This is a genomic window from Empedobacter sp. GD03797 (genome assembly GCF_029842105.1).
Classification (GTDB): Bacteria; Bacteroidota; Bacteroidia; order Flavobacteriales; family Weeksellaceae; genus Empedobacter; species Empedobacter falsenii_C.
The window spans coordinates 1-57,671 of sequence record NZ_JAOCFS010000006.1; the positions used below are offsets into that span (position 1 = coordinate 1).

Annotated in this window: 49 protein-coding genes (1 of these 49 running past the window's edge); 28 read left to right on the plus strand and 21 right to left on the minus strand. The window is 31.8% G+C overall.

All coding sequences use genetic code 11. The features are described from left to right. Window positions 1-2,627: M36 family metallopeptidase (locus N5D90_RS06280; RefSeq protein WP_280061938.1), on the plus strand; the 2,627-nt coding region annotated here is incomplete at its 5' end. Between the two features lie 67 nt (window positions 2,628-2,694). Here N5D90_RS06280 and N5D90_RS06285 read toward each other — a convergent pair. After that, window positions 2,695-3,786: a M42 family metallopeptidase gene (locus tag N5D90_RS06285; RefSeq protein WP_038336353.1), complete on the minus strand. Its 1,092-nt coding sequence runs from the start codon at window positions 3,784-3,786 to the stop codon at window positions 2,695-2,697. 61 nt (window positions 3,787-3,847) lie between these two features. On the opposite strand from N5D90_RS06285, the gene N5D90_RS06290 reads away from it, so the two are divergent. The 4 genes from N5D90_RS06290 to N5D90_RS06305 all read left to right on the plus strand — a co-directional run bounded on the left by N5D90_RS06290 (window position 3,848) and on the right by N5D90_RS06305 (window position 7,660). Next, window positions 3,848-4,501 carry a DUF4294 domain-containing protein gene (locus N5D90_RS06290; protein WP_115000016.1) on the plus strand — a complete coding sequence of 218 codons (654 nt, stop codon included), beginning with the start codon at window positions 3,848-3,850 and terminating at the stop codon, window positions 4,499-4,501. 72 nt (window positions 4,502-4,573) lie between these two features. After that, window positions 4,574-5,557, plus strand: a complete 984-nt coding sequence (gene pfkA / locus N5D90_RS06295) for a 6-phosphofructokinase (protein ID WP_260392431.1) — start codon at window positions 4,574-4,576, stop codon at window positions 5,555-5,557. A 31-nt stretch (window positions 5,558-5,588) separates the two neighbouring features. Then, window positions 5,589-6,593, plus strand: a complete 1,005-nt coding sequence (gap, locus tag N5D90_RS06300; RefSeq protein ID WP_038336349.1) for a type I glyceraldehyde-3-phosphate dehydrogenase — start codon at window positions 5,589-5,591, stop codon at window positions 6,591-6,593. 473 nt (window positions 6,594-7,066) lie between these two features. Then, window positions 7,067-7,660: an RNA polymerase sigma factor gene (locus N5D90_RS06305; RefSeq protein WP_038336347.1), complete on the plus strand. Its 594-nt coding sequence runs from the start codon at window positions 7,067-7,069 to the stop codon at window positions 7,658-7,660. A gap of 306 nt (window positions 7,661-7,966) precedes the next feature. Here N5D90_RS06305 and aspS read toward each other — a convergent pair whose 3' ends face one another. From aspS to N5D90_RS06320, 3 genes are all read right to left on the minus strand, one after another. Continuing rightward, window positions 7,967-9,724: an aspartate--tRNA ligase gene (gene aspS / locus N5D90_RS06310; protein ID WP_280061939.1), complete on the minus strand. Its 1,758-nt coding sequence runs from the start codon at window positions 9,722-9,724 to the stop codon at window positions 7,967-7,969. 123 nt (window positions 9,725-9,847) lie between these two features. Further along, a complete protein-coding gene (locus tag N5D90_RS06315) occupies window positions 9,848-10,423 on the minus strand; it encodes a hypothetical protein (protein WP_280061940.1) in 576 nt (191 codons plus the stop codon). A gap of 279 nt (window positions 10,424-10,702) precedes the next feature. Further along, window positions 10,703-12,604, minus strand: a complete 1,902-nt coding sequence (locus N5D90_RS06320) for an amino acid permease (protein WP_280061941.1) — start codon at window positions 12,602-12,604, stop codon at window positions 10,703-10,705. A 141-nt stretch (window positions 12,605-12,745) separates the two neighbouring features. Here N5D90_RS06320 and N5D90_RS06325 point away from each other — a divergent pair, with 141 nt between their 5' ends. From N5D90_RS06325 to N5D90_RS06345, 5 genes are all read left to right on the plus strand, one after another. Beyond that, window positions 12,746-13,771, plus strand: coding sequence for a M28 family peptidase (locus N5D90_RS06325; protein ID WP_280051609.1), 1,026 nt, complete (start codon window positions 12,746-12,748; stop codon window positions 13,769-13,771). A gap of 134 nt (window positions 13,772-13,905) precedes the next feature. Beyond that, a complete protein-coding gene (locus tag N5D90_RS06330) occupies window positions 13,906-15,396 on the plus strand; it encodes an aminoacyl-histidine dipeptidase (RefSeq protein ID WP_038336337.1) in 1,491 nt (496 codons plus the stop codon). Between the two features lie 97 nt (window positions 15,397-15,493). Beyond that, the gene (locus tag N5D90_RS06335; protein WP_280061942.1) at window positions 15,494-16,291 is read left to right on the plus strand and encodes a cobalamin-binding protein; all 798 of its coding nucleotides are present in this window, start codon (window positions 15,494-15,496) and stop codon (window positions 16,289-16,291) included. Window positions 16,292-16,296: 5 nt separating this feature from the next. Beyond that, window positions 16,297-16,590 carry a hypothetical protein gene (locus N5D90_RS06340; protein ID WP_280061943.1) on the plus strand — a complete coding sequence of 98 codons (294 nt, stop codon included), beginning with the start codon at window positions 16,297-16,299 and terminating at the stop codon, window positions 16,588-16,590. Between the two features lie 42 nt (window positions 16,591-16,632). Next, a complete protein-coding gene (locus N5D90_RS06345) occupies window positions 16,633-17,397 on the plus strand; it encodes a DUF2310 family Zn-ribbon-containing protein (protein ID WP_280061944.1) in 765 nt (254 codons plus the stop codon). A gap of 28 nt (window positions 17,398-17,425) precedes the next feature. Here the strand turns inward: N5D90_RS06345 and N5D90_RS06350 are convergent, their stop codons facing one another. Genes N5D90_RS06350 through N5D90_RS06360 form a run of 3 tightly spaced genes read right to left on the minus strand, consistent with a single transcriptional unit; the run spans window position 17,426 to window position 20,502 of the window. Next, entirely contained in the window at window positions 17,426-18,217 is a 792-nt protein-coding gene (locus N5D90_RS06350; RefSeq protein WP_280061945.1) for a hypothetical protein, read from the minus strand. Between the two features lie 49 nt (window positions 18,218-18,266). Then, window positions 18,267-19,286: a UDP-N-acetylmuramate dehydrogenase gene (gene murB / locus N5D90_RS06355; RefSeq protein WP_280061946.1), complete on the minus strand. Its 1,020-nt coding sequence runs from the start codon at window positions 19,284-19,286 to the stop codon at window positions 18,267-18,269. A 13-nt stretch (window positions 19,287-19,299) separates the two neighbouring features. Continuing rightward, window positions 19,300-20,502 (minus strand): pyridoxal phosphate-dependent aminotransferase, encoded by a 1,203-nt coding sequence (locus N5D90_RS06360; RefSeq protein WP_280061947.1) that lies wholly within the window; start codon window positions 20,500-20,502, stop codon window positions 19,300-19,302. A gap of 100 nt (window positions 20,503-20,602) precedes the next feature. On the opposite strand from N5D90_RS06360, the gene N5D90_RS06365 reads away from it, so the two are divergent. The 3 genes from N5D90_RS06365 (at window position 20,603) to N5D90_RS06375 (ending at window position 21,695) form a co-directional block, all read left to right on the plus strand. Continuing rightward, window positions 20,603-20,962 (plus strand): YtxH domain-containing protein, encoded by a 360-nt coding sequence (locus N5D90_RS06365; protein WP_038336332.1) that lies wholly within the window; start codon window positions 20,603-20,605, stop codon window positions 20,960-20,962. A 63-nt stretch (window positions 20,963-21,025) separates the two neighbouring features. After that, window positions 21,026-21,379: a phage holin family protein gene (locus tag N5D90_RS06370; protein ID WP_038336331.1), complete on the plus strand. Its 354-nt coding sequence runs from the start codon at window positions 21,026-21,028 to the stop codon at window positions 21,377-21,379. Beyond that, window positions 21,369-21,695, plus strand: a complete 327-nt coding sequence (locus N5D90_RS06375) for a hypothetical protein (protein WP_038336330.1) — start codon at window positions 21,369-21,371, stop codon at window positions 21,693-21,695. Before N5D90_RS06370 ends, N5D90_RS06375 begins: the two co-directional genes overlap by 11 nt. A gap of 67 nt (window positions 21,696-21,762) precedes the next feature. On the opposite strand, the gene N5D90_RS06380 is transcribed toward N5D90_RS06375, so the two are convergent. The 7 genes from N5D90_RS06380 to N5D90_RS06410 form a co-directional block, all read right to left on the minus strand. After that, window positions 21,763-23,460: an AMP-binding protein gene (locus N5D90_RS06380; RefSeq protein WP_180906377.1), complete on the minus strand. Its 1,698-nt coding sequence runs from the start codon at window positions 23,458-23,460 to the stop codon at window positions 21,763-21,765. A 116-nt stretch (window positions 23,461-23,576) separates the two neighbouring features. Further along, entirely contained in the window at window positions 23,577-25,514 is a 1,938-nt protein-coding gene (locus tag N5D90_RS06385) for a DEAD/DEAH box helicase (protein ID WP_260392429.1), read from the minus strand. Window positions 25,515-25,730: 216 nt separating this feature from the next. After that, window positions 25,731-27,146: an L-serine ammonia-lyase gene (locus N5D90_RS06390; RefSeq protein ID WP_280061948.1), complete on the minus strand. Its 1,416-nt coding sequence runs from the start codon at window positions 27,144-27,146 to the stop codon at window positions 25,731-25,733. A gap of 207 nt (window positions 27,147-27,353) precedes the next feature. Continuing rightward, on the minus strand, window positions 27,354-27,836 hold the full coding sequence (locus N5D90_RS06395; RefSeq protein ID WP_038336323.1) for a hypothetical protein: 483 nt from the start codon (window positions 27,834-27,836) through the stop codon (window positions 27,354-27,356). Between the two features lie 9 nt (window positions 27,837-27,845). Continuing rightward, complete coding sequence (locus N5D90_RS06400; RefSeq protein WP_125350221.1) at window positions 27,846-28,547, minus strand: NrtR DNA-binding winged helix domain-containing protein; 702 nt, start codon at window positions 28,545-28,547, stop codon at window positions 27,846-27,848. Window positions 28,548-28,580: 33 nt separating this feature from the next. Continuing rightward, complete coding sequence (locus N5D90_RS06405; protein ID WP_038336320.1) at window positions 28,581-29,051, minus strand: Lrp/AsnC family transcriptional regulator; 471 nt, start codon at window positions 29,049-29,051, stop codon at window positions 28,581-28,583. A gap of 212 nt (window positions 29,052-29,263) precedes the next feature. Continuing rightward, on the minus strand, window positions 29,264-33,859 hold the full coding sequence (locus N5D90_RS06410) for a translocation/assembly module TamB domain-containing protein (RefSeq protein WP_280061949.1): 4,596 nt from the start codon (window positions 33,857-33,859) through the stop codon (window positions 29,264-29,266). A 63-nt stretch (window positions 33,860-33,922) separates the two neighbouring features. Here N5D90_RS06410 and tsaD point away from each other — a divergent pair, with 63 nt between their 5' ends. The 3 genes from tsaD (at window position 33,923) to N5D90_RS06425 (ending at window position 36,101) form a co-directional block, all read left to right on the plus strand. After that, window positions 33,923-34,942: a tRNA (adenosine(37)-N6)-threonylcarbamoyltransferase complex transferase subunit TsaD gene (tsaD, locus tag N5D90_RS06415; RefSeq protein ID WP_280045759.1), complete on the plus strand. Its 1,020-nt coding sequence runs from the start codon at window positions 33,923-33,925 to the stop codon at window positions 34,940-34,942. Next, window positions 34,942-35,649 carry an RsmE family RNA methyltransferase gene (locus N5D90_RS06420; protein WP_280061950.1) on the plus strand — a complete coding sequence of 236 codons (708 nt, stop codon included), beginning with the start codon at window positions 34,942-34,944 and terminating at the stop codon, window positions 35,647-35,649. Before tsaD ends, N5D90_RS06420 begins: the two co-directional genes overlap by 1 nt. Before the next feature lie 98 nt (window positions 35,650-35,747). Next, the gene (locus N5D90_RS06425) at window positions 35,748-36,101 is read left to right on the plus strand and encodes a hypothetical protein (protein ID WP_280061951.1); all 354 of its coding nucleotides are present in this window, start codon (window positions 35,748-35,750) and stop codon (window positions 36,099-36,101) included. Window positions 36,102-36,455: 354 nt separating this feature from the next. Here N5D90_RS06425 and N5D90_RS06430 read toward each other — a convergent pair whose 3' ends face one another. After that, complete coding sequence (locus N5D90_RS06430; RefSeq protein WP_280061952.1) at window positions 36,456-38,075, minus strand: glycoside hydrolase family 10 protein; 1,620 nt, start codon at window positions 38,073-38,075, stop codon at window positions 36,456-36,458. Between the two features lie 185 nt (window positions 38,076-38,260). Here N5D90_RS06430 and N5D90_RS06435 point away from each other — a divergent pair, with 185 nt between their 5' ends. Further along, window positions 38,261-38,695 (plus strand): potassium channel family protein, encoded by a 435-nt coding sequence (locus N5D90_RS06435; protein ID WP_280036098.1) that lies wholly within the window; start codon window positions 38,261-38,263, stop codon window positions 38,693-38,695. Between the two features lie 33 nt (window positions 38,696-38,728). Here N5D90_RS06435 and N5D90_RS06440 read toward each other — a convergent pair whose 3' ends face one another. Both N5D90_RS06440 and N5D90_RS06445 read right to left on the minus strand, forming a co-directional pair. Continuing rightward, complete coding sequence (locus tag N5D90_RS06440) at window positions 38,729-39,463, minus strand: DUF2911 domain-containing protein (protein WP_280061953.1); 735 nt, start codon at window positions 39,461-39,463, stop codon at window positions 38,729-38,731. Between the two features lie 4 nt (window positions 39,464-39,467). Next, entirely contained in the window at window positions 39,468-39,629 is a 162-nt protein-coding gene (locus N5D90_RS06445; protein ID WP_180906370.1) for a DUF5522 domain-containing protein, read from the minus strand. Between the two features lie 161 nt (window positions 39,630-39,790). On the opposite strand from N5D90_RS06445, the gene N5D90_RS06450 reads away from it, so the two are divergent. The 3 genes from N5D90_RS06450 to N5D90_RS06460 are packed head-to-tail and all read left to right on the plus strand — an operon-like array spanning window position 39,791 to window position 42,113. Continuing rightward, on the plus strand, window positions 39,791-40,117 hold the full coding sequence (locus tag N5D90_RS06450) for a hypothetical protein (RefSeq protein WP_280061954.1): 327 nt from the start codon (window positions 39,791-39,793) through the stop codon (window positions 40,115-40,117). After that, complete coding sequence (locus N5D90_RS06455) at window positions 40,117-41,034, plus strand: 1-aminocyclopropane-1-carboxylate deaminase/D-cysteine desulfhydrase (protein ID WP_114999986.1); 918 nt, start codon at window positions 40,117-40,119, stop codon at window positions 41,032-41,034. The genes N5D90_RS06450 and N5D90_RS06455 overlap by 1 nt, the downstream gene beginning before the upstream one ends. Then, entirely contained in the window at window positions 41,031-42,113 is a 1,083-nt protein-coding gene (locus N5D90_RS06460; protein ID WP_280061955.1) for a glucosaminidase domain-containing protein, read from the plus strand. Before N5D90_RS06455 ends, N5D90_RS06460 begins: the two co-directional genes overlap by 4 nt. A 402-nt stretch (window positions 42,114-42,515) precedes the next feature. On the opposite strand, the gene N5D90_RS06465 is transcribed toward N5D90_RS06460, so the two are convergent. Next, window positions 42,516-45,341, minus strand: a complete 2,826-nt coding sequence (locus N5D90_RS06465) for a GEVED domain-containing protein (protein WP_280061956.1) — start codon at window positions 45,339-45,341, stop codon at window positions 42,516-42,518. A 254-nt stretch (window positions 45,342-45,595) separates the two neighbouring features. Further along, a complete protein-coding gene (locus N5D90_RS06470) occupies window positions 45,596-46,180 on the minus strand; it encodes a TlpA disulfide reductase family protein (RefSeq protein ID WP_280061957.1) in 585 nt (194 codons plus the stop codon). A 158-nt stretch (window positions 46,181-46,338) separates the two neighbouring features. On the opposite strand from N5D90_RS06470, the gene queA reads away from it, so the two are divergent. Genes queA through N5D90_RS06495 form a run of 5 tightly spaced genes read left to right on the plus strand, consistent with a single transcriptional unit; the run spans window position 46,339 to window position 50,797 of the window. Beyond that, window positions 46,339-47,388: a tRNA preQ1(34) S-adenosylmethionine ribosyltransferase-isomerase QueA gene (gene queA, locus N5D90_RS06475; protein ID WP_038336356.1), complete on the plus strand. Its 1,050-nt coding sequence runs from the start codon at window positions 46,339-46,341 to the stop codon at window positions 47,386-47,388. 7 nt (window positions 47,389-47,395) lie between these two features. After that, the gene (rlmN, locus tag N5D90_RS06480) at window positions 47,396-48,445 is read left to right on the plus strand and encodes a 23S rRNA (adenine(2503)-C(2))-methyltransferase RlmN (RefSeq protein ID WP_280061958.1); all 1,050 of its coding nucleotides are present in this window, start codon (window positions 47,396-47,398) and stop codon (window positions 48,443-48,445) included. A gap of 12 nt (window positions 48,446-48,457) precedes the next feature. Then, window positions 48,458-49,411, plus strand: a complete 954-nt coding sequence (locus N5D90_RS06485) for a hypothetical protein (protein WP_114999979.1) — start codon at window positions 48,458-48,460, stop codon at window positions 49,409-49,411. A 56-nt stretch (window positions 49,412-49,467) separates the two neighbouring features. Next, window positions 49,468-50,400: a polyprenyl synthetase family protein gene (locus N5D90_RS06490; RefSeq protein ID WP_407932347.1), complete on the plus strand. Its 933-nt coding sequence runs from the start codon at window positions 49,468-49,470 to the stop codon at window positions 50,398-50,400. Window positions 50,401-50,458: 58 nt separating this feature from the next. Further along, window positions 50,459-50,797, plus strand: coding sequence for a hypothetical protein (locus tag N5D90_RS06495; protein WP_280061960.1), 339 nt, complete (start codon window positions 50,459-50,461; stop codon window positions 50,795-50,797). A 110-nt stretch (window positions 50,798-50,907) separates the two neighbouring features. Here N5D90_RS06495 and N5D90_RS06500 read toward each other — a convergent pair whose 3' ends face one another. After that, window positions 50,908-51,822, minus strand: coding sequence for a GNAT family N-acetyltransferase (locus tag N5D90_RS06500; RefSeq protein ID WP_280061961.1), 915 nt, complete (start codon window positions 51,820-51,822; stop codon window positions 50,908-50,910). 95 nt (window positions 51,823-51,917) lie between these two features. Between N5D90_RS06500 and kbl the strand changes: the two genes are divergently transcribed. Then, complete coding sequence (kbl, locus tag N5D90_RS06505) at window positions 51,918-53,117, plus strand: glycine C-acetyltransferase (protein ID WP_280061962.1); 1,200 nt, start codon at window positions 51,918-51,920, stop codon at window positions 53,115-53,117. A gap of 50 nt (window positions 53,118-53,167) precedes the next feature. Here kbl and N5D90_RS06510 read toward each other — a convergent pair whose 3' ends face one another. Then, window positions 53,168-53,836, minus strand: a complete 669-nt coding sequence (locus N5D90_RS06510; RefSeq protein ID WP_280061963.1) for a CheR family methyltransferase — start codon at window positions 53,834-53,836, stop codon at window positions 53,168-53,170. Window positions 53,837-53,959: 123 nt separating this feature from the next. On the opposite strand from N5D90_RS06510, the gene N5D90_RS06515 reads away from it, so the two are divergent. Both N5D90_RS06515 and N5D90_RS06520 read left to right on the plus strand, forming a co-directional pair. Next, on the plus strand, window positions 53,960-56,647 hold the full coding sequence (locus N5D90_RS06515) for a PD-(D/E)XK nuclease family protein (RefSeq protein ID WP_280061964.1): 2,688 nt from the start codon (window positions 53,960-53,962) through the stop codon (window positions 56,645-56,647). Window positions 56,648-56,785: 138 nt separating this feature from the next. Beyond that, on the plus strand, window positions 56,786-57,671 hold the 5' portion of the coding sequence (locus N5D90_RS06520; protein ID WP_280061965.1) for a dicarboxylate/amino acid:cation symporter. The gene runs 383 nt beyond the window's last position; only the first 886 of its 1,269 coding nucleotides appear in the window; it begins with the start codon at window positions 56,786-56,788; the stop codon falls past the right edge of the window.

Consider the following 57,671-nt stretch of genomic DNA (forward strand, 5'->3'; position numbering starts at 1 on the left):
AGAATCACGAGCTAGAGATTAAAAACTATTTTCAAACAAATACAAAAAGTTCAAAATCTTTTAATCAATCGAATGACTTTAAAATCATTAATGTTGATCCTTCAAAATCTCTCAAAGGAGATGTTGTAATTGTACAACAAAAAATAGATGGAATTCCAGTATTTAATCGTTCTGCAACTTTTTTGATTACAGGAAACAAAATTGACCATGTTACAGATGGTTTTGATTATAACATTTCTAAGATAAATGCAAAATCACAAAAAGAAATAATTAATGAAAAGAATGCTTTTTTATCTTTTGCTAATTCAATCCAATTAAAAAATGCTTCTTCATATTCTTTAGATAAAGAAAGTTCGAAAATAAATGAAAAAAGATCATTGATTCCTAATAAAGTGGATTATGTCTTATCAGAATTTATATATTTTATATCCAAAGATGAAGCAAAACTAGCTTATAAATTTGTCTTTAGAGATAAAAACTCTGGAAATGGTTGGTTGGCTATTGTGGATGCTATAACATCCGAAGTTTTATTAAAAACAATCACTACTATTAATGATCATTTCCATGAAAATGATTCTTTTCTTTCACAAAATTACAACACTCCTGATACTAAAAAAACTGTTGCTTATCCTTTAATTGATAAATCTATTAAAGTTGAAAATTTTGCTTCAGGTGCGAAGTATAATATCTTTAAGCTCCCAGTTGAAGCACCTACTTTTGGAAATAGAACAATTATTAATGATCCTATTAATGATACTTACGCACCATTAGGATGGAACAACACAAACAACCCTGATTTAGATTTTTTTAAAGAATATTCTTTTGGAAACAATACAATGGTATATTCTGATGAAAATAACTTAAATGTTCTTGCTGATTTAAATCAATTAGTATATGCTCCTGAACAAAATTTCGATTTTCAACTAGATATAACAAAAGATGTTGATACATATCGTGATGCATCACTTGCAAATCTCTTCTATATGAATAATGCAATTCATGATATTTCCTATCAATTTGGTTTTACTGAAACTGCAAGAAATTTTCAATATACCAATCTTGATAGAGGAGGTGTAGGAGATGATTATGTAATTGCTGAAGGCAGAGATGGTGGAGCATATGATAATGCTAACTTTTTACCTTTATCTGAGGGATATCCTCCTGTAATGCAAATGTATTTATGGTCACCAAAATTTTATAATGGAATAAAAGTAAATTCACCTGAATCTCTAGCTAACTTTTCCGCAAATACAAAATATCCTGTTGATGTTCCAAAATTTCCTTTAGAAGGAATTACGGGAGATTTAGTTGTAAGTATTCCAGAAAATGGCTGTACTCCTTTTAATAATAATGATGAAATAAAAAACAAAATTGTTCTAATAAAAAGAGGAGATTGTAGTTTTCAAGAAAAATATATCAATGCAGGTAATGCATCAGCAAAAGCAATTATATATTATAATGCAACAGATGAACAGCAAATTGGATCATATAATTCAGGAGTTTTAATGTCTCCAGAAGAACCTGCTTTTTACTCTGTATTAATAGATCACAAAGCTGGAGAGACATTAAAAAATGCATTAAAAACGAATGAAAATCTGAATCTAAGGATAGACAAAGATTTTACTTCTCAACCTGATGGGAGTCTTGATAATGGTATTATTGCTCATGAATATGCTCATGGGATTTCAAATCGATTAACTAGCATAGGCGAACATTGTTTATTATCTACCGAATCTAATGAACAAATGGGAGAAGGTTGGTCAGATTATATTGCTTTAATGTTAACTTTAAAGCCTACAGATAATGCTTCTATTGCAAGAGGAATGGGAACTTATGCTTTAAATGAAGATACGAATGGCCTAGGAATTCGTCCAGCTAAATATTCTCCAGATTTCAAAATTAATGATTATACTTATGGTAGAACAAATGGTATGGAAATTGCATCATTTTTATTCGGAATTTCAATTGGTACTTCTCCTGATGTACATTCTATAGGTTTTGTTTGGAATACAATGCTATGGGATTTAACTTGGAAATATGTTGAAAAATATGGATATAATTACGATGTTACAGCAGATAAAAATAGTGGAACTGCTAGAGCATTACAACTTATAATCGATGGGATGAAGTTACAAAAATGTAATCCTTCATTTGTTGATGGTAGAGACGCTATTTTAGCAGCTGACGAAAAACAAACAGGTGGAGAAAACAAATGTATGATTTGGAATGTATTTTCGAAAAGAGGGTTAGGTGTTAAAGCAGACCCAGGAGGATTAAATGGTTTATGGTATGAACAAGATAAACCTAATCCAGATCTTTATGATCAAGTTGAAGATTTTACTGTACCAAAAGAATGTGAACTTTCTACAACAGATATTAACACGACTAAAACTGTAAATATATCACCAAATCCTGCTAAAGACGAAGTGTATATTACTGCTAAGAATTTAAATGGTAATTATCAGGTAAAAATTTACAACATGACTGGTTCATTAGTAAAAGATGTTAGTTACAATCCTTCTTATCAGAAATCTATAAACGTTTCGAATTTAACAAATGGTGTTTATGTGATTAAAATTGAAGGTGAAAAAATTAATCATTCTCAAAAATTAATCATTAAAAAATAATTAATTTATATTATAAAATAAAAGGCTGTCTTACGACAGCCTTTTATTTTTTTAATCGCTTTATATTTTAAACAGTATGATATTTAAAACTTTGTTCATTTTTAATTGTTTTCACTGATGCGTAAATCAACTCGATGACATTTTTTACATCAGCTTGATGAACCATTTCAACAGTTGTGTGCATATAACGCAACGGCAACGAAATTAAAGCCGAAGGTACTCCACCATTACTATATGCAAAAGCATCTGTATCCGTTCCTGTTACACGAGAACTAGCCGCACGCTGAAAAGGAATATTATTTTTCTCAGCTGCATCAATAATTAATTCGCGTACATTATTTTGTACCGCTGGCGCATAATAAACAACTGGGCCATCACCACATTTTTGCTCCCCTTCTTTCGATTTCGTAATCATTGGAGTTGTAGTATCGTGTGTAACATCCGTAATAATTGCTACATTTGGTTTGATTGTTTGCGTAATCATTTCCGCACCACGCAATCCTACTTCTTCCTGAACCGCATTTACAACGTATAAACCAAAATCTAATTGATCTTTATTTTCTGCCAATTTACGCGCAACCTCAGCAATCATAAACCCTCCCATTCTATTGTCTATCGCACGACAAACAAAATAACGATCATTCAACGTAAAAAATTCATCTGGATAAGTAATCACACAACCAACATGAATTCCAAGTTCTAAAACTTCTTCTTTCGATGTACAACCTGTATCAATCCAAATTTTATCTGGAGTTGGCGCTTCGTCTTTTCCTGCTTGACGCAAATGAATAGCTGGCCAACCAAAAACTCCTTTTACAATTCCTTTTTTAGTATGAATATTTACGACTTTAGAAGGCGCAATCATATGATCTGATCCTCCGTTACGAATCACATAAATCAACCCATCTTCCGAAATATAATTCACAAACCACGAAATTTCATCAGCATGCGCTTCAATCACAACTTTATACTTCGCTTCAGGATTAATCACTCCATAAGCAGATCCGTAATTATCAGTTTTTACCTCATCTACATATGGTTTGATATAATCCATCCAAACTTTTTGTCCTTCACTTTCAAAACCTGTAGGTGAAGCTGTATTTAAATATTTTGTCAAAAAATCCAAAGATTGTTGATCAAACAAATTATTTGTACTCATTTTAGTTTATTTATCTAACAAATGTACTAATTTTAGGAACAATTTTTGAACTAATTCTGATATGAAATTTTATATCTATCATATAACTGTACTACTTACTTTTATTGGATTATCTAATGTTAATGCTCAAATTTTTGGGTTAGATTTAGGGGGAAAAAATCCTTCTCAAGAAATTAAAAATGATTCAATTAATTTAGATGAATTTGCGTTTAATCCTTTAGACACAATACATCTTAATGAAATGAATAGTTATTCGGTTCATTTAAAAACTGATTTAGAAAAAAAATATTATTTATGGCTAAGAAAGCGCGTTCGCGATGTTTGGCCTTATGTGAGAACTGCTGTTAGAGAATATAATTATGTATCGGATACGATTCAAACTATGGATAAAAGACGAGACAAAAAACGTTTTATTAAATCTCGTCAAAAGGATTTGGCTGATCAATTTGAAAATCAATTAAAAAATATGTCTAGTTCTCGTGGACAAATTCTTACTAAATTAATCTACAAAGAAACCGATAAAACAACATATGATATTATAAAAGAATTACGCGGCGGATTGAATGCTTTTCTTTATCAAGCAGCAAGTGGCGCATTTAATATTGATCTGAAACAAACTTATGATCCGAAGCGAACACGAGAAGATTTGTATATTGCGGTTATTCTTCAACGAGATTTTGCAGACGGAACGTTAAAACCTGTCGACGAAGATTAATTTATCTTTCATACTACCAATTATAATAATATTCTGATTTTTTATTATATTTGATTTAATAAAGGGAAAAACGTGGGAAACAATATAAAAAGAATTGGTGTATTAACCTCTGGAGGTGATGCGCCTGGAATGAATGCGGCCTTACGTGCCGTTGTAAGAGCATGTAAGTACTACGATATCAAATCAGTAGGAATCCGTCAAGGTTACGAAGGTTTGATTAACAATGATATGATTGAACTTGGACCTCGTTCGGTAAAAAACATTATCAATCAAGGTGGTACAATTCTTAAAACAGCTCGTTCATTAGAATTCAAAACTGCAGAAGGTCGTCAAAAAGCATACGATCATCTAAAACAAAATAATATCGATGCTTTAGTTGTAATTGGTGGAGATGGTTCTTTTACAGGAGCAAATATCTTTCATCAAGAGTTTGGTGTTCCATTTATTGGAATTCCAGGAACAATTGACAATGATATTTTTGGAACAGATTTTACAATTGGATATGATACAGCTTTGAATACTGTCATTGATGCAATTGATAAATTAAGAGATACAGCAACTTCACATGATCGTGTGTTTTTTGTAGAAGTTATGGGACGTGATGCAGGTTTTATTGCTTTAAATAGTGGAATTGCTTCAGGTGCGCAAGATATTTTGATTCCAGAACAGCGTGATAGCGTCGAAGAATTATGTTCTTCTTTGGAACGTTCAGAAAAATCTGGAAAAAAATCAAGCATCGTTGTAGTTGCTGAAGGTGAAAAATTAGGTGGAGTTTTTGAATTAGCAAAACAAGTTCAAAATCGTCATCCAGAATATGATATTCGTGTAACAGTTTTAGGACACATTCAGCGTGGTGGTTCTCCATCTTGTCACGATCGCGTTTTAGCAAGTCGTTTAGGAATTGCTGCTGTAGAAGGTTTGTTGGAAGGTAAAACTAATCTTATGGCTGGAATTCGTTCTAACAAAATTGTTTTTACAGCGATTGATGAAGCCATCAAAAAACACAATGAGATTGACGAAGAGTTAATCAAAGTAGCTAATATTTTAGCGATATAAACATTTAATATAAAGGGAAATTATATATACTATGTCAAAAATTAAAATTGGAATCAACGGATTCGGAAGAATTGGTAGCCTTGTTTTCGGGGTTGCTATTGAGAGAAACGATATTGAAATCGTAGGTATTAACGATTTAGTAGACGTTGATTATTTAGCTTATATGCTAAAGTATGATTCAGTTCATGGAAAATTTAACGGAGAAGTTAAAGTAGAAAACGGAAACTTAATTGTTAATGGACAAACCATTCGCGTTACAGCAGAAAGAGACCCAGCAAACTTGAAATGGGACGAAGTTGGAGCTGATATCGTAATCGAAGCAACAGGTTTATTCTTAACAAAAGAAACTGCAGGAAAACACATCGAAGCTGGAGCGAAAAAAGTTGTTTTAACAGGTCCTTCTAAAGATGATACTCCAATGTTTGTAATGGGTGTTAACCACGAATCTGTAACAGCAGAAGATACAATCGTTTCTAACGCTTCATGTACAACAAACTGTTTAGCGCCATTAGCGAAAGTAATTCACGAAAATTTCGGAATTGTAGAAGCTTTAATGACAACAGTTCACGCAACTACTGCAACTCAAAAAACAGTTGACGGACCATCAATGAAAGACTGGAGAGGTGGACGTAGCGCAATGGTAAACATCATTCCATCATCTACAGGTGCTGCAAAAGCAGTTGGAAAAGTAATTCCAGAATTGAACGGAAAATTAACAGGAATGTCTTTCCGTGTACCAACAGTTGACGTTTCTGTAGTTGATTTAACAGTTAAATTAGCAAAAGAAACAAACTACGACGAAATCAAAAAAGTAATGCGTGAAGCTGCTGAAGGAGATTTAAAAGGAATTGTAGGATACACAGAAGATGCTGTTGTATCTCAAGATTTCGTAGGTGATACAAGAACATCTATTTTCGATGCAGAAGCTGGTATCATGTTAAATCCTACTTTCGTTAAGTTAGTTGCTTGGTATGACAACGAAATTGGTTACTCAAACAAAGTAGTTGATTTAGTTCAACACATCGCAAAGATTTAATCCTAGATTAAAAAAATAGTTTATTTTAGAAAGTCTTCTCAAATTGAGAAGACTTTTTTACAATAAATTAATATTGTGGACTAATATTTGATTTTAATTTTTTAAACTACTTACATGAAAAAAGAATTACAAACTTTAGGTCCAAAAAAATCAACCATAGATAAAATTTTATCCTTCTCTAAATCTTTATCAAATGTTAAAATACAAAAAATGAGTTCTAAGAATACAATTCATCTAAATTAATTCTATACAACTCTTATTTATAGCTTTATTAAATCAACAATAAAGCGAATACATTATTATACATAATAGCAAAAATTAACAATTATTTATTTTTTTAAGAAATTTTTAAAAAAAATTATGAATAATTATGTTAAAAAACTTGTAAGAATTTTTTGTTTACCTATATTTGAATAAACAAAAAAATACAGCCTATAGATTTAATTCTACTTTAAAAATTAACAATTGCTACTATGAACTATGAAGACGACTCTTTATTAATCCAAGATTATTTGAGAGGTAATGAAAATGCTTTAGAAACATTGATAGAGAAATACAAAGGAAGAATCTATAGTTTTATATACTCTAAAGTCTTAGATAAAGACGTCACTGAAGATATATTTCAGGACACTTTTATCAAAGTAATCCTTACATTAAAAGGTGGACGATATAACGAAGAAGGTAAATTTTTGCCTTGGGTTATGCGTATTGCTCACAATTTAACTATTGACTATTTTCGATCAAACAAAAGAATGCCTACGGTTAGCGAAACTGTTGGTTACAATGAAGAATATAATATTTTTGACTTTATTGGTATCAGTGATGAATGTTCTGAAACTAAAATCATTAAATCACAAATTGAAAATGATTTAAGAAATTTAGTCACTCAGTTACCAGAAGATCAAAGAGAGGTATTAGAACTTAGAATATTTAAAGAATTAAGTTTTAAGGAAATTGCAGAAGAAACTGATGTTAGTATAAATACAGCATTAGGAAGAATGCGATATGCGATTATCAATCTTAGAAAAGTAATTGAAAATAATAACATTATTTTAACAGTTGATTAAAAAATAAACTTATCTTATTAGCGTTTTAAGTAAAATAAGTTTTTATGATTGAATTTTATTCTGAAAATCAAGAACCACAACAATTTACTATAATCAAAATATTATCTTTTTCAAAGTCAATTAAGTTTGTTAAATCAACGATATTACATGAGGATTATATCATTAATTTAAATTAATTTATCTTTAATAAAGATTAGAAAAGCCTAAAATGTTATACATTTTAGGCTTTTTATATATCTATAATTTGAAACAAAAAAAGACTACTTATAAAAGTAGTCTTTAATATTTATAGGAATTTTATTCTTCTTATTTCGCAACAAATGTTGACGCAATATTCAGTTCATCCATTTGTGTTTGATCAATTGGAGCTGGCGCATCAATCATGACATCACGACCTGAATTATTTTTAGGGAATGCAATGTAATCACGAATTGTTTCTGAACCATCTAAAATTGATACAAAACGGTCAAAACCAAATGCTAAACCTCCGTGAGGTGGCGCTCCGTATTTGAAAGCGTTCATTAAGAAACCAAATTGCGCTTCTGCTTGTTCTGGCGTAAATCCTAATAATTCGAACATTCTTGCTTGAACTTCTTTATCGAAAATACGAATAGAACCTCCACCGATTTCATTACCATTTAAAACTAAATCGTAAGCATTTGCACGAACTTCACCTGGATTAGTTGCAATTAATTCCATATCCTCTGGTTTTGGAGAAGTAAATGGATGGTGCATTGCGTGATATCTTTCAGATTCTTCGTCCCATTCTAATAATGGAAAATCGATAACCCATAATGGAGCAAAAACTTCTGGATTACGTAATCCTAAACGCTCTGCAATTTCCATACGTAAAGCCGATAATTGCGCACGAACTTTGTTTGTATTACCTGACATTACCAACATCAAATCACCTGGTTTTGCGTTCATACGCTCAGCCCAAGCTGCTAGATCTTCTTGTGAATAAAATTTATCTACAGAAGATTTAAATGTTCCGTCTTCGTTGTAACGTGCCCAAACAAGTCCAGTTGCCCCAATTTGTGGACGTTGAACCCATTCAATTAATTTATCAATTTCCTTACGTGTGTAAGCATTACAACCTTCGGCAGCAATACCAACAATTAATTCTTGTTCATCAAATATTTTGAAATCTTTTCCTTTCGCTAAGTCTGTAATTTCACCGAACTCCATTCCAAAACGGATATCTGGTTTATCATTTCCATAACGACGCATTGCTTCTGCAAATGTCATTCTTGGAAATTGATCAAATTCTAAACCTTTAAAAGTATGTAATAAATGTTTTGCTAAACCTTCGAAAACATTCATGATATCTTCTTGTTCAACAAATGACATTTCACAGTCAATTTGTGTAAACTCTGGTTGACGGTCTGCACGTAAATCTTCGTCACGGAAACATTTTACAATTTGAAAATAGCGGTCTAGACCCCCTACCATTAATAATTGTTTGAATGTTTGTGGTGATTGTGGTAATGCATAAAATTCACCTGGATTCATACGAGAAGGAACCACAAAATCACGTGCACCTTCTGGTGTAGATTTGATTAAAACTGGAGTTTCAACTTCTACAAATTCTTGTGCATCTAAATATTTACGAACTTCCTGCGCAACTTTAGAGCGGAAGATTAATTTTTCTTTTACTGGATTACGACGAATATCTAAATAACGATATTTCATACGGATATCTTCTCCACCATCTGTATTATCTTCGATTGTAAATGGAGGCAATGCAGATTCATTTAAAATTGTAATGTTTTCTGCTAAGATTTCGATATCTCCTGTTGGAATGTTTGGATTTTTTGAAGCTCTTTCGATTACAGTTCCTGTAACTTGAATTACGAACTCACGTCCTAAATGACGAGCAGTTTCAAATAATTCTTTCGAAGAACGTTCTTCATCTAAGATGATTTGTGTGATTCCGTAGCGATCACGTAAATCGATCCACATCATAAAACCTTTGTCACGTAGCGTTGATACCCAACCGCTTAACGTTACTTTTTCATTAATGTTGGCTTGTGTTAATTCACCACAAGTATGAGTTCTAAACATTTGTCGTCAAATTTATAAGACAAAGGTAGAGTTTTGAGGTGAAATAAAGAAGTTATATAACTTATTTGATGAAATAATTTTAAGAAAAAAGCGATTCAAAATTGAATCGCTTTTCATATAATTTTAAAATGAATAACCTTCTTTTAAGGCAAAACCAACTAAATTCACAAAAAACTTAGAGTTTTTATCTTTTCCATTGACCATTGGACTATTTAAGGGATTATTTGTTTCCTCAACCTTATAAGTAGAACCATTATTCAAAGTAAAGATTCCGTTCTTCCATTTTCCTATTTCAATTCCTTCAGAATTCAACAATTCATAAGACTTCTCATTTATAAATGTTGTAAATGTAATTTTCCCAACTTTTTTACTTTCTTTTAATACTGAACCCGAAGAATCTATTGATAATTTACTATTATCAAAAAGAGATTTTACTTCACTTAAATTTATTTCAATTTTTTCTTTTTCATTTGAAACCTCTTCTGCTCTATTTCGCTTATTTGTAGCGACTAATGTTTTTAATAGATCTTTATCTATTCCGTTTTCATTAAAGATTTTATATTCACCTTTTGAGAAAGTTTCAACAATAATTTTTTCTGGGCTAATAGAATTCCCAACTCCTTCAGTTACCACATCATTTACATCATTTGTTGACAAATCTGTTATAGTAAACCAATAAGATTTTGATCCATCAGGCATAAATTCAAAATTCCATTTGATTGTTGCTACTGGAACATTATCAATATTTGCTATTGTATAAACTTTCTTTTTTCCGTCAATTGTTGCAACCTCTTTTTTATTAATTGAGATTTTTCCTTTTTTTATATCTACATCTCAAAAGAATATATTGAACAAACAATAAATAAACTAAGCAGTATTTTTTTCATAAGAATAATTTTTTTCAAATATAAATTATCCTAAAAATAAAATCCGATTATAATTACTTACAATCGGATAATTTTATTATTTATTCTAAGTTTAAATATTTCTCAACTTACTATGTTTATAACCATAAGTGAAATAAATTGTTAAGCCAATTGCGATCCAAATCAAGAAAATCATCCAGTTTTTCAATCCTAATTGTGCCATCATATAAAAACAACACAACATTCCTGCTAACGGAATAATAGATGTTCTTTTGAAAAATGTTCTAACTACCATAAAAACATAAATCATTAAGAATAGAATCATTGGGATTTTGTGTTTGAAAACATCCCAACCTTTTTCCATCTTCTTATCTTCGTAAACTGGTAATTTGCTCAAAGTAGATTTGTATTGTTCTGGTGATAGTTGAGCCAAATAATCATCCAAAAATTCAATTTCAGATCCTGTTAATTCATTAATTGTTGTATAAGAATCTTTTAGCTCTTTTGGTGTTAACGAACTTACAAAATGTTCAACTGGCATAGGTTGCGGTTTATTCGTAAAGAAATCAATCGAATCATCTTTAAACGTTGTTGCGCATAAAAATACAATCACCGCAGTTACAATTGGCATAATGTATTTTGCATTGATAAAAGGCGTTTTAAAATTTCCTCTTTTCGCATTAGGATCGGCATCCATACGAAGTACAGCCACACAAACTAACACAAAAGCAAACAAAGTTCCGATAGAACAAGCGTCAACAACCAATTCTAAATCTGTAAATAAAATAGGAATACCTACTACAAATCCAGTAAAAATAGTTGCAAAAGAAGGCGTTTTAAATTTTGGGTGAATAGTAGAAAATTTCTTAGGCAATAAACCATCACGAGACATTGTCATCCAAATACGAGGTTGTCCAATTTGAAAAACAATAAATACACTCGCCATCGCTACTACAGCCGAAAAAGCAATAATTCCTGCCAACCATTTTAAATCTTGAATTTTATCAAAAACATACGCCAAAGGATCTCCAACATTCAATTCAGAATAATGAACCATTCCTGTAATTACCAACGCAATCAGCACATATAAAACAGTACAAATAATAATAGACGTAAAAATTCCACGAGGCAAATCTCGCTTCGGATCTTTACATTCTTCCGCAGTTGTACTAATCGCATCAAACCCAATATAAGCGTAAAAAACAGATGAAACTCCAGCCAAAACACCTCCTACTCCATTCGGTGCAAAAGGATTCCAATTATCTGGATTCACATAAAAAGCACCAACCACAATTACCAAAAGTACCACAGCTAATTTTAACACAACCATTGCATTACTTGCTTTTCTCGATTCATTAATTCCGCGATAAACCAAAGCTGTAATCAAAAAAGTAATGATTAATGCAGGAATATCCACCACTAAATTAAATCCTAAATATGGTGCATCTTTAAAAGCTAAATATTTTGGGATTTCTTGTGCATAAGGCGAATTCGCAATTCCTTCTAATGTTTTACCTTTCGCTAACTCATTCGAAACAAACTCAAAACCTTCTCTCGCCGTAAAATAATCCATTGTCATCCATTCTGGCAGATGTAATCCCATTCCGGAGAGCAAGGTGGTAAAATAATCACTCCACGAAATCGCGAGCACAATATTCCCTATCGCATATTCCATAATCAATGCCCAACCAATTACCCAAGCAAATAATTCTCCAAATGCAACATAGCTATAGGTATACGCACTACCCGAAACAGGCACTAACGAAGCAAATTCTGCATAAGCAAAAGCTGTAAAACCACAGGCAATTGCTGTAAATATAAATAGGAAGATAACTGCTGGACCACCTTCAAAACTTGCTCGACCAATGGTACTAAAAATACCAGCTCCAACAATTGCGGCGATTCCAAAACCTGTTAAATCTCGAACACCTAACGTTCTTTTCATTGTAGAAGTGTTCTTTGCAGACTCTGCTAAAATGGATTCGACAGATTTTTTTCTGAATAATTGTGACATAATTTATTTAAAAAACGGGCAAATATAAAAAAGACAATCCCAAAAACGGATAGAATCCGTATAAATATTGGTTTTTTATTCAAATTTTCTTTTTTATTTTACTTGGTTAGATTAATTTTAAATTTAATTCAAAAAATTAACATGAAACAATTTTTATTTGCAATTGCTTTAGCTGCTACTTTAGTAAGTTGTGATTCTACAAAACCAATTTCTCAGGAGAAATATCAAAAGAGTCTTGTAAAATATACAGATAAAATTTCTGAAGCTGAATTGAAAAAACAGCTTTACATCATTGCTGCGCCTGATATGGAAGGTAGAAATGCTGGAAGTGAAGGCGAAATAAAAGCGGGGAATTATATTTCTAATTATTACAAAGAGTTAGGAATTAATGGACCAAATAATAATTATTTCCAAATTATTCCTGCAGGTACTTTTAGCCGTGTAAAAGGTCAAATGAGAAATGTAATGGGATTCATCAAAGGATCAGAAAAACCAGAAGAAATTGTGGTGATTTCTGCTCATTATGATCACGAAGGAATAAAAGACGGAAAATTATATGCTGGCGCTGATGATGACGGTTCTGGAACTGTTGCTGTGATGGAAATTGGTCGTATTTTCCGCGAAGCTGAGAAAAAAGGAATCCGTCCAAAACGTTCGGTTTTATTGTTACATGTTTCTGGTGAAGAAAAAGGTTTATTAGGTTCTAAATATTATTCGGAGCATCCAATTTTTCCTCTTGCAAACACGGTTGCGAATGTTAATATTGATATGATTGGGCGCGTAGATTATGAGCACAACGAAAAAACAAGAGATTTTGTGTATGTTATTGGATCTGAAATGTTGTCTTCTGACTTACACAAAGCTGTTTTAGCTGCAAACAATGGTTTAGGAATTGATTTAGATATGCGTTACAATACGCCAGATGATCCAAATCGTTTTTATTATCGTTCGGATCACTACAACTTTGCAAAACATAACATTCCATCTGTTTTCTTTTTTAACGGAGTGCACGATGATTACCACAAACCAGGCGATACGCCAGATAAAATTGAATATGATTTATTGACGCGTCGTACAAAATTGGCTTTCAATACAATTTGGATTTTAGCAAACGCCGAAAATAGACCAGTTGTAGACAAAGAATCTCCAATGCCTTCGACAAGATAGTTATTGAGAATATAAAGCCAAAAAATCCCTTCAATTGAAGGGATTTTTTTGGCTTTATTTAAAATTTAAAACTTCTTTCATAAAACAATATTGTTGCAATTCCGTAACTTTGAGGAACAATAAAAAAACAAACAATGAATAACGATATTCTTAATTTGGAACCAAAAGCAATCTGGAAAAACTTTTCAGCATTGAACTCAGTTCCAAGACCTTCTAAAAAAGAAGAAAAAGTTCGTCAGTTTATCATCAAATTTGGTGAAGATTTAGGTTTACCTGTCGAAACAGATGAAGTAGGAAATGTTTTGATCAAAAAAGCAGCTTATCCAGGAATGGAAGACCGTAAAAAAGTGGTGATGCAATCACACTTGGATATGGTTTGTCAAAAAAATAACGATGTTACATTCGATTTTGAAACACAAGGAATTGAAATGTTGATTGAAGATGGAAAATTTGTTACGGCAAATGGAACAACTTTAGGTGCTGATAACGGAATTGGAGTTGCGACAATTATGTCAATTTTAGAATCGAAAGATATTCCTCATCCAGCTATTGAAGCGTTTTTCACGATTGACGAAGAAACTGGAATGACTGGTGCTTTAGGTTTGAAAGCAGGATTTTTATCTGGGAAAATTTTGTTGAATTTAGATACAGAAGAAGATGACGAATTAGACATTGGTTGCGCTGGTGGTGTTGATGTTACGGCTACAAAATCTTATACGGCAGAAGCTACTAACGGAACTGCTTTTACCTTAACATTAAAAGGTTTGAACGGTGGACACTCTGGAATGCAAATTCACGAAGGTTTAGGAAATTCGAACAAATTGATTGCTCGTTTGTTAAATGCTGCAACTGAATTTGGTTTACAAATCGCGCATATGGAAGGTGGAAGTTTACGTAACGCTATTCCTCGCGAATCTTGGGCTAAAATTGTGATTCCTACAGATAAAGTTGACGCTTTCAAAGCTTCTTACGAAACTTTACGTGCAGAAATTATTGAAGAATACGAAACGAAAGAGCCTAAAATGGTCATTACATTAGAATCAACTGATGCAACTGATGCAATGTCAGCACAAGATTCTAAAGTTTTTGTTCAAACGATTATGGCAGCTTTCAATGGTGTTTACAGAATGAGTCCAGATGTTGAAGGTTTAGTAGAAACGTCTAACAATGTGGCTCGCGTAGAAGTTATTGACGGAAATGCTCGTGTTTTATGTTTAACTCGTTCTTCTATAGAATCAGGTAAAGAAGCATTAGCACAAACATTAAAAGCTGGATTCGAATTAGGTGATTTTGAGGTTAAATTCTCAGGATCTTACCCTGGTTGGAAAGCAAATACTCATTCAGAAATTTTAGAATTGATGAAAGGAATTTATGTTTCAAAATTCGGAGAAGAACCAAAAGTTGTGGCATGTCACGCTGGTTTAGAATGTGGAATTATTGGAACAAATTATCCTGGTTTGGATATGATTTCTTTCGGTCCAAATATCTCTGGCGCTCACTCTCCTGACGAAAAAGTAGAAATTGCATCAGTTCAAAAATTCTGGGATTATTTATTAGATATTTTAAAAGATATTCCAAACGATGGTCCAGTTGATTACAGCTGTGCAAATTCAAAAAATATATAATTTAAGCTGAAAACTTAATCTAAAGACCACTTTTGCAAGTGGTCTTTTTTTTTTACATATTTTAATCTTAATTTTAGTTATTATTAATCATAATTAAATGTCATCAAATCGATATCCTCAACGCATTGTTTGCTTAACCGAAGAAGGAACCGAAATTCTGTATAATATTAACGAACAACATCGTTTAGTAGGAATTAGTGGATTTACATATCGTCCGCCACAAGCACGAAAAGAAAAACCTAAAGTTTCAACTTTTTTAGATGCAAAATTTGAAGATATTTTCAATTTGAAACCAGATTTGGTTGTAGGATATTCGGATTTACAAGCTGAAATTGCTGCAGAATTAATCAGAAGAGGAATTAATGTTTTTATTTTTAATCACCGAACAGTTGACGAAATTTTAAATATGATTTTACAATTTACGTCATTGATTGGTTCCCAAGAAAAAGGCTTGAAATTAGTCGAATCTTACGAAAAAAAACTCGAAGAAGTAAAACAACAAGCTGCTCTTCTTCCTTATCATCCAACTGTTTTTTTTGAAGAATGGGACGAGCCAATTATTGCGGGAAGTGCTTGGGTAAATGATTTGATTGAAATTGCTGGTGGAAAATTAGCTTTTCCAGAACTCAAAAATAAAGCTTTGGCAAAAGATCGCATTTTGTTGCATGAGCAAGTAATTGAACGAAATCCAGAAATTATTATCGGTTCGTGGTGTGGTAAAATGTTCAAACCCGAAAAAGTAAAACAACGAATTGGTTTTGAAAATGTAAAAGCTGTACAACAAAATCATCTTTACGAAATAAAATCTGAATTGATTTTACAACCTGGTCCTGCTGCCTTAACAGATGGTTTGGATAAAATTGTGGAGATTATTAAAAATTTTACTTTAAAATAATAAATATGAAAAAATTTTACTTCTTTTTATTCTTCATTTGTTCAATCTTATCATTTTCTCAATCATTGCAAGAAAAGTATGATAACAGTTTTGGAATATTTGAATTGAAATTTAATATAGATGAAAATGGTCATGCCAATTTTCAACAATTAGAACAAATTCAATGTGAAAATTGTAGTGAAAAACTAATCAAAAAGTTAAACAAGGAAACAATTAAATCGTTTAATAGAAATAGAAATAGAAATTATTATCAAGAAAAATATTCAAAAATTTCTAATGGTAAAAAAAAAGAGTTTTAATTTACCAATTGTATTTAAAATTAAAGATTTAGAGAAGTAACAATGTACATACAACAAATCTCAATTGATATAAATTCTACTCATAATATAAATGAAATTATTGATGAATTTGGATTGCTTTTATCTTTTTATAGGGGTAATGGACAGACGCAAGGATATAAAGAGTCTCAATTTTATAAAAATAATAAAATAGTTTGTTTACCATATAGTTTAGAAAAAGATAGCCTTCTTACATGTTTTAATAATTTTTATGTCAATCAACAAATAAAGAAAATTGAAGAACTATGTAAATCTAAGATTAATTTTAGTACAGTAGGAAAATCTTATGAAGATTATGATGGAGCTTGCCAATGTAAACAATCTGAATTCTATATTTTGATTACAAATTTTATTACAATTGAATCTCCAATAACATGTGGAAATTGTAATAAATCTGTTCCACTATACAAACTTCCTGTTTATTACGATTATGGATATTTACCAATATTAAGTTGGGAAACAAATTACCAAGCTTGTGATAATTTACAAATGAATTGCGAAGTTGGCGAGCGTTGGGCAACTAATCAAATGCAGAATATTAACTCACAATTATCTAAGCAAGGCTTAAAAATTTGTAAAGAAATAGAGAAATTAACTGATACACTAACTTATTATTATATTTACAATTACAGAAAAATTAAGAACGATTTTACAACTAATTGTCCTAACTGTAATAATAACTGGAAACTAAAAAGTCAATTATTTAATTTTTATGATTACAAATGTGATCATTGTAAAATTATTTCAACAATCACAATGAATTCATAAAAAAATCCCGCTAAAAGCGGGATTTAATTTATTGCTCATTTTCCAAACGTTTTCTTTCATCAATAATAGACTTTAAACTATTATATAAATTTTTTCCCTCAGTCGAATTTAATTTATTCAAAACAAATCGTTGCCCATTAAATAGTACAGCTCCATTATTATGACGATAAGTAGATGCGTTAATAAAATATTCTTTACCTTTCTCTATATCAATTTCTAAATATCTTTTTTCAGATAATTCATCACTAGATAAAACTAATTTTCCAATTTTTATAATAGGAATACTAATCATCTGATTTTCTTTTATACGAACCGTTTTGTCTCCCATAACGATTCTATGTTCTGAAGAAAGCCTATTTTCTCCTTCAAATGTTACAGCTTTTCCTTCTATATAAGTACAAAGTATATGAACCATCGCGTAATCTGCTGTAGCATCAAATGTATTATCAGATTCTTGATGAAAAGTTTCCATTTCTGAAGTTGTATTATAATAAATATTTGCTTTAAGTCTATAACAAGAACTAGCATAACTTGGTTCTTTAATCTCACTTATTAAAAGAATATTTCCATTGTTCTTTTTTGTTTGTTCAATAGCATTATTAAGAACTTCTCCCTTAGAGCATTCAGTTGAAAAACCTGAATCACCTATCTTAATACTTCCTAATAAAATTGATTTCGAAGGTAAATCCTCCTCATTATAAATCACTAAAACTTCTTTATTCTCTAATTTATTTGTACTTTGATTAATTAGTTTTGTTTTTACAGAGGATCCACAACTAAATAAAAATAACATTAACAAACAATAATATATATACTTCATCTTTTTTTATCAAATATAATAAAAAATCCCGCTGAAAGCGGGATTTAATTTATTGTATAATATTGACTTCTCGAACCAATGTTACGCCATATTTGGCCTTCACATCTTCTATAATTCGCTCAGATAAATCATATATTTCGCGTCCAGTTGCATTGCCATAATTCACCAAAACCAAAGCTTGTTTATCATGAACTCCCGCATCACCAAAACGTTTTCCTTTCCAACCTGCATGTTCTATCAACCAACCTGCGGCTAATTTAACACCTGAATCAGTTTTGTAATGAGAAATTTCTGGGTGAAGTTTTTCTATTTCAGCAAATTCTTCGTTCGAAATGACAGGGTTTTTAAAGAAACTTCCTGAATTCCCAATCTGCGAAGGATCTGGTAATTTACTTTGACGAATTTTGATCACAGCTGCACTAATCTCTTGAATCGTTGGATCAAAAATTTGTTCCTTTTCCAATTCAGATTTTATTGCACCATATTCAACATGAAGTTTATGATTTTTCTTCGTCAACTTAAATGTAACCGCTACCAAAACATATTGTCCTCTCAACTCATTTTTGAAAACAGATTCGCGATAACCAAAATGACATTCTTCATTTGTAAAAGTACGCTCATCTCCCGTTTCCAAAACTAATGTTTGAACTTCTTCGATATAATCCTTGACCTCAACGCCATACGCACCAATATTTTGCATCGGAGCAGTACCAACATTTCCAGGAATCAACGAAAGATTTTCTAATCCTCCGAAATCATTTTGCAACGTCCATTCAACAAAATTGTGCCAATTCTCGCTTCCTTGCGCTTTTACGTACACAAAATCATCATCTTCGTTGATAATTTCGATTCCTTTCAAATTCAATTTTAACACAATTCCTGGAAAATCGTCTACAAAAAGCATATTACTTCCTCCACCAATAAATAAAATCGGTAAATCTTTTTGACGACGAAAAACCAAAACTCTTCGCAAATCTTGAATAGTCGCAACATCAGCAAAATATTTTGCTTTCGCTTCTATTCCGAATGTGTTATATAATTTTAATGAATAATTTTCTATGATATCCATCTTCTTATTTTTCTTATGATCTAATTGTTCCTGGATATTGTTCCAAAGCTTCTTTCAAAATTTCGACAGAACGAACCAAATCTTCTTCTTTCAGAACATAAGCCAAACGAACTTCTTGAATTCCTGAATTTGGAGTTGAATAAAATCCTGCTCCTGGCGCCAACATTACTGTTTCTCCGTTTGACGAGAAAGATTCTAACAACCAAATTGCAAATTTCTCTGCGCTATCAACTGGTAATTGAATCATACAGTAGAAAGCTCCTTTTGGATTTGGACAAACCACTCCCGGAATTTGCTGTAAACCTGCAACTAATGTATTGCGACGTTTTAAATACTCTGTACGACAATCTTCAAAATAAGTTCCAACATTTCTGTGGGCTAAAGTTGCAATATATTGAGAAATTTCAACAGGACTTAAACGTGCTTGTGCATATAACATTGCAGCTTTTAAGAATTTCTCATTACGTGTAATCAAAGCTCCAGAACGTGCTCCACATAAAGAAAAACGTTTCGATTCTGAATCAATTACAATTGCATTATCTTTCAGTTCTGGAAAACTTAAAACAGATGTAAATTCTTCTTCTGTATATAAATATTCTGCATAAACTTCATCTGAAATTAAATAGATATCATGTTTAAGAACTAATTCTTTCAATTGATTTAATTCTTCTTTAGAATACACATATCCAGTTGGATTTCCAGGATTACAAATTAAAATTGCACGTGTTTTATCCGTAATTTTTTTCGCAAACTCCTCAACAGATGGTAAAGCAAAATTTTGCTCAATAGTTGATGGAACTGGAACAATATTTACATCATTTTCACATGTAAATCCGTTATAATTTGCATAAAAAGGTTCTGGAATAATAATTTCATCACCTGGATTTGCAATAATTCCGAAAATAAATAATAACGCTTCAGAACCTCCTAATGTTGCAATAAAATTCTCTGGCGTTAATTCGATTCCACGATTTGTAAAATAATCTGCCAAAGCTTGGCGATATTCTAATGTTCCTTCTGAGTGCGTATAAGAAATAATGTTTGAAGGGAAATTTTTCAATCCTTCTAAAACAGCTTTTGGCGACTCAATATCAGGTTGTCCAATATTTAAGTGATAAACTTTCGTTCCTCTTTTTTTCGCTGCATCTGCGTAAGGCACCAACTTTCTGATTGGAGAAGCTGGCATATTTTGTGATTTTTCAGATAATATTAACATTTATTGTAATTTTTTAAATTTGATTTGAATTCTTTGGTATTGTTTTTGTAATTTTAAAGTGTAAATATAAAAAACGTTTAATCTCAAAAAAAACTTTATTATGAGTAAATTAAATAATGCAACTAAATTATTAGCAGGTTTAGCAATCGGAACAGCAATCGGAGCAGTAGTAGGTTTATTATATGCACCAGAATCAGGGAAAGACACTCGCAAAAAATTAAAAAAAGAAGCTGACAAATACAAAAAAGAGTTAGACAAATACGCGAATGATTTTTCTGATAAAGCTAAAAAAACTAAAAAAGAATTAGAAGCTAAATTAGACGAAGTAAAATCAAAATTAGCTGAGCAAAAAGACGAGTTTGTTTCTAAAGCAAAAGAAGCTGGAAAAGATTTAAAATCTAAAGCAAACCAAACAAAAGAAGATTTAAAAGACGAGTTTCAAGAAAACGTAGGAGTTTAATTTCTTCGAAACACAACATTCCTTAAAATTTATAATTAACTTTGTCTGAAATAAATCAATTTTATGTTTAATGAACTAAAAGTTTATATTAATAATAGAATAACTTTAGCTAAATATGATCTCGTAGATTCGCTGAGCAACATGCTGGCGAGCGGTATTTATGTATTAATTATTGCCGTATTTTCTTTGTTTCTATTATTATTAGGAAGTTTAGCATTAGGATTTATTTTGGGAGGTTATTTTAATGATACAGGATTAGGTTTTCTTGCTGTAACTGGAATTTATTTCTTGATGATGGTACTTTCTATTTTATTTAGAAAGAAATTAAAACTTTTCTTGACAAATATTGCCGTAGAAAACGCTATGGAAGCTATGTCTAACCACGATGATGATGACGAAGACGACGATGAAGAATAAAGAACAAATATCTGCGATAAAAAATTTAGACGATTTGCGAATGGCAAAGCGTAAACTAAAATTGCAAATGAAAGTTGCCGAAAATAAGCATGATAATTCATTTGTAAACAAAGCAGTAAGTCTTGTAACAAATTTAAAATCTGATACAAGTTTCACTTCTTCTAAAGTTGAAAGTGCATTAAATTGGGCTGGAGATAAAGCTTCAAAAAAATATCCAATGAAAGGGATTACAAAAATTGTAATTTCTGGATTGATTATGATAGCGGTTCCAATCATTACGAGTAAAATTCAGGAATACATTGAAGAAAAATTATAAAATTATTTGATAATACAAAAACCACTTCGTTTGAAGTGGTTTTTTTGTGTGTTAATTTTAAGCTCGACTAATATTTTTCGTGAAAATATTCGTTTGGTATAATCGTTTTATTCTTTTTATCTACAGCTTCTTGGTTTCGCAATTCTACTCGACGTATTTTTCCTGAAATTGTTTTTGGCAAACTCTCCACAAACTGCACAATACGCGGAATTTTATAACGTGCCAAATGCTCTTCTGTATATCTAAAAATATCTTTCGCTAATTCTTCCGACGCATCATGTCCAGGCGCTAAAATAACAAAAGCTTTTACAGCATTACTGCGTAAATCGTGCGGACTTGCCACAACAGCAGCTTCCATAATGGCATCATGTTCCAACAAAGCGCTTTCTACTTCGAATGGTCCTACACGAAAATCAGACGCTTTTATCACATCATCATCACGTCCAACAAACCAAACATAACCATCTTCGTCCTTATAAGCTTTGTCTCCAGTATAATATAATCCATGCTTGAAAACTTTCGCCATTTTATCTTTCTGAATCAAATAAGTTTTGAAAATTCCGTTGATGGTTTCTTCATTATGCACAACACAAATATTTCCTTCTTCGCAATCTTGCACAATATTTCCATCATCATCTGCAATCACAATATCATACAAAAATGCAGGTTTACCCATCGATCCGTATTTAATCTTCTCATTTGGCAAATTCGCTATCATCGCAGTAGACTCTGATTGTCCGTAACCATCACGAATCGTAATTCCTGTACCTTCTTTCCAGACATCAATAATTTCGGGATTAAGAGGTTCACCAGCTGCAACACATTGACGAAGTTTGAAATCATAACTTTTCAAATCTTCTAAAATTAATACACGCAAAGCTGTTGGTGGCGCACAAAAAGTTGTTACACCCAAATCTTGAATGGTTTGTAATTGTTCTTTCGGAACAAATTTATCTGCATGATACCCCAAAATTGTCGCACCCATATTCCACGGAGCAAAGAAACTACTCCAAAAGAATTTCGCCCAACCTGGTTGAGAAATATTGTAATGCAAATCGCCTTTTTTCATTCCAACCCAAGAAGAAGTCGTGAAACCTCCAAGCGGATAAGTATAATGCGTGTGCACCACTACTTTCGGCATTCCTGTCGTTCCTGAGGTAAAGAAGTAGAATAAATCGTCATCAGGTTTTGTATCAGCAGCCTCAGCTTGCGTAGATTCTTTCCATAACTCATTGATATTTGTCCAACCTTCTCGTTCGCCTTCTGTGATTAATTTTACCTTAATCTTTTTATCAAATTTTGCTTCTGCTTCATCTATTTTTGATGCATTTGCTTGATCTGCTAAAGCAACTTCTGGAAAAGAAGATTCGAATCTAAAGGTTAAATCTCTTGCTTCTAAGGTTGTTGCGGCTGGAATAATAATTAATCCACCTTTGATAGATGCCAAATAACCAATCCAAGTAATCGGTAATAATGGAACTTGAGAAAACATTTTGTCTCCTTGTTTAATTCCTTTGTTTCTTAAATAGTTTAAGAATTGATTGTATTTATCAGCTAAATCCTGAAAAGTATAATCTTCTCGTTGATCATTATACTTCCAAATTAAACCTTTTTGTGTTCCTAATTGAGCTACATTGTAAGGTTCGAAAATATCCTTTACCCAATTGAATTTCTCTGGTTTAAAAATTTTAATTTCTTTTAATTGCGCATAATTCTCTTCTTCGATGGATAATCGAATAGAGTTAAACAATTCTTGTACTGTCATTTATTTGTGGTTTTGAATAAATATAGAAAAATTATTTATTCAAACAGAAGTTTTATGAATAAAAAAAGGATGATTTAATAAAATCATCCTTTTTGTTATTATTTGTTGAGAATATATTAATCTCTACCTCTTCTTGAGTTTCCTGTTCTGTTACGGTCTCCACCGCGGTAACCACCACGATCTCCACTTCTTGAATCTCTTGAGTCACGGTCACGATCTCCTCCACGGAATCCACCTCTGTCTCCTCCGCGATCACGATCTCCACCACGATAACCTCCACTTCTTTCGCGGTCATTATCACGACGACTATTGAAACCACGTCCGCGAGAATCTCCTCCTCTATCATTACGACGACGATCTCCTCCACGACGCTCACCATCACCACGTCTTGGTTCTGGTTTAGAGATTTGAACATCTAAATCTACACCATCACGTTGTGCATCTTTGAAAGATTCTAACACTAATGATTCGAATTGTGTATCAACTTCGAAGAAAGAGAAATTACGTAAAATTTCAATTTTTCCGATTTCGATGTTACGGTTACGAGTTTGCTCGTTGATTAAACCAATTAAGTTTGGAACACGTAAGTTGTGTTTTTGACCAATATTGATAAAGAAACGAGAGAAATCACGACCTCCACGGCGGTTAGAAGAACGATCTCCTCTATCACCACGATCTCCTTCAGAAGAAATATCTTTCGTGTTTTTGTAATATTCTAAGAAAGAATTGAACTCAACTGTCATGAAACGTTTTAATAAATCGTCACGATCTAAGTTTGCCAATTTTTCGTTTACAGTTTCCATGTAAGGCTCGATTAATTCTTCATCAACCTCGATGTTTTCGATTTTATCGATTAAAGAAATTAAACGTTTTTCACAGATTTCTGCTCCAGTTGGTACGTTTTTAGGCTCAATTTTAGAAGCAATTAATTTTTCTAAATCTCTAATTTTACGCGCTTCACGTCCTCCTGAGATAATGATAGAAATCCCTTTGTTACCCGCACGTCCTGTACGTCCTGAACGGTGTACATAAACTTCAGGATCATCTGGTAAATTGAAGTTGATTACGTGAGTCAACTCATTTACGTCGATACCACGAGCAGCAACGTCTGTTGCAACAAGGATTTGAATGTTTTGGTTACGGAATTTTTCCATCACGTGATCACGTTGTGATTGTGATAAATCTCCGTGTAATGCGTCTGCATTGTAACCATCTTGCATCAATTTATCTGCTACATCTTTCGCTTCGCGACGAGTTCTACAGAAAACGATACCATAAATATTTGGGTAATAATCGGCCAAACGTTTTAAAGCTAAGTAACGATCAGAAGAACGTACTAAGTAAACGTGGTGCTCGATATTTTTTGATGCAGTATTTACTTTACTTACAGCAATCTCAACTGGATTGTGCATATATTCTGAAGCGATACGACGAACCTCAGAAGGCATTGTAGCTGAGAATAATAAAGTTTGTTTTTCTTCTGGAGTTGTTTCTAAGATAGAATCGATTTCGTCACGGAATCCCATGTTCAACATCTCATCTGCCTCATCTAAAACTGTCCATGTGATGTCATTAATTTTTAATGCGCCACGTTTGATTAAGTCCATTGTACGACCTGGTGTTCCTACAACGATTTGTGGATTATCTTTTAATCCTCTAATTTGTTTAACGATGTCAGCACCACCGTAAACTGCCTGTACACGTACTCCACGCATATCTGCAGAAAAAGATTCTAATTCTTTTGCAATTTGTAAACATAATTCACGAGTAGGACACAAAATAATTGCTTGTACTGATTTTGAATTGCTGTCTAATTGATTTAAAACCGGAAGCCCGAATGCTGCAGTTTTTCCTGTACCTGTTTGCGCCAATGCAATAACATCTTGATCTGATGAAAGGATTTGAGGAATAGCTTTTTCTTGGATTGGAGATGGGTTAACGAAGCCCATTTTCTCAATTGCAGTTAGGATTTCTTCTTGAAGTCCTAATTCTTTGAATGTAATCATGTTAGATACGATACCGAGATAATGAAATTCATTTATATTCCATATCACCGGTTTTATTTTAAATTATTTAACCAACAGATATGAAAGAATAAAATTAAATGGCTGAGCAGCCTAAAAAATCCCTAAATGAATATTCTTTAACATCCGTACCTTAACTCTAAAAGGCTGTGCAAATGTAAGGATTATTTTTGAAATACACAACACACATTCATAATCCTTACAATTAATACACATAATATTATTTTATTGATAATGAATAAATTACTAACAATCTGCAATATTTACAGCAACTGCCAAACCTCCTTCGGAAGTTTCTTTGTATTTATTATTCATATCTTTTGCAGTTTCCCACATCGTATTCACAACTTTATCTAACGGAACTTTCGCAGTCAACGGATCTGTATCCAATGCTAATTCTGCCGCATTTATTGCTTTAATCGCTCCCATTGTGTTACGCTCGATACAAGGAATTTGTACCAAACCTCCAATCGGATCACACGTTAAACCTAAATGATGTTCCATTGCAATTTCGGCAGCCATTGTTACTTGCGCAGGAGTTCCTCCCATTAATTCGCATAATGCAGCTGCAGCCATAGCCGAAGATACACCGATCTCAGCTTGACAACCTCCCATTGCTGCAGAAATAGTTGCTCCTTTCTTAAAGATAGAACCAATAACTCCTGCTGTTGTTAAGAATTGTTCAATCTCTTTTTGACCAGCTTTATGATTTTCGATCACCAAATAATACATCAAAACTGCTGGAATAACTCCTGCACTTCCGTTTGTAGGAGCTGTTACAACTCTACCTAACGAAGCATTCACTTCATTAACAGCAAGAGCAAAACAACTTACCCATTTCAAGATTTGACGAAAATATACTTTGGTTTTTCGGATTGAAGCAATCCATTCTTGTGGATTAGAATAAGGTGTTGCTCCAACCAAATTCTTGTGCATATCATAAGCACGACGTTTCACGTTCAATCCGCCTGGTAAAATACCTTCTGTATGACAACCAATGTACATACACTCTAACATGGTATTCCAAACACGCATTAATTCGTGGTGAATTTCATCTTCTGTTCGGATTGTTTTTTCATTCTCGAACATGATTTCTGAAATCGATTTATTTTCTTTCGAACAAAATTCTAATAACTCTGTTGATGTATTAAATAAATATGGAAAGGCACAAGTGACATCTGTATTGGTAGCACTATCATCCTCTTTTGTAATAAATCCTCCTCCTATCGAATAAAACGTAGAAGAAAATTCTTCGTTCTCATAGAAAGCTGTAAACATCATTCCATTAGCGTGAAAAGATAAAAATTCACGATTGAAAACGATATCAGTTTCGGGATTAAAATCAATTAAAAATTTATTTCCAAAATTTAATTGTTTATTTGTATTGATCGTATTAATAATATTCGAGATATCATCAACAGGAATATATTCAGGATCAGCACCGCTTAGCCCTAACATTACTGCATAATCAGTTGCATGTCCTTTACCTGTAAGCGATAAAGAGCCATACAAATCTACACGAACTTTAGTAATTTTATTAAAGATAGATGCAGCTTCCAATTCTTTCAGAAAAGCTTCTGCAGCGCGCCAAGGACCTAAAGTATGCGAACTTGAAGGACCAACGCCAATTTTGAGCATATCAAATACTGAAATACAATCCATTTTGTACTTTTAATTTATATTTTTTCCACACAAGACAAATATAGCCGTTAAATTCTCATATTCGCTTTATTTAAGCAGTTTTTTTATCAACTTAAACAATTAATAAGCTTAAAATATTCATATTGAATGATATTAATACAAATAATTCAGCATCAAAAAAAGAGGTTACAACTAATTGTAACCTCTTTTCTATACTTTATTAAGTTTTTATTTAAACTTGTGCCAATATGGATAGATAATCGCTAAACCATAACCTATAAACACAAACAATGTAAACATGGTAAAAAGTGTTCCATCTGCCATAAATTCGGGCTGCATTGCTGCTGACACAAATAATGATGTTACAACCATATATACACCAATTCTTTTGTAAGATTTCACTAAAAAGATACCAATTAATGCAATAACTCCTAAAACAAGCGTTGCAATTGGATACCATTTTGGCATTTCTGGTGCATCTTCGTTCATCATTTGGCGGAACAAATAATCATTTGTCACCAATAATTGATAACCACGATAAAGAATACTCAAAATCAAGAAAACCATTATAAAAATCATTGACTTGAAAAGGAATGATGTTTTGTTTCCTTCGTGTTTCAAATCTTTTGTTTTGGTATTATCCGACATTAAAACTTTTGTGTCAAAAATGTCGTCACGTTCTTGATTTTGTTCTACTTTTTGATCTGTCATAGCTTTATTTTAAAATAAGAAATCATATCCTTTCAAACTCAATTTTTCGTATTTTTCTTCATCAAAACGATACAATTTAGATACTTTACGATGTTGTTTAGGATCAGTTGTATTACCTGTTTCGATAATTAAATTTGAGTTAAAGATTTTCTTTCTAAAGTTACGTTTATCCAACTCACGATTCAAGGCTTTTTCATACAAACTTTGTAATTGCGCAATTGTAAACTCATCTCCAAGTAAGTTAAATCCTACTGGACGACGCTTCACACGACGTTTTACACGCTCTTTTGCATATTTTACAATCTCATTGTGATCAAAAGCTAAATCCGGAACGCGATCGTAAGGAAACCATTCTCCACCTTGTGTTTTCACTTTTTCCTCTATTTGAGGCGTTAATTTAACCAAAGCATAGTAAGCAACATTTACAACACGTCCTAATGGATTACGAAAAACTTTTGTAAAGGCTTTCAATTGTTCAATATATGTTTGATGCTCATCGTAAGCAATTTTCTCAATCAATAATTCGTGAATTGCTTGATCGTTACTTACCGTTGGCGCAATATATTTTCCTGGCAAAACCAATGCTCCTTTGAAAGGATCGTTTAGTTTTTTGTACACCAATATTTTGAGATCTTCTCCATCAAACCCGAAAAGTACGAGACTTGAACATAGAGCGACCTGAAAATATTTTTCTTTTTCTTCGTCTGTCATTTTGTGGGATGATTAATAAATTGAAATTTATTTTTAATGAAAAATTGAATGCATCAATCTATTTTTATCGTTGAAAGATTCTTCTAACGAAATCATAGATTCTGTTCTCAATACATCATCAATTTGATCAATTTTGTAGATAACATCTTTCGCATCAGAAGTATCTCTTGCACGAATTTTACAGAAAATATTATATTTCCCTGAAACAACGTGAACCACTGTTACGTTAGGAATTTTATATAATTCATCTATCACTTTCTGAGTTTTGTTTGTTTTTGTAAGTAACAATCCTACATACGCAACAAACTGATAACCCATTTTATCATAATCTGTAATTAGTGTAGTTCCTTTGATGATTCCAGCCTCCTCTAATTTCTTAACACGTACGTGAATAGTACCAGCAGAAACATTCATTTTCTTTGCAATTTCTGTAAATGGCATTCTTGTATTGTCAATCAAATACATCAAAATTTTCTTATCAACATCATCAATTATGTAATTCATTTTCCTAATTTTTGATTATTATTATTATTTTAATAAAAAATCGAATTAATTTTTAGCAAAATTATAAATAAAACAAACAAACTTCAAAATATTTTTTAATGATTTATTTAATATTTTACTTTTGTTATAATAATAGTTCAAAAAAGAAAGAACTAATCACTTTTGTTTGTTTGCGCGAGTTTATTGTCTAACCACAATAAACTCATTTTTTTTTATTTAATTTTGACTAAACCACGGCGCTTTTGCTCCACCTTAGGTTGAGTAGTTTTTTGATACGTAACTTTGACCGTATCTTTTGTAGTTTGACGAGTAGAATCTATTCTTCTTTCCTCACTTTTAAACTGTTTCGGAAGTACAATCGAATCAAATCTTTCTTGTGGTTGCTCTTCTTTTTTAGCTTTAGTTTTCTTTTTACTTTCATCTAAACCTAAGAAACCTCTAAACGTATCGAAACTTTTGTTGTATTGTATTCCGACTCCGAAACTTTGATTCAAGTTGTTTTCCATTCCAGGTAATAAACCGAAAGTTGTAGGTTTTGTAAATGCTTTTAAGACCAAAGATCCATTATTTAATTTTGAAATATCGTAGGAAATATCAAAATTACCATCGAAATTCTCTTGTACATTTCTATTATTTGTAACCGCAATTCCATACGAACCACGCAAACTTAAACGATTATTAACGCGATATGAAACCGAAGTTCTAATTTTATCATTTGTCTCCGATTGTGCACTACCACCAACGTACTCCATTTGTATATCTACATTATTCGCAATAGATGATAACATGCCCGCAATTGTCGATAAACCAATATCAGCAGCTGTACTCGTTACACCAGACTGAACAGCCGATGCGTCACCAAATTTACCTGTCAATAAGATATAACTAAACTGAAGCATCTGTTCTTCTGTATTTGAACGGAATTTTGATTGTAACTGCGAATTGATATCTGAACCTGCATTAGGAATTGTTAATCCAAAATCGATAATAGGTTTCTTCAACGTTTCGGAAATATTAATTGATAGGAGAGCATCATAAATTTGCGAATATCCTACACCTAAATAGTCTCCAACATTTGATACCGAACGCTGATATTCTGCCGTAATATTAAGCGTTGCATCGAGCGGATTTCCTGCAAATTGTACCGAAGATCCTTTTTTGATTTTAAAATCTTTCGGAATCAACGGAAATTGTCTAAACTCATATGTACCACTTTCTATATTATATACACCTGTAATACTCAATCCAGCTTTATTCATTAAGAATCTAAGATTTTCTGCTGTACCACGTGCTGTCGCTTTATCGTTTGTAGCTGCATCAAAAATCAAATTCACCATTGCATTTGGATACGCATTAATGTTGACATCTATCGACATTCCTTTTGGCGCATGCGGTTCATTATTTTTAGATTTTTCGTCCAGATATTGGTTAGGAACAAAACGAACCAAGTTATTTTCTGACTCAATTGTTGTACTTCCTGTATTAATTGTCAATTCAGAATTCCCTACAACAGTCGCATCACCAGCAATTTCCAACTCCTCTACCGCACCAAACATAGAGACATTTCCTTTGGCAAATACTTTTCCATAAAATAGTTCATTGTCTTTTATAGATGTATTCATCACCAATAAATTTTGCGTATCGAAATCTAAGTTGAGACCCCATTTAGACAGGTTGCGGAAAAGAATTGCTCCGTCAACCTTTCCTTTTGTATTGTAAGCAGTGTCTTTAAATGCAATATCATTCAAAATAATACTTCCTTGTCCTGCACCTTGTTTCGAAACAAATAGGTCGTTTTCTCCTTCAAATAAATAATCTGTTCCTAAGAAATTAACTTTTAATCCAAGGTCTTTTGCAACCATATTCCCACTAAGATTTGGCAAGTCAACAGGTCCTGTAATTTTTAAATCACCAGATAAAGTTCCACGCATATTAGAAAAAACAGATTTTAAAAATCCTTCTAAGAAATCGATGTGAAACTCATCAAAATTGGCATCTACATCAACCTCAGGTCCAGTTGGTTTATTGATAATATTACCATAAGCAACCAACGATTGAATTTGCTCTTTCTGTAAACTTGTTTCAAAATTAAATTGTTTATCCGCTACATTATAACCTCCTTGCAACGTCAAATTACCAAGCTCAAAATCATTTAAACCTAACTTATCAATTTTAGCTTCAAGTGTTGGTTCAAGTTTTTCTTTTGTACGAATAATATCTACTTTACCATTTGCTATACCGACAATTTTTAGATTATTCAATAATGTTTTAGGTATAATTTTTTCTAAATGCAAATCTTTAAAATCAGCATTAAATTTATAATCTGTATTATTATTAAATAAACCACTCACCTTCAGATATTGTTCTTCCGATTCTAATGATAAATCTTCAACTTTTAATGATTTATTGATTCGATTAAAAATTACACGATTCGAATTTGCATCATTCAAATGATTAATTGTCCATTGTGTCGAATCAATTTGTATTGTTGAAGGAGAAAATCCAAAAATCAAATCATTATTATTCTGAACTGTATGAAAAAGATTCAGATTAAATAAAATTGGATTTTTTCGACCAATATTAAAATCTGTTTTCACAATCATTGTATCATTCTTCGGAATCGAATTTACATTAATCGCATTAATCGTTACACCACTTACTTTCAAACTATCAATCTTCGCATTCAACGTTGGCAACTCAGCAATTGTATTTAGATTAACATTAGATTGGAACAATTGAATTCCGGCATATTTGATTCCAGGCGTTTCAAGCGTCGCTTCCAACTGATTTTTCGTTCCATCTATATAACCTTTGATATGCGTATCTGGCTCAATCGAAATCGATGAATCGATATATTGTAATAAATTTTCTTGCACATAAACATCAAACGAAAAAGCCTGATTTGGCGAAACTTTTTTATGACGGAAAGATGGAACTAAATCTACAAGCGAATTATTGATGACATTGGCAACTTCTGTAATATTATAGCGACCATCTACTGTAGCGCGCATATAATTAGGAACATCCAAAGTCATGATTTTATGCGAACCATCTATTTGAGAATTCAACATGACATGTGACAATTCTAACGTATCTTTTTTCGAACGGAAGTAAAGATTTTTCACATCAATATTTCCTCTGAAATCATTAATATTTGTCAGCTTAAAATTCCCTTCAACATCGCCACGTACAATTGCATTTAGATTTTTTGTAACGCCAAGAAAATCTAAATTAATTTGACGAATATTCGAAGTAAAATCAAAATCATAAGGTTTTCCACTAAAGTTAATTTTACCTTTCAATTGCGCATTTAGATTTGGATCTTTGATATCGAACAAGCCATTGAATTGATAATTTTTGACCAAACCATCAACCGTAATATTTTGATAACGTTTACCCATCAAATCCATGTAACGAAGCATTCCGTCAACATCTAAATTGATATTTTTCAGATCTGTTCCTCGTCCATCAAATCTAAACTTCCCACTTACATAACCCAAATCTTTTGCATTTGTCAATTGACGAAGATTTAAATTTTTCGCATCTAAAGTTCCTTTATAAATTAAGGCTTTTACATTTTTATAATTCTTGATTTGCGCTTTAATATCAGCATCTCCAAGTCCAGAAACTGCGTAACCATTTGCATGGATTTCATTCGGATTTAATGCAATATCTCCACGATAATTTAGGTTTCCAAAACGAGTCAATAGATCAGGAATCTTTTTCGAAACAAAGGTTGGAAGTAATTTTGTGATTTTTTGATATGATGTATTGATTTTTACATTTCTTGTCGAAAAATTCAGCAAAGAACCATGCAAAACATCTTGTAATTGCAAGCGAGAAGCGCCAACATAATTGTCTTCACCTTTCAATTCGAAATCAGAAAAAGTCAAATTATTCAGTGTTCCATTTACTTTTCCATATAAATCTACTGACGAATTTTTATCAAATAAAGGAGTAAAATAACGAATTTCCTTAAAGTTAATTTTAGAACCTCGATCAAAGAAAACATCCCAACGAACTTTATTTTCAAAGTCACTCATATCCGAAGGCTCGTCATAACTCAACAATAAATTTCCATTCAAAACAGATGTATCCGTTCTCAAATTCAAATTGCCAACTCGAATTTCTTTTTTCGAATAATGAACTTTTCCTGTAAAGTTTTGTACGTTATACGTTTCTTTATTTTTTGTCGCAACAAAGCAGAAGTTTTCTAAATCAGCCGTAATATCAGAATCAACTAATCGAAACTTCTTAACCGTCATGTTCAACTGTTTTGAATCCAACCAGATATTCCCAGAATTTTGATTAACAATTGAAACTTTACCATCTTCCAAAATAAAATCTCCATCCAATTTGAAAATCTTTTTCGGATCTTTTGGTTTATCAGAACTAAAACCGTTCACAAATTTGATAAAATTCGAAATTGAATCGCCTTTGTACGTAATCACACGAACTTCGGGTTCAATCAATTTTACCTCACTCAAATCAATATGATCTTTTTTGATTCCTGGTAGAAGTGTCCAAAGATTAATTGTCGTTTCCAAGGTTTTCGACTTCATAAAATCATATTTATGATCGTCTTTTATCTTAACGCCATGGAAATATATTCGTCCAAAAAAATCAATATCCACTGAATCCACATACATTTGTGTATTCAACGATTTATTTAATTTTTCTAAGGCAAAGTGAGCTATTTTTGTCTGTACCGCAGGGATTTGTATTGCGATTGCTACTGTTAAAACAAGAGTTAAAACGAGTATAATCAACGACAATAAAAATCTTCCTATTCGTCTGACTATTTTCAATGGTTTAAATTTACGATATTTGCAGGGTAAAAATAAGTTATAAATTTTATTCTACAAGGAATTATGAGCGATAAAAACTACATTTTAGCCATAGAATCTTCTTGTGATGATACAGGCGCAGCAATTATTGACGGAAATAAAATTATTTCTAATGTTGTGGCAAGCCAAAAAATTCACGAAATATATGGTGGCGTAGTACCAGAATTAGCTTCGAGAGCACATCAACAAAATATTGTTCCCGTCGTAGATCAAGCCCTAAAACAGGCAAATATTAACAAAGAAGAACTTAAAGCAATTGCGTATACGCGTGGTCCAGGATTGATGGGATCGCTTTTGGTTGGCGGAAGTTTTGCGAAATCTTTCAGTCAATCATTGGATATTCCGTTAATTGAAGTTAATCACATGCAAGCACATATTTTGGCAAATTTTATTGAAGATGCCAATGACGAAAAACCAACTTTTCCATTTTTATGTTTGACGGTTTCTGGTGGACATACTCAAATCGTAAAAATCAATAATTATTTTGAGATGGAAATTTTAGGAGAAACGATTGATGATGCAGCTGGTGAAGCGTTTGATAAAGCGGGTAAAATTTTAAATTTACCTTATCCTGCAGGTCCAATTATCGACAAAAAATCTAAGATTGGAGATCCTACAAAATTCAAATTTGCAAAACCAAAAATTGAAGGTTTAAACTTTAGTTTTAGCGGTTTCAAAACGTCAATTTTATATTTTATTCAGAAAGAAGTTAAAGCGAATCCAAATTTTATCGAAGAAAATATTGACGATTTGTGCGCTTCTATTCAACATTCTATTGTTAATATTTTGATGGAAAAAGTAAAAAAAGCTTCGGACGAAACTGGAATTAAACAAATTGCGATTGCAGGAGGAGTTTCGGCAAATTCTGAAATCCGTCAACGATTAAAAGATGGAGAAACAGAATTTGGTTGGAAAACTTTTATTCCAAAATTTGCATACACAACAGATAATGCGGCGATGATTGCAATGGTTGGAAGTTTAAAATTTGATCAAGAGTTATTTACAGAAAACACAGCGAAATCTGTGGCTAAATACCATATTTAATGAAATTATTTTTTGGAGAAATTCATCAAGAAACGGCTATTCTGAACGAAGAAGAAAGTCATCATTTCACGAAAGTTTTACGCGGAAATGAAGGCGATTTGGTGCATGTAACAGATGGAAAAGGAAATTTGGCTGAAGTTGAAATTACATCAATTTCTAAAAAAGCAGTTGAAGGAAAAGTAATTGATTTAAAAACAAATTTCGAGCAGAAAAATTACTATTTACATGTTGCAATTGCACCAACAAAAACGATGGAACGTTTGGAATTTTTCTTGGAAAAAGCAACCGAAATTGGTATTGATGAAATTACATTTTTGCAAACTTTTCATTCGGAACGAAAAAATATTAAGATTGAACGAATCGAAAAAATTGTTCAGTCTGCAACAAAACAATCGTTGAAAGCGTATTTGCCAAAAGTAAATGATTTGACAAAATTCAATGAGTTTATCAAGCAGAATTTTGAAGGTTTCACGAAATGTATTGCGCATTGCGAAGCAGATATTGAACGCACGCCTTTGCGAACAGTTTTGGAAAATAATCCGCAGAAAATTTTAATTATGATTGGTCCTGAAGGTGATTTTTCGCGAGATGAAATTTTAGCTGCAGAAGATCATAATTTTACAGGAATTAGTCTTGGACATCAACGTTTCCGTACTGAAACTGCCGCTTTACAAGCTGTTTTTGCTGTTGATTGGGGATTGAAATAAATCGATTAAAACTATTACTTCATACAAAAACCGATTCTGTTGAATCGGTTTTTTTCTTTTTATCTGAAAATAAATATCTTTATCAAAATTAAAAACCTATGAAAAAATTAGCACTTATTTTGGGATTATTCATCGGAAGTTTTGCGTTTGCACAAACTGTAAATGATGTTCCGATTAAAGATATTAATGTTGACTATGTACAAATTATTGGAACTGGACGAGGTTTGAGTACAAAAATGAATATTCGCTTGGATTTTGGACAAGAAACTAAATCAATTTCCTTTAAAAATGGTTTGAAAATAAAAGATGAACGTGGAATTGCAGTGAAATTTAATTCAATGATTGATGCGTTAAATTTTATGTCTGCAAATGGATATGAATTTCAATTTGCCTACACATCGAAAGAAAATGACGACGATGCACTTTATTATATTTTAAAGAGAAAAAAATAAAAAAATCCTCAACTTATGTTGAGGATTTTTTTATATTAAATTCTAATTTTCAACCTTCTTTTTCTTCAACATAAAAAATATGCAGAATATAAAGGTTACTAAATAAATAATACCTAATGCTGTATTTCTAAACATAAAATCTTGAAAATTAAACTCTCTTAACAAAGCTAGTCCTATTGGAAATGCAATAAGCGCAAAAATAATATTGAAACCTATTTTATTTTTCATATAATTATGGTTATTTAAATATGTGTTAAACTATTAGTGAATAACCAAATATACAAAAACAACAAAGTTGTAAAACAAAAAATCCCCAACTCTCGTTGAGGATTTATATTTAAAGAAATTCTATTCTTAATTAATTTTTTGAGCAACGTAATCACTTTCGTTTCCTAAACGATCGACAGCTTTTAGCGCAACTGCTGTTAAGCTTTTACCATCTTTATGTTTCAAAATTGTTTGGTTTGTTTTGTTTTTATCCAAAATAGATGTTTCCCAATCGTTGTTGTAACGTGTATATAAAATCCATTTCGATACATTCGAATTCATTTTATAATCATTCCAATTCATCACAACTTCTGATGCTTTTGCATTTACAGACAAACTTGGTTTTGCCAAACGATCTGCCTTAATCCAATTCATAGTTGGCACCAAAGCTTTGGTTTTGTATGGACCTTCTTTTAGATAACTCAACATCGAAGGATTTTTCGTTAATCCAGCAATACTCCAGTGAATAACACCTACATTATTTTGCAAAATCTCTCCAGCCATTTTTACCTGATTTGTAATCTCAGTTGTTCTATCTGAAACTTTCACTTCTACCGTATTCAAACCTGGCCAAAGATGACGGTTATGTGTATTTTCTGATTTCCACCATTCTAATAATTTCGGAAAACTTTGTCCTGTCGAATTAATTGGCCAGTACAATTGAGGTGAAAAATAATCAACCCAACCTTTGTTCAACCATAATTTTGCATCTGCATACAATTCATCATATTGCGAAGAACCTGTAATTCCAGCAGGATAACCTGGTTTCCAAATTCCAAAAGGACTAATTCCAAATTTTACAAAAGGTTTTTCTGCTTTGATTTCTTTGTAAATTCTTTCGATAATTGTATTCACATTTTGACGACGCCAATCTGCTCTCGATAATGTTCCTCCATTATTTTTGTAAACATTCCAAGTTGAATTATCTGGAAAATCTGCACCACCGTTGTAAGATGCATAGGGATAAAAGTAATCATCAAAATGAACACCATCAATATCATAACGCGAAACGATATCACGAACAACTTCCGAAACGTGATCTTGCGTTTTTTTGTCAGCAGGATCAAACCAATACATACCGTTCTTCAATCTCACCACATTACTTGGCGATCTTTTCACCATCGACTCGCTTGTCACCGGCCCTCCACTACTGTGATGCGCTCTGTAAGGATTTAACCAAACATGCAATTCAATTCCACGTTTATGCGCTTCCTCCACCCAAAACTCTAACGGGTCATAATATGGAGAAGGCGCTTTTCCTTCTTCTCCAGTTAAGAAGTAAGACCAAGGCTCAAAATTACTTTTGTACAAAGCATCTGCCGCTGGACGAACCTGAAAAATAACTGCATTAAAATTGTTTGCTTCTAACATATCCAACAACTTTATCGCCTCATCTTTTTGTTGCGTTGTCGTTAAATCTTTTTTAGAAGGCCAGTTAATATTTGCAACAGAAGCCACCCAAGCCGCGCGGAATTCACGATTTACTTCTGGTAATTTCACCGTAAAAACTTCATCTTTCTTGTTCGGAAGTTCAGTTTTTGGTGTAGTAGGAATAGTTGTTTGCGTAGATTCTACAGGTTTTGTAGGCTGTTTTGATTCTACTTTTTTATAAACTATTTTTTTCGAACTTTTATTTGAAGCACACGAAGTCAAGCCAATTGTAGCTACTCCGAAACACATCAAAATATATTTAAAATTAATTTTCATTCGTTGAAATATGTATTTTTAGCGTTACAAAATTAGTAATAAAGCTTTATTAATCCAGATTTTATCAAATATTTAGGATATCTAGATTTTCCTTCTCTATTAAATTTACGAAATTTTTCGCTTCAAAAAGTGTTTTATAAATTTTATTCTTTATATTTTTGCATTCATCTATAATTGATAAAAATATGTTTCTAATTATATGTTTTGGTGTATTGATTATTTGTCTAAATGTTATTTTACAATCAACTGTTACAGTTTATTCGCTAAAATATCTGCATAAATTTAATCTCAAAAAACAACGATTAACGTTTAGTGAAGTGCTTTGGCAAATGGCAATTTCAGTATCTTTCTTGACTTTATTGCACGGTGCACAATGTACAATTTGGGCGGCTACTTTTTATTTCAATCCAAATATTGACAATTTGTATAGTTTTCAAGAAGCAATCTATTTTTCATTAATCACTTTTACAACCGTTGGTTACGGTGATGTTGTGATTGATAGTGAATGGAAAATTATGGCTGGATTAGAAGCTATAAACGGAATTATGATGGTAGGCTGGTCAACTGCGTTGATGTTTTCTTACCTACAAATTATCTTAAAGAAGAATATTACTCAATAAAAAAATCCCTTCAATAAACGAAGGGATTTTTTATTAATATTTATTTTTTTCCAAATTAACTTTCAATTCTTTGTAATAATCTGGCGCATTTGCATCTTTTTCTAAAGCTGTATTAACCCATTTCAACGCTTGATTTCGATTCAATTTATTTGAATAGTAGAAGTTTGCTGAATTATAAAAATCTCTTGCAGAAGAATTTTCATTCAATTGATCTCCAATCATTTTCAAAACTTCATTAATTGTATTCGTTTCGATATCCAAAACAACCGTTGTATTATCCCAAGCTAAAACCAAATTAGCTGATTTTTGCGTCACATTTGTAAAACGAATCTCAAACGTTTCTGTCTTATTGTTCATCGATTTTGTTGACGGAGCTTTCACTTTCAATGCGATATTCGACTCCTTCCACTCTTTCGGATTCCCCCAGTTTTTTGTGTCTTTGTAAAAAATCACATCCCACTCCTCTTTGTTCGGAATGCTATACAACGCATATTCGCCAGCAGCCAACTCTTGTCCATTCACTTTGATTGCTTTGTCAAATTTGATGACCGTATTTTCATTCGCGCCAGTACGCCAAACTTCTCCATTCGGAACCAATTTTCCAAACACTTTTCTTCCGTTTACATTTGGTCGATTGTATTCAATTTCAAATTCTGTTAAACCTACTTTTTGCTCAACTTCAGCATGAGAACTTACCGCAGGAAATTTCATTTGCGCAAAAACACAACTTCCTATTAACAAAGCAAAAACCGTTGATGTTATTTTCATATAATTATTTCTTATTCTTTATTTTATCTGTTTTTTTGTCATATCCATACGGACAATGTTTACATCCACTTTTGCAACAATATCCTCTTCTTTTTAGATATTGTTCAGTAAATATTCTGAAACCTTCTGGAGATAAATAATAATCTCCTTCTTCAAACTTTTTCATTTCTAATGCTGTGAAATTACAACTTTTATCTATAAACTATCATTAATTTTGGTATGATAATTATTTGTGAAACATCTTCTAAATTTACGATTTTTAACGCTTTTTAAATCAATATCTTCTCAGATTGATTAATTTTGCAACAAAATCGAATTTCCTAAATCATGTTTGTAGTTGTTTTGAGTCATTTGTTCCGAAAGAATTTTATTGGAATTACCATTTTTCCTTTCATTTTTATGAGAGATAAAAAACTGAAAAATGATGAAGTTTTAATCAATCACGAAACCATTCATATCATTCAGCAACTCGAACTTTTGGTTGTTTTCTTTTATCCTTTTTACTTGATTGAGTATGCGATCCGATTAATTCAATATCGCGATCAACACAAAGCATATCGCAATATTAGTTTTGAGCGTGAAGCTTATGCAAACGAACACAATTTGAATTATTTGAAAAAACGAAAATTTTATAGTTTTCTAAAATACATCTAATGATTTGGAACGATTATAAAGCTCAAATTCAGAACATTGACATCAAACATTTAACTTCTCAAAATATTCAACTTTCTATATTAAGAGAAGATTTGATTCATCCCGAAATTTCTGGAAATAAATACCGAAAACTGAAATATAATTTTATTGAAGCTGAAAAACAAGGTTTCAAAAAATTGATAACGTTTGGTGGTGCTTTTTCCAATCATATTGCAGCAACGGCGGCAGCTGGTCAACTTCATCATTTCGAAACTATTGGCATTATTCGTGGAGAAGAATTGAAAGATAAAATCGATGAAAACCCTACATTACGTTTTGCAAAAAAATGTGGAATGCAATTGCATTTTATTTCGAGGGAAGAATACCGAAAAAAGGATGAAGTAGAATTTATTAATCATTTAAACACTAAATACCCAAATACTTACGTTATTCCAGAAGGAGGCACAAATGATTTTGCGATAAAAGGTTGCGAAGAAATTTTGTACGATGATTGTTTCGAATATGATTTTATTGCTTCGGCAATCGGAACTTGTGGAACAATTGCTGGATTGATTGAAAGTTCGAAACCTCATCAAAAAGTTTTAGGTTTTCCGAGTTTAAAGGGAAATTTTATCCAAAATGAAATCGAAAAATTGACAAATAAAACGAATTTTACTATTTTTAATGATTATCATTTTGGCGGATATGGGAAAGTTTCGGATGAATTAATTACTTTTGTAAATGATTTCAAGCGAATTAACCATATTCAATTGGATCCTATTTACACTGGAAAAATGGTTTTTGGAATTTTTCAATTAATTAAAAATCATTATTTTAGTGATAATTCTAAAATTCTTTTGGTTCATACAGGCGGATTGCAAGGAATTGAAGGAATGAACAAACTTTTAAAGAAGAAGAACAAAAATATTATAGAATGAAAAAATTGTTATACGTTTTTAGCTTAGTGTTGACGATTTCGACGCAAGCACAAGAAAGTAGAGACATAACTTACATTCGAAAACACGCTATTTTAGCTGTTGAAGAAATGCAACTTTACAAAGTTCCGGCAAGTATTACGTTGGCTCAAGGTTTATTGGAAACTGGCGGCGGACAAAGTAAATTAGCCGATCAAGCCAATAATCACTTCGGAATAAAATGTAAAGGTCCTGAAGAATGGTCGTTGGATAAACCTCGAATTTATCACGATGATGATGCAAAAGGCGAATGTTTCAGAAAATATTCTTCAGTTGAAGAAAGTTATAGAGATCATTCTAAATTTTTGGCGTTAAGACCATATTACAAAGCTTTGTTTATTTTAGATCCGACAGATTATAATGCTTGGGCTAATGGTCTTAAAAAATCTGGTTATGCAACTGATCCAAAATATGCGTCAAAATTAATTTCAAGAATTGAGAAATATAATTTAGATCAATTTGATAAGATTTCTCCAGAAGAAGTTTATGCAAAATTGTACACGTTATACAACAATCAAGATGATATGATGCTGGCAAATAATTCGTCAAAATCTAAAACGAAAAAAGAGCCAAAAACCATCAAAGAAGAAGTTGCATTAGCGTCTTATCAACCAAAAAATAATGTTATAGAAAGTGAGCCAATCGTAAATAATACTAAAAAGATTACCTACGAAACTCGTACGCAAACTCCGACAACGCGCATCAAAAATCATAAAAATAATATTCCTTATATCGTTGCACAAGCAGGAGAAACAATTGCGACAATTTCTAAAACGTACAACAAAGTTCCTTCGGATATTGCGAATTTCAATGAAATACAAATGGGTTCTAAATTGAAAGATGGACAAATTGTATTCTTCGGAAAAAAGAAAACAAAAGGTTCTGATTATTCGTACAAAGTGCAAGAAGGTGACGATATGTACACGATCTCGCAACGTTTTGGTGTGAGAGTTAACAATCTATACAAGCTAAATCGTATGGAACCAGGTGAACAACCTAGAGTTGGACAACGAATTAATTTGAAAACAAAAGTTAGAGCATAATAATTTCAATAAACTTAAAAAAGCTTCCAAAAGGAAGCTTTTTTTATTTCATCGTTTTAGAAAACATTTAATTATTTAAACTAATCAAATCCTAATTTAACAAACTTTCATTATCTCATTTATAAATCTTCCACATTTACTAGACACACCAACAGACACTTAAAAATCAACACTTAACTTACTAAATTAGATTAATAAAAAAAAATAAATAACGATGATATCCTTTTTCATTTTAAAGCTTAGGTTTTAAGCTGAATTATATGATGTATATATGTTTTAGCTTTACAATTTAGGTTTATCATTAAGATTCAGAGTTTCATTAATTTATAAACGATTAGAATTATATCAAAAAAAACGCCACCCAAATTGGGTGGCGCTTGTTATTAAAATTAATATCTAAAGTTAGTTTTTAACAACTTTTGTTGTCTTAGTACTTCCATCAGCATATTTAATTGTTACAATATAAACACCTTTGCTAAGTGCTGATAAATTAAGCTCTGTAGCTGGTTTCATATTTGCTAATGTTCTTCCAGAAAGATCAGTAACAACAATAGAAACAGCATCTTTAACATCAGAGATTCTTAACACATCTTTGAATGGATTAGGATATATTGATATCGTAGTTTTACTCATATCTGACACACCTAATTTTCCTACATTAACAGTGTAATCTTCCATCTCACCATATGCCTCGTTTGCATTATTTGGTCCGCAAGCGAAATGATGACCAAAAGCATCTGCTTTTGATGCAGATAATACAACTCTCATTCTTGTTTTTCCTAATTTTGCATCAGCAGGAATAATTATATCTTTAGTAAGAACTTCTGCAAGTCCTGTTCCTACGTAAGTATACTCATTTTCTTCAAAAGTACCATTCTGGTTAAAATCAATCCACACACCTACAGATTCATATAACCAACCATCACCTGAAGGTCCAACTTTTACAGAAATAGGATAAGTTCCTCCAGTAGACACTTCTGCAACCAATGATGTGAAATCAGAATAACCTGTTGCTCCACTACAACTAGAATCTTTATTAACTCCTGCAAATGTTACATTTTCAATAACATCACCATCGTTACAAATCATATTAATTCCGTTGTTACAATAAGTATAGTTAGCAGCTGTTGTAAATGAAATCTCTTCACATCCTGTTGCATCACCTGTTTCATTTGAAGCTACCACTTTTACAAAATATTTCGTATTAGCAGCCATAGAAGTAGCATAACTTGTTTCTGTAACTTCTTTTCCATCTACTATATCATAAACTCCAGAAGAAGTCCCTATATAAACTTTATACTTATCTGCATTATCAACAGTATTCCAAGTAATTTTAGTAGTTGTTGCTACATTAACTGCATCTTTTGTTGGAGCTGTAATTGTAACACAATCAGGAAGTGTTGCTACCCCTTCTTTTATATCAATTGTATAATCTTCGACTTGACCAAATGTAGTATTTCCACATGGTTGAGGATCTGTAGAATAAGTCGTTCTAACTCTCATACGAGTTTTACCTAATTTTGCATCAGAAGGAATTTTAACAACACCAGTTGATGTAGCTGCGTTTACAGTCATATTTGTTTTTTCGTTATCTGTAAACACTCCATCTTGGTTATAATCTATCCAAACACTTGTTTTATCACCATAGAAATTAGAAATCTTAACCTCAATTGGATATTTATTATTAGTTTGAACATTCCCTACAATGTTAGTGAAATCTTCGTATCCGTTATTATTATATAAAGCTGTCGAAGCATTATCTATATCCGCGAATTTAACATTAACAATTCTTTCAAAACTATTACTTGTAGAAGTCGCTTGAGCATCACAATATGTAAGTGCAGTAGATTTTACATTAATTGTATACTCTTCTACTTGACCATTTCCAATATCTGAACAAGCTGTAGAAAGAGCATTATGAATAACAGAAGTATTTGTGAAATTATACTTCACTCTCATTCTCTTCTCTCCGGCTTTAACACCTGTTGGAATAGCTAAATCTCCTTTTAAATTAATTACACCACCTGTTACAACATTTGACACCAACATTGTTGCTGTTGAATTGAAATAAGCTTCTCCCGCATCATCAAAATCACCATCTTCATTCCAGTCGATGTATATCGCAGCAGCAAAATTATTACTTCCCGATCCTATTCCAGATAAAGTAAATGGAACTGACGTTACATCATCATTCATTTCGAATTTTGTTGTTGTAAAATTTTGATGAGCTTCAAACGTTCCAAAAGTAGTAGCCGCTTCATCAGATATTTTTTCAACATCTCCAAATTTGAATGATTTGATTGGGAACATCTGAGCAGGAATAGTAGTAATGATCGGTCCACAATATGGAGCTAACGCATTTTCACCTGTTGTAAATGTAGTTTCCACACAACCTACAGCATCTCCTAAACTATTAGTTGCAACAATTTTAGCAAAATATTTCGTATTAGCCGCCAACGCTTGAGCTGCAGGTAACATATAACCTGAAGATAGTTCTTCTCCATTTATTGCATTGTAATTCGCTGACACACTTCCTAAATACAATTTGTAAGCATGTGCATTTGCAGCAATTCCCCATGTAAAAGTTGGTCTTACAAAAACACCTGTCGCACCATCTACTGGAGTAGAAAGAGTAGTACAACTTGGAAGAGCATCAACCTTTTGTAAAATAGAAATATTATCAAAGAATACTAATGCTCCGTTAGTATTATTCGCACTTGAACTTGTTACTGAAATTCTAAACCTAAAATTTGCTCCATTAACAATTCCATCAGCTATAGAGGCTGTAACATGTACACATTCACCTGTTGTTCCACTATATGGAATCGTAGAAACTGTTGTAAAAGTAGTCCCTGTTGAAGCAGTAGAATATTGTACAAGAATATCTCCTTTAAGTTCCCCTACATTATTTTGTAAGAAATCCTCTATGACATAATCAAAGCTAATGTCAACTTGCTTTCCATTAGTCACCATCGCAGCAGGCTTAGTATAAGTAAGAGTAGCTGTTTTTCCAGAGGCAGCAGTTCCCACTAAAGCAGCTCCCCAAGCTCTGTCAGCTCCAGTACACCCCGCATTATTATACACTCCTGTATAGCTAGCTGGTGTATAACCTCCAGCTCCAACCCAAGTCGTCGGAAGCGCTGTTCCTTCGAACCCCTCTTTAACTGAGACTTGTGCATTCGCGCCAATACCTAGCGCCATACCACATAATAGTAAAATTTTCTTCATGTATTAATTCATTAAATATTAGTAATACAAACATACATTTTTAATATCAATACGAAAAAAAATAAACGAAATTATTTAATAAATAATCAATAAAAACACCATTTTAATAACTTATTAAAACATATTTAAGAAAATAAATCTACATACATTAAAAAAAACTAAAAAAATATCAACTTACATGCTTTTGATTTTAATAAAAAAAAATACCTCTAAAAAGCATAATTTTAGAGGCATTTTTAAAAACTATTTTTTCTTTATTTCATCATTTTGAAAATATCAACCAATTGTTGATTGATTTCTCCTGTTTGATAATCCATCGGTGCAGGTGCGCGATCAATCATAATATTTCCTTCTTTGTCTAAAATAATAAAAGTCGGGATGTATTCTATCTTATAATCAAAACCAAAATTATCTTCTCTTCCAGCAAATAACTGCACACCAGACATCTGATTTTCTCTCACCATTTTCTCCCAAATTGGCTTATCTTCTAATTTATCCAAAGAAACACTTACAAAATGAATTGGTGCATCATGAAATTGTTTTTCCAATTCTTTCATAAAAGGAATTTGCACTTTACAAGGTCCACACCATGTTGCCCAAATATCCATATACACATATTTTCCTTTGAAATCTGATAAATCAAATCGTTTTCCGTTGATATCAGCCAAAGAAAAATCAGGAGCTTTTATCAATTCTTTTGGAATTTCAGATTCTGGAGATTGTTTTTTTGCAACAGAATCAATCTTTTCTATTTCAGCAGATTCTTCAATTTTTTGTTCGGATTTATTACAACTAAAAAGTGTAAAAATAGCGGACAAAATGAGTAGGTTCGTTTTCATTTTATTTTTCAAATAAGTATTAAAAAACTTGATAATATCTATAAGTCTTTTGTCAAAAATAAACATTTAAACGTTAGCAATTTCATAAAATACCTCATTTCACTTGACAAAGGGGTATCTGACATCGTATATTTGCAAAAAATTGTACAATTATGAAAATGAAAACCTCCGATTTCGACTTTACTTTACCTGAAGAACTTTTAGCAGATCGTCCTTCTGAGAACAGAGACGAAGCTCGCTTAATGGTTGTTCACCGTGACACCGGAGAAATTGAACATAGACAATTTAAAGATCTTATCGAGTATTTCGACGAAGGAGATGTAATGATTCGTAACAATACGAAAGTTTTTCCTGCTCGTTTAATGGGTAACAAAGAGAAAACTGGTGCTCAAATCGAAGTTTTTTTGTTAAGAGAATTAGATGCTGAGACTCGTTTATGGGATGTTTTGGTTGATCCTGCGCGTAAAATCCGTATCGGAAATAAATTATTCTTCGATAATGATGATACATTAGTTGCAGAGGTTGTTGACAATACGACTTCTCGTGGACGTACTTTACGTTTCTTATTTGATGGATCTTACGAAGAATTCCGTGCAAAATTGAAAGAATTAGGAGAAACTCCACTTCCAAAATATATTTTACGTGACGTTGAACCAGAAGATGCAGAACGTTACCAAACAATTTATGCAAAACACGAAGGAGCAGTTGCTGCACCTACAGCTGGTTTACACTTTTCTAAACACTTATTAAAACGTTTAGAAATTAAAGGTGTTGATTTTGCTGAATTGACTTTACACATTGGTTTAGGAACTTTTCAGGCTGTAGAGGTTGAAGATTTATCTAAACACAAAATGGAGTCTGAGCAAGTTATTATTCCTCAAGAATCTGCTGATCTTGTAAATCGTGCAATTGATGAGAAGAAAAAAGTTTGTGCGATTGGTACAACTTCTATGCGTTCTATCGAATCTTCTGTTTCTGCAGATGGTCATTTAAATGCTTTTGATGGTTGGACAAACAAATTTATTCACCCTCCATATGATTTCTCTATTGCAAATTGTATGATTACAAACTTCCACACGCCAAAATCTACATTAATCATGATGATTTCTGCGTTTGCTGGTCACGATTTAACAATGAAAGCATACAACGAAGCTGTAAAAGAAGGATACAAATTCTACTCTTACGGAGATGCAATGTTAATCTTATAAGACAAGTTTGAATACAACAAAAAAAGACATACGAAAGCTTTCACAAGCTGAGATTGAAGATTATTTCAAAGAAATTGGAGAAAAATCATTCCGCGCAAAACAAGTGTACGAGTGGTTATGGAAAAAGAATGCGCATCAATTTGATGACATGACAAATATCTCAAAAGCTCTTCGCGAGCAATTGGGAGAATCTTTCCAAATTCAACCTGTTGAAGTTGATCTTCTACAAAAATCTAACGACGGAACCATCAAGAATGCAGTTAAGCTTCATGATGGTAACGTTGTGGAATCTGTTTTAATTCCGACTGATTCTCGCACAACTGCCTGCGTTTCTTCGCAAGTTGGTTGTAGCTTGGATTGTACTTTTTGTGCAACAGCACAATTAAAACGTATGCGTAACTTAACAGCTGCCGAAATCGTCGATCAAGTTGTGATTATCGATGAAGAAAGTAAACGTTATTTCAATCGTCCATTAAGCAACATCGTATTTATGGGAATGGGAGAACCTTTGTTAAATTATAACGAAGTAATTTCTGCCATCAAAAAAATCACGTTGCCAGAAGGATTGGGAATGGCGCCAAGAAGAATTACAGTTTCTACTTCGGGAATTCCTAAAATGATTGAAAAACTCGCTGACGAAGATTTACGCGTTAACCTTGCGGTATCTTTACATTCAGCTCGAGAAGAAGTTCGTAATGTAATTATGCCTTTTTCTGTTAAATTTCCGTTGACGGATTTAATGGATAGTCTTCAATATTGGTACCAACAAACGGGTTTACGAATTACGTTCGAATACATTGTTTGGGGTGGTGTTAATGACAAAAAAGAAGACATTGATGCATTGGTAAAATTCTGTCGAAAAATTCCTTCTAAAGTAAATATTATCGAATATAATTCGATTGATGACGGAATCTATAAACAAGCATCAGAAGAAGCTGTGAACAATTATATCAAAGCTTTAGAATCCAACAATATTGTGGTAAATGTACGTCGTAGTCGCGGAAAAGATATTGATGCTGCTTGTGGACAATTAGCCAATAAAACTGGAAATGATTAAAAAAATAATCAAATGAAATATTTAGCCATATTTTTATTTTTGATTCTAACTAAATTCTCTTTCGCGCAAATAGTAGAAAACATCGATACAATTTCTATTGATGATTATAAAATGGAAAGTATCAACTTACCTCCTACTTTGAACGAAATTTCGACTTTAGAATATGAAAAAGAAGATAAAAATGTGGCTTCTTTTTGGGGTTTAAACGATTCTGATTCCAAACCAGAATTGTATCGTTTTGATGCAAAAACAGGTGAAATTATCAATACTATTTTCATCACAAATACTCCAAATATCGATTGGGAAGAAATGTCTTCGGATGATAATCGAATTTATTTTGCTGATTTTGGAAATAATTTGGGCAAAAGAAAAGATTTAGCCATTTATTTTATCGAGAAATCAAACATCGATTATTCAAAATCTTATCAGCAACTAAAAGCTGAAAAGATAGAATTTTATTATCCTGAACAAGAAACTTTTCAATTCAAAAATATGACAACAAATTGGGATGCAGAAGCATTTTTTGTCTACCAAAATCAATTGCATATTTTTACAAAAGAATGGTCAAACATGGCAACGTCTCATTATGTTATTCCAATTGACTCTTCTAAAAAACACGCAGCCAAAAAGTTAGAAACTTTTCCTACAAATTACGCTGTAACTGCTGCTTATATCGATGCTAATGTAAATAGTTCTACCAAAGGAATTTATCTATTGGGCTACACAAAAGAAGCGTTAACTTTTATCAGTTGGTTTGATTTGCCAAAAGATAACAATCAGTTATTCTTCACTTCTCAAGTTAAAAAAATAAGTTTACCTTTGGGCTTCACGACACAGTTGGGACAATTGGAAGGGATTTCAGTTTTGCCAACTGAAAACAAAATTTGTTTTAGCGGAGAGGAATTTAACTATAAAGGGTTCTATGCAAAACAGGTTGTACATTGCATCAATAATTTTACGAATTAAAAAACTAAATTTTGGGTAACACGGTAGATTTGATTAAAGCTCCAATCGCGGAGGAAATGAAATTGTTTGAACAGAAATTCTTCGAATCGATGAAGAGTAATGTTTCGCTTCTTGACCGTATTACCAATTATATTGTGCGCAGAAAAGGAAAACAAATGCGTCCGATGTTTGTGTTTTTGACTGCAAAATTGAATGGCGAAGTACAAGAACGTACTTATCGTGCGGCTTCTTTTATCGAACTTATTCATACAGCGACTTTGGTACACGATGATGTTGTGGATGATAGCACATTGCGTCGTGGTTTCTTTTCTTTGAATGCCATCTGGAAAAATAAAGTTGCAGTTTTAGTTGGTGATTATTTTTTATCAAAAACTTTAATAATTTCGACTAAAAACAAAGATTTTGATTTACTTGAAGTTGTTTCTGTAGCGATACAAGAGATTTCGGAGGGTGAATTATTACAAATCGAAAAAGCGCGTAAACTTGATATTACAGAAGATGTCTATTTCGAGATTATCCGAATGAAAACGGCTACGCTTATTGCGGCTTGTTGTGAAGCTGGAGCGCGTTCTGTTGGTTGTTCGGAAGAAGTTGCGAAGAAAATGCATCGCTTTGGTGAATTGGTTGGAATTGCTTTTCAGATCAAAGATGATTTGTTTGATTATACCACTTCTAATGCCATTGGAAAACCTGTCGGAATTGATATTAAAGAACAAAAAATGACGTTACCGTTGATTTATTCAATTAATAGAGCAAATGAAAAAGACAAAAAATGGTTGATTAATTCGGTAAAACGTTACAACAATGACAAAAAACGTGTACGAGAAATTATTCAGTATGTGAAAGATCATGGCGGAATTGAGTACACGCAAAAAATGATGAAACAATATAGCCAAGAGGCTTTAGATATATTATACGAATTTCCCGAAAATGAATTTCGAAATTCATTGGAAACCATGGTAAAATACGTAATCGAAAGAGAAAAATAACAAAAGGACTTCTAATTGAAGTCCTTTTTTGTATATTACGATATTGTAAAGCTTTTAAATGAAAAAAGATAATATCATACTTACTATTTCACTATTTTCTCCTCTTTTGTTTTTAGGTTGTATTGTTGCATATTTTTTTCTTTCTCCAAAAACTTATTCTCCTTATGAGTACTATAAAACAATTCATTACAAAGGAAATGTTCAAAAGATATATACAAAATATGAAAGTAGAGGAAATCGATTAATGGTTAGAGTAAAATATTCAGATTATTATTTACCTTATGAAAATGCTAATCAATTTATCGAAATAGGTGATTCAGTTATCAAGAATAAAGGTGAAACATCTTTACATATTTTTAGAAATAAAATTTTAATAAAAAGTTTAATTATAGAATAAACATATCTAATCATATTACAATTAAAAATCTCATTAAAATCTTCTTAAATTACTCATAAAAAAAGCTGCTACAAATTGTAACAGCTTCCATATATTATTCTAAATATTTATTAATTTAAATTCTTTTGATAAATATAATCATCCATAATGTATCCATTTCCGATGTCAAATGTTTTTGATTCCATATTCTTGAAACCATTTTTCTCATAAAAACGAATTGCTTTCGCATTATGTTTATTCACCGTTAAATGAACAGCTTTTGCGCCTTTTTCTTTCGCATAATCCACAACTCTATTCAACATCAATTGTCCAATTCCTTTGGTTTGATTAGACTCTTTCAAGTAAATTTTAGATAAGAAAACAGTATTATTTTCATCTAATTTATAATGTAAATAACCAGACGGAACATTATCAATTTTCAGGATTTCCCAAACATCTCCATTAGCAATTCCTTCGTTTACTTTATCATTATTATACATCATATCAATCATATAGTTGATTTGATCTTGCGATAATAAATCCTTGTAACATTCGTTCCAAATCTCATTTGCCAAAGGTTGAACCAAATGAATATTTTTCTCATTAACCGTATGAAAATGCGGATAAACATCTAATTTTACTGGATTTATTTTTTGATTAACTTCTAAATTTTGTAGAATTTCATCTTTACGTTTATCAATTTCGCCTTCTAACATTTGCAATGTCCATTTACGTTTTAATGAATTGTAATAAAACATTCCGATTCCAATATATAAAAAGACTTGTACAGCAATTGACACATAATTTTCGGCCAAAAATTTATTCATTTTAAGGCTATTTTCCATCAAATTATCCATAGATGAACTATTAAAATTAACACCTATATCAATAATTCCTGAAGCAAACAATAAAACAAATACAAAAGAAAAAGCAATTTCACCCGCTATATATAATCCTACTGCTGATAAAATCGTTTTTAATTTATCCTTTTTGAAAAATTTTGCTAAGAAATAGAACTGAAAACTAAATATGATGATTAGAAACACTGTTTATTATTTTTTATGTCTTACAAAAATACGAAAAATATGACCGTAAACATATATATTTGTATGAAACATATCAAAACAAAAAGTGATTTATTATGTATAGCGATAAATTTCAAAACTACTTACAAACGCAATTGAATGATTTAGAAGAGCAAGGATTATTCAAAAAAGAACGTATCATTGCTTCTCCTCAAAGTGCAGAAATTACATTAGAAAATGGTAAAACATTACTTAATTTTTGTGCGAATAACTATTTAGGATTATCTGATAATAAAGACGTTATCTCAGCTTCTCAAAAAATGTTAGATGACCGCGGATACGGAATGTCTTCGGTTCGTTTTATTTGTGGAACGCAAGATGTACACAAACAATTAGAGAAAAAAATCGCTAATTTCTTAGGAATGGAAGATACGATTTTATATGCTGCTGCTTTTGACGCAAATGGTGGTGTTTTTGAGCCTTTGTTTACAGAAGAAGATGCGATTATTTCTGATGAATTAAACCACGCTTCTATTATTGATGGTGTTCGTTTATGTAAAGCTGCTCGTTATCGTTATAAAAACAATAATATGGCTGATCTAGAGGCTCAATTAATTGCTGCTTCAGAAAAAAATCATCGTTTCAAAATTATTGTAACAGACGGAGTTTTCTCTATGGATGGTATCGTTGCAGACTTGAAAGGTGTTTGTGATTTAGCTGATAAATACGATGCTTTGGTAATGGTTGATGATTCTCACGCAACTGGTTTTATTGGAAAAACTGGACGTGGAACACATGAGCACAACGAAGTAATGGGACGTGTAGACATCATTACATCTACTTTAGGTAAAGCTTTAGGTGGTGCAATGGGTGGATTTACTTCTGGTAAAAAAGAAGTCATCGAAATGTTACGTCAAAAATCTCGTCCATATTTATTCTCTAACTCTTTAGCTCCTGGAATTGTTGGTGCTGCTTTACAAGTGTTAGAAATGTTAGAAAATGATACAACTTTACGTGATAAAGTAATGTGGAATGCTGAATATTTCCGCAAAGAAATGGTTGCTGCTGGTTTTGATATTCCAGAAGGTGATGCTGCAATTGTACCTGTTATGTTGTATGATGCAAAATTATCTCAAGTGATGGCAGACAAATTATTAGATGAAGGTGTTTATGTAATCGGATTCTTTTTCCCTGTTGTTCCTCGTGATAAAGCACGTATTCGTGTACAATTATCAGCTGCACATACAAAAGAGCAATTAGATCACACAATTGCTGCTTTTACGAAAGTTGGTAAAGAATTAGGAGTGATTAAGTAAGAATTCTTAATCTTTATATACAAGCCGTTTCAGAAATCTGAAATGGCTTTTTATTTCTTCTGTAATAATAAACAAGAAGCGGAATAATTTCGCTTAAAATATTTCAAATAATACTTCATCATAAATCTCCAATCTTGGAATTTATAAAAAGGAAGAAAAATTCGAATTAATTTGATCGGAATTAATTTGGGCTTATCTTTTAATTGTTGATAAAAACTATATCCTGTTGTAATTTCTCTAGCATCTTCCAATTCAAAATTTTGAAATAAATCTTGATATAATTTAGATGGATTTGGTCTATAGTAACTCTCTACCGGATCTGGAGCTGGCGGAAAAATAAAAGAATTGGTTACTATTAAATAACCATCTTTCTCCAAAATTTCATACAATATTTTACAAAGCTTTTTTCGTTGTTCTTGATCGATATACATCAACACATTATTGAACAAAATACATTTCACTTTATATTTTTTAATTTCCTCTAAAAAAGCTGAATCATATAAATCTCCTACCAAATCCACTCCATCAGCAGATTTCATATCTAGATGAATTACATTTTCAGCTTCATTTGGAACTAAACTGAATATATTTTTCTGAATATGACTTTGTCGATTTGTTCTGTATTCTTTTGTAGAACTGCCTACATTTAAAATTGGATATGAATTAGAAGATAAATTATTTATTTTTTCTCCGATCCAAATTGATTCTTCAATTAGCATTATTTTATAGATTGGTTAGTATAAAAGTAATCAAATTCTTCAAAGTATATAAATTTTTAAACGCCACAAATTGTCTCTCAAAATCCTTACTTTTACAACAACTCAACGAAAGAAAATTTCAAAATGGCTCAATTCATAGAAAATGTTGTAAAAGATTTAGTCCAAAATCAAAAAAACTTTATCAACACCACTTTAGTTTTACCAGGAAAACGTCCGATGTTATTCTTCAAACAAGAATTTCAGCGTCAAGCGCAAAATATCATTCTTCCACAAATGAAAAGTATTGAAGAATTGATGAGCGAACTTTCTGGTTTAGAAATTATTTCTGGAATTAATCTATGGTTCAAAGCGTATCAAGCTTATAAAAAAATCGTTGACAAACCTGATTCTTTCGAAGATTTTATCAAATGGGGACCAACTGTTTTGAAAGATTTTGATGATATCGATGCTTCTTTGCAGCCTGCACATAAAGTTTTAGACTATTTGGTTTCGGTGGAACGAATTAGTCAATGGGGAGATGGAAAAATTGAGATTGGGAAAAATGAAATCATTCAAAATCACTTAACGTTTTGGGGAATTGTTTCGAAATTATATTTTCAGTTACAACAAGATTTATTGGATTCGAAAGAAGGATATGCTGGAATGGTTTTCAGAATTGCGAGCGAAAAAGTTGAAGAAATTGTTGAAAATAGAACTTCACATTATGTTTTTGCTGGATTTAATGCGTTGACAAAAGCAGAACAAGCATTGATTTTTCGTTTAGAAAAAGAGAATTTAGCCACTTTATATTTTGATGCAGATAAATATTATTACGAAAATCCAAATCAGGAAGCGGGTTCTTTTCTTCGTAAATATAAAGAGAAAATAAAACCGATAAATTGGGTGGTTGATGAATTTTCGAAGCCAAAAAATTTGCAAACAATTGGTGTTGCAAAACAAGTTGGACAAGCAAAATATATTGCAGATTTAATTAGGAATCTCAATGAAGATGAAATAAAAAATACCGCCTTAATTTTAGCTGATGAATCTATTTTACCTGCAATTCTCAATTCTTTACCCGAAAATATCACGCATCTTAATATTTCGATGGGAATTCCGTTACGTTCGGTTCCGTTAGCGCAATTTTTCAAATCAATTTTTGAGTTGCAAATGAATCGGGAGAAGTTAGGAAAAGGAACCATGTTTTATTTCAAAAATGTCTTACAAATTCTTGAAAATAAAACATTATCTCTTTTTAGCACGGACGAAAGTCGAAAATTAATTGGAGATATTCGATTACAGAATAGAATATTTAATTCACAAAACTCTATTCAAAATGCCTTAGGTGAATCAATCTTTAAATCTATTTTTCATATTCCGAAAAGTATCACTGAGTTTATTCATCATCTAAAAAATTGGACAGACGATTTATTGCATCATCCTTCGATGAACGATTTGTTGATGAAAGAATATTTATTCTTTTTCAAAAAAGTTTTCAATCAATTGCACGAAAATTTGTTGAGTGTTGATGATATCAAAGATTATAGAACCTTATTTTTATTGTACAATAAAATCGTTTCTTCCGAGACAATTTCCTTTATTGGAGAGCCTTTGCAAGGTTTACAATTGATGGGATTATTGGAAACTCGTTTATTGAATTTCGATAATATTATCATGACTTCTGTAAATGATGAAATTTTACCTTTGGGACGACAAAACAATACATTTATTCCGTACGATATTCGCAAACAAATGAAATTGAATACATTTACAGAAAATGATTCTATTTATGCGTATCACTTTTATCGTTTGATTCAGCGTGCAAAAAATGCTTATTTCGTGTACGATACCGAAGCTGATGGAATGGGTTCTGGAGAAAAATCTCGCTTTTTGGCTCAAATCAAATTTGAAAGTAATCACGAAGTAAAAGAAACTTTTGCCGCACCAAGTTTTGTCACAAAACCTTTGAAAGAAATCATTGTTCCAAAAACTGATGAAACAATGACTAAGCTTCAAAATTGGGCTGAATATGGAATTTCACCTTCTTCACTTTCTACCTATTTACGCAATCCGTTAGATTTTTATGAGCAACGTGTTTTTAATGTAAATGAAGTCGAAGAAGCCGAAGAAATTGTAAGTGCAAGAACGTTAGGAAACATTGTACACGGCGCTTTGGAGGATTTGTACACGCCTTATATTGGGCATATTTTGCATGAAAATGATTTCAAAAATATCGAAAAAATAAAAGATAAAACCTTACAAGAACATTTCAGCAAAGAATATAAAGATGGACATTTGGATAAAGGTCCAAATTATTTGATTTATAAAATTGCAGAACGAATTGTAGATGGAGTTCTTTCTAAAGATACGACTACTGCAAAAGAAAATGAATTTGTAATTCGAGCTTTGGAAAGCAAGCACGAAGTTGATTTTACACTAACAAATGGCAAAATTGTAAAGCTAAAAGGTGTAATTGACCGAATAGATTCTGTCAATAATCAAATCCGAATTATTGATTACAAAACTGGTTATGCGAAAGATATTTCGGTAAAAACCGAAGAAATAGAAACCGTTTACCAAAAAGAAGATAAAGCGAAACAATTACAATTAATTTTCTACGCACATTTATTTTATGCAGACAAAGAGAACTTAACTAAAGACATTGAATTGTGTATTTATCCAATCAAATTTCCAAATAAAGATTTAATTAAACTTTCGGTTGATAAAAATACAACCATCGATTATTCGATTGTCGAAAATTCCACCTCACCAATGTCAACATTAATCGAAGAGATTTTAAATCAAGAAATTCCGTTCAAACAGCCAGAATAGTACTCAATACACTATAAAGAAAACCCTTTGTAAACACTACATACAAAGGGTTTTATATTTAATTTGGTGTATAAATTGATTTATATTCTTAATAATTTGCTAAAAAATAGTAGTTTTGGAAAAGTTTAAAATCGCATAATGAAAAACAATAAACTTTTTATAGCTATTATTATTGCCCTTCTTATCGGGGTTGCGCTTGGAGGATATGTACATTATAATACCTCGCCAGAATTTATTAAAACATTTTCTACTAACATAAAACTTCTTGGTACTATTTTCATTCGTCTTATTCAGATGATTATTGCGCCTTTAGTTTTCTCAACATTAGTAGTTGGTATTGCTAAAATGGGTGATATGAAAATGGTTGGACGTGTTGGTGGACGTGCAATGGGGTGGTTTATCACAGCTTCTCTTACTTCTTTGGTGATTGGTGCTATTGTTATCAATGTAATGAAACCTGGAGAAGGATTGAATATTGAAATCGATTCAAGTTCTGCTCAAGATTTATTAAAAGGTCAAGCTTCGCTTACATTAGAGCATTTCATTACACATATGATTCCTAAATCTGTTTTCGAATCATTTGCAACAAATGAAATCTTACAAATCGTTGTTTTCTCTATTTTCTTTGGTGTCGCGATGGCAGCTTATGGAAAAGAAGGCGAAATGATTACGAAAGCATTAGATAAAATTTCGCATATCGTTTTAATCATGGTTGGATACGTAATGTGGACTGCACCATTAGGAGTTTTAGGAACTATTTCTGCTGCTATTGCTACGTACGGATTCGGAATATTCTTACTTTATGTTAAATATTTAATCGCCTTTGTAATTGGTATTTTACTTCTTTGGGCTGTTTTAATTTTGGTTGGATATTTCATCTTAGGAAAACGAGTAATCGACTTATTAAAACATATCAAAGCGCCTTTATTAATCGCTTTCTCTACAACTTCATCAGAAGCCGTTTTCCCAAAATTAGTTGAAGAATTAGAAAAATTTGGAGCTCAAAAGAAAATTATTTCGTTTA

What these genes read in the sequence shown, in the direction of transcription:
- N5D90_RS06490 (WP_407932347.1), top strand. Translation starts at nt 49,468, where the DNA reads ATGAAATTGTTTGAACAGAAATTCTTCGAATCGATGAAGAGTAATGTT.
- N5D90_RS06425 (WP_280061951.1), top strand. Translation starts at nt 35,748, where the DNA reads ATGAAAAAATTAGCACTTATTTTGGGATTATTCATCGGAAGTTTTGCG.
- N5D90_RS06320 (WP_280061941.1), bottom strand. Translation starts at nt 12,604, where the DNA reads ATGTCACAATTATTCAGAAAAAAATCTGTCGAATCCATTTTAGCAGAG.
- N5D90_RS06440 (WP_280061953.1), bottom strand. Translation starts at nt 39,463, where the DNA reads ATGAAAATAACATCAACGGTTTTTGCTTTGTTAATAGGAAGTTGTGTT.
- N5D90_RS06405 (WP_038336320.1), bottom strand. Translation starts at nt 29,051, where the DNA reads ATGAATTACATAATTGATGATGTTGATAAGAAAATTTTGATGTATTTG.
- N5D90_RS06375 (WP_038336330.1), top strand. Translation starts at nt 21,369, where the DNA reads ATGAAGAATAAAGAACAAATATCTGCGATAAAAAATTTAGACGATTTG.
- N5D90_RS06340 (WP_280061943.1), top strand. Translation starts at nt 16,297, where the DNA reads ATGAAAAAATTTTACTTCTTTTTATTCTTCATTTGTTCAATCTTATCA.
- N5D90_RS06305 (WP_038336347.1), top strand. Translation starts at nt 7,067, where the DNA reads ATGAACTATGAAGACGACTCTTTATTAATCCAAGATTATTTGAGAGGT.
- queA (WP_038336356.1), top strand. Translation starts at nt 46,339, where the DNA reads ATGAAAACCTCCGATTTCGACTTTACTTTACCTGAAGAACTTTTAGCA.
- murB (WP_280061946.1), bottom strand. Translation starts at nt 19,286, where the DNA reads ATGGATATCATAGAAAATTATTCATTAAAATTATATAACACATTCGGA.
- N5D90_RS06510 (WP_280061963.1), bottom strand. Translation starts at nt 53,836, where the DNA reads ATGCTAATTGAAGAATCAATTTGGATCGGAGAAAAAATAAATAATTTA.
- N5D90_RS06390 (WP_280061948.1), bottom strand. Translation starts at nt 27,146, where the DNA reads ATGGATTGTATTTCAGTATTTGATATGCTCAAAATTGGCGTTGGTCCT.
- N5D90_RS06315 (WP_280061940.1), bottom strand. Translation starts at nt 10,423, where the DNA reads ATGCCTGATGGATCAAAATCTTATTGGTTTACTATAACAGATTTGTCA.
- N5D90_RS06485 (WP_114999979.1), top strand. Translation starts at nt 48,458, where the DNA reads ATGAAATATTTAGCCATATTTTTATTTTTGATTCTAACTAAATTCTCT.
- N5D90_RS06345 (WP_280061944.1), top strand. Translation starts at nt 16,633, where the DNA reads ATGTACATACAACAAATCTCAATTGATATAAATTCTACTCATAATATA.
- N5D90_RS06445 (WP_180906370.1), bottom strand. Translation starts at nt 39,629, where the DNA reads ATGAAAAAGTTTGAAGAAGGAGATTATTATTTATCTCCAGAAGGTTTC.
- N5D90_RS06495 (WP_280061960.1), top strand. Translation starts at nt 50,459, where the DNA reads ATGAAAAAAGATAATATCATACTTACTATTTCACTATTTTCTCCTCTT.
- N5D90_RS06465 (WP_280061956.1), bottom strand. Translation starts at nt 45,341, where the DNA reads ATGAAGAAAATTTTACTATTATGTGGTATGGCGCTAGGTATTGGCGCG.
- N5D90_RS06370 (WP_038336331.1), top strand. Translation starts at nt 21,026, where the DNA reads ATGTTTAATGAACTAAAAGTTTATATTAATAATAGAATAACTTTAGCT.
- N5D90_RS06325 (WP_280051609.1), top strand. Translation starts at nt 12,746, where the DNA reads ATGAAACAATTTTTATTTGCAATTGCTTTAGCTGCTACTTTAGTAAGT.
- N5D90_RS06365 (WP_038336332.1), top strand. Translation starts at nt 20,603, where the DNA reads ATGAGTAAATTAAATAATGCAACTAAATTATTAGCAGGTTTAGCAATC.
- aspS (WP_280061939.1), bottom strand. Translation starts at nt 9,724, where the DNA reads ATGTTTAGAACTCATACTTGTGGTGAATTAACACAAGCCAACATTAAT.
- N5D90_RS06470 (WP_280061957.1), bottom strand. Translation starts at nt 46,180, where the DNA reads ATGAAAACGAACCTACTCATTTTGTCCGCTATTTTTACACTTTTTAGT.
- N5D90_RS06360 (WP_280061947.1), bottom strand. Translation starts at nt 20,502, where the DNA reads ATGTTAATATTATCTGAAAAATCACAAAATATGCCAGCTTCTCCAATC.
- N5D90_RS06380 (WP_180906377.1), bottom strand. Translation starts at nt 23,460, where the DNA reads ATGACAGTACAAGAATTGTTTAACTCTATTCGATTATCCATCGAAGAA.
- N5D90_RS06290 (WP_115000016.1), top strand. Translation starts at nt 3,848, where the DNA reads ATGAAATTTTATATCTATCATATAACTGTACTACTTACTTTTATTGGA.
- N5D90_RS06335 (WP_280061942.1), top strand. Translation starts at nt 15,494, where the DNA reads ATGTCATCAAATCGATATCCTCAACGCATTGTTTGCTTAACCGAAGAA.
- N5D90_RS06350 (WP_280061945.1), bottom strand. Translation starts at nt 18,217, where the DNA reads ATGAAGTATATATATTATTGTTTGTTAATGTTATTTTTATTTAGTTGT.
- N5D90_RS06455 (WP_114999986.1), top strand. Translation starts at nt 40,117, where the DNA reads ATGATTTGGAACGATTATAAAGCTCAAATTCAGAACATTGACATCAAA.
- N5D90_RS06515 (WP_280061964.1), top strand. Translation starts at nt 53,960, where the DNA reads ATGGCTCAATTCATAGAAAATGTTGTAAAAGATTTAGTCCAAAATCAA.
- N5D90_RS06450 (WP_280061954.1), top strand. Translation starts at nt 39,791, where the DNA reads ATGTTTGTAGTTGTTTTGAGTCATTTGTTCCGAAAGAATTTTATTGGA.
- N5D90_RS06420 (WP_280061950.1), top strand. Translation starts at nt 34,942, where the DNA reads ATGAAATTATTTTTTGGAGAAATTCATCAAGAAACGGCTATTCTGAAC.
- N5D90_RS06460 (WP_280061955.1), top strand. Translation starts at nt 41,031, where the DNA reads ATGAAAAAATTGTTATACGTTTTTAGCTTAGTGTTGACGATTTCGACG.
- gap (WP_038336349.1), top strand. Translation starts at nt 5,589, where the DNA reads ATGTCAAAAATTAAAATTGGAATCAACGGATTCGGAAGAATTGGTAGC.
- N5D90_RS06430 (WP_280061952.1), bottom strand. Translation starts at nt 38,075, where the DNA reads ATGAAAATTAATTTTAAATATATTTTGATGTGTTTCGGAGTAGCTACA.
- kbl (WP_280061962.1), top strand. Translation starts at nt 51,918, where the DNA reads ATGTATAGCGATAAATTTCAAAACTACTTACAAACGCAATTGAATGAT.
- N5D90_RS06285 (WP_038336353.1), bottom strand. Translation starts at nt 3,786, where the DNA reads ATGAGTACAAATAATTTGTTTGATCAACAATCTTTGGATTTTTTGACA.
- N5D90_RS06400 (WP_125350221.1), bottom strand. Translation starts at nt 28,547, where the DNA reads ATGACAGACGAAGAAAAAGAAAAATATTTTCAGGTCGCTCTATGTTCA.
- N5D90_RS06330 (WP_038336337.1), top strand. Translation starts at nt 13,906, where the DNA reads ATGAATAACGATATTCTTAATTTGGAACCAAAAGCAATCTGGAAAAAC.
- tsaD (WP_280045759.1), top strand. Translation starts at nt 33,923, where the DNA reads ATGAGCGATAAAAACTACATTTTAGCCATAGAATCTTCTTGTGATGAT.
- N5D90_RS06435 (WP_280036098.1), top strand. Translation starts at nt 38,261, where the DNA reads ATGTTTCTAATTATATGTTTTGGTGTATTGATTATTTGTCTAAATGTT.
- N5D90_RS06395 (WP_038336323.1), bottom strand. Translation starts at nt 27,836, where the DNA reads ATGACAGATCAAAAAGTAGAACAAAATCAAGAACGTGACGACATTTTT.